Here is a 56,264-nt window from a genome sequence, read left to right as displayed (position 1 = left end):
ACTCCTGGGCGCCGGCCCGCGTCACCGCGACCGCGCCCACCCGGGCCGCGTACGCCGCCGCCTCGGCCAACGACTCGCCCGCGCCCAGCCGCCACGCCAGCGCGGCGGTGAACGCGTCGCCCGCCCCCGTCGTGTCCACGGCGTCCACCGGTACCGACGGCACCCGTACCCGCTCCCCGGCCCGTATGGCGACCAGCGCGCCCTGCGCGCCCAGCGTGATGACGACCGAGCGCGGCCCGAGCGCGAGCAGCGCCTTCGCCCAGTCCTCCGGCGAGTCGCCGAGCTCGGTGTCCGCACCGGCGATCACCCGGGCCTCGTGCTCGTTCACGATCAACGGATCGCAGGCCGCCAGGACTTCACGCGGCAATGGGCGAGGAGGCGACGGATTGAGGACGAACCGGCTCTCGGGAGACAGGTTCCGTACGACCTCCACGACCGACTCCAGCGGAATCTCCAGCTGCGCCGACACCACCCGCGCCGCCTGGAACAGGCTCCCGGCCGACCGGACGTCCTCGGGCACCAGCCGTCCGTTGGCGCCCGGCGACACCACGATGCTGTTGTCGCCCGACGGATCCACCGTGATCAGCGCGACCCCCGTGGGCGCCCCGCCGACCAGTACGCCCACCGTGTCGACACCGGCGTCCACCATCGAGTCGAGCAGCAGTCGGCCGTGGCCGTCGTCGCCGACCCGGGCCAGCAGCGCCGTACGCGCCCCCAGCCGGGCGGCGGCGACCGCCTGGTTGGCGCCCTTGCCCCCCGGGTGGACGACCAGGTCGGACCCGAGCACCGTCTCACCGGCCGCCGGCCGCCGCTCGACCACGGTGACCAGGTCGGCGTTGGCCGATCCCACGACCAGCAGGTCGTAGTCGCTCATGAACAGTCTCCCCATACAGATCAGTTGTACCGGCTGACGGCCGGCCGGACGGGCGAAATGCCCAGTTCCGTCACCCGGTCCGCCACCGGGTAGGCCGGGCGGCCTCGACAAGAGGCGTCCGGCCTGCCCGCTTCCCCACAGCTTCCCGCAGCCCCCAGCTGCGACCGGCTCAGCCCCCGAACCCCGCCACGTTCTCCTTCGTGACCACCTTCACCGGCACCATCACCGTCTTCGCGACGCCCTTCTCCTCGGCGACCCGCAGCGCGTTCCGTACCGCGATCCTCCCGAGCTCCTTGGGCTGCTGGGCGACCGACGCGTACAGCGAACCGTCCGCGACCGCCTTCAGCCCGTCCGGCGTACCGTCGAAGCCGATCACCTGCGCCGACGTGCCCGCCTTGCTGCCCAGCGCCTTGATCGCGCCGAGCGCCATCTCGTCGTTCTCGGCGAAGACACCGCTGATGCCGGGGTTGGCCTGGAGGAGGTTGGTCATGACGTCGAGGCCCTTGGTGCGGTCCCAGTCGGAGAACCAAGCACGTGCTGTCTCCTTGATCTTGATTCAAGATCCCGGGCTGGTTCCCACCCGGCTGGTGTTGATGGGGTAAGACCTGGCTGTTCTTGTGGCTGCATGGCCGTGTGGAATCGTTTACACGGCCGATTGAAAGACCGGTGGAATCGATTACACGCACGTAAATCAAGCCCCTGGCCGGTTCTCGATCACCGGATCGTGATGGGGGTGGGCGTTGCCGCGAGCGTTTCCGCAGGCAGTCCCTGTTGTCCCGGTTGCGTTCAACCTGTGAAGGCGCATGTCGATCTTTGCGGCACATCTTGTCAATGGACGAACGGATCCTTACAGTCCACCGACAAGTGGGGCGTGGAAGCGCTCTCACTTCCCTCGTTCATCCAAGCAATGGAGCTGCGATGACCCCCACACCGCCCATGCCGAGCCGCAGACGCATACTCGGCGCCGGCCTGGCCGTACCGCCCGCACTGATGCTGGGTGCGCAGACCTCCCAGGCCGCCTCCTGGGGCAGCCCGGTGACCGTCAACTCCTGGAACAAGATCAGCGGGAGGTGGACTCCCAACAACGAGCTGGAGACGTACCGCCCGGACTGCGTCTGGTACGAGGGCAACACGCTGGTCATCAAGGCGTACAACGCCGGCGGTGGGGTCTACTACTCGGGCCGCGTGGAGTCGACGAAGCTGTACGGGTACGGCACGTACAGCTTCACCGCGAACATGCCCAACGGGCGCGGCCTGCTGCCGGCGGTGTGGGCGGCGTACCTGAACCCGTGGCTCCCGGAGTTCGACGCCGCCGAGATCGTGGGGCAGAACCCGGGCACCGTCTACCAGACGTCCCACGACGTCAACAACAACCAGCAGCAGTTCTCGAAGAACTCCGCCGCCTGGACGAACGCGTACCACCGGTACTCGTTCAGCTGGTTCCCGGACCACATCGACTTCGCCGTGGACGGCGTCACCACGGGCACCACCTGGTACCGCGCCCCGTCCGGCACGGGCCTGCGCTTCATCGCCAACATCGCGGTCGGCGGCGACTGGCCAGGCAACCCGGACTCCTCCACCTGGGCCACCGGCGACGGCGCCCGCTACCTCAAGATCTCCTCGATCACCCACACGCCGTACTTCCCGTGAGGTGAACCGGGTGTGACAGCCGAGGCCCCGTCCAGGAGGCCGGGGCTGTCACACCCGCCCGGTACCGTCGGATCATGTCCAACCAGGCGGGGAAGTCCACGGGCGAGCGGCAACTGGCCGTACTCGAAGGCGTGCTGGAAAGGATCACGTACGCGAACGAAGACAACGGCTACACGGTCGCCCGGGTCGACACCGGCCGCGGCGCCGGCGACCTGCTCACCGTCGTGGGCGCGCTGCTCGGCGCCCAGGTCGGCGAGTCGCTGCGTATGGAGGGCCGCTGGGGCTCCCATCAGCAGTACGGCAAGCAGTTCACCGTTGAGAACTACACAACCCTCCTGCCCGCCACGGTCCAGGGCATGCGCCGCTATCTCGGCTCCGGCCTGGTCAAGGGCATCGGCCCGGTCTTCGCCGACCGGATCACGCAGCACTTCGGCCTGGACACCCTCCGGATCATCGAGGAGGAGCCCAAGCGGCTCATCGAGGTGCCGGGTCTCGGCCCCAAGCGCACCAGGAAGATCGCCGACGCCTGGGAGGAGCAGAAGGCGATCAAGGAGGTCATGCTCTTCCTCCAGACCGTCGAGGTCTCCACGTCGATCGCCGTGCGCATCTACAAGAAGTACGGCGACGCCTCGATCTCCGTCGTCAAGAACCAGCCCTACCGCCTCGCGTCCGACGTCTGGGGCATCGGTTTCCTCACCGCCGACAAGATCGCGCAGTCCGTCGGCATCCCGCACGACAGCCCCGAGCGCGTCAAGGCGGGCCTCCAGTACGCCCTTTCGCAGGCCACCGACCAGGGCAACTGCTACCTCCCCGAGGAACGGCTGATCGCGGACGCGGTCAAGCTCCTCCAGGTCGACACGGGCCTCGTCATCGAGTGCCTCGCCGAACTCGCGGCGCCCCCGGAGGAGGGAGAGGACCCGGGGGTCGTACGGGAGAAGGTCCCCGGCCCCGACGGCGACTCGGAGCCGGTGACGGCCGTCTACCTGGTCCCCTTCCACCGCGCCGAACTCTCCCTCTCCGCCCAGCTGTTGCGCCTCCTGCGCACCGGCGAGGACCGGATGCCCGTTTTCCACGACGTGGCCTGGGACAAGGCGCTGACCTGGCTCCAGGGCCGTACGGGGGCCGATCTCGCCCCCGAGCAGGAGGCGGCCGTCCGGCTCGCACTGACGCAGAAGGTGGCTGTCCTCACCGGCGGACCGGGCTGCGGCAAGTCCTTCACGGTCCGCTCGATCGTGGAGCTGGCGCGCGCCAAGAAGGCCAAGGTCGTCCTCGCGGCCCCGACCGGCCGCGCCGCCAAGCGCCTCGCCGAACTCACCGGCGCCGAGGCGTCCACCGTCCACCGCCTCCTGGAACTGAAGCCGGGCGGCGACGCGGCCTACGACAGGGACCGCCCGCTCGACGCCGACCTGGTGGTCGTGGACGAGGCGTCGATGCTGGACCTGCTGCTCGCCAACAAGCTGGTGAAGGCGGTCGCGCCGGGAGCGCACCTGCTGTTCGTCGGGGACGTGGACCAACTCCCCAGTGTCGGCGCGGGCGAAGTCCTGCGGGACCTGCTGGCCGACGGCAGTCCGGTGCCCGCCGTCCGGCTCACCAAGGTCTTCCGGCAGGCCCAGCAGTCGGGTGTCGTGACGAACGCGCACCGGATCAACTCCGGGCAGCATCCGCTCACCGACGGCATGAAGGACTTCTTCCTCTTCGTCGAGGACGACACGGAGGAGGCCGGCCGGCTCACCGTCGATGTGGCTGCACGACGAATTCCGGCCAAGTTCGGCCTCGATCCCCGGCGGGACGTCCAGGTGCTCGCGCCGATGCACCGGGGCCCCGCGGGCGCCGGAAACCTCAACGGGCTGCTCCAGCAGGCGATCACACCGGGACGCCCCGACCTCCCCGAGAAGCGGTTCGGCGGCCGGGTCTTCCGGATCGGCGACAAGGTCACGCAGATCCGCAACAATTATGACAAGGGCGAGAACGGCGTCTTCAACGGCACGGTCGGCGTCGTCACCTCCCTCGACGAGGTCGAGCAGCGCCTCACCGTCCTGACGGACGAGGACGAGGAGGTGCCGTACGACTTCGATGAGCTGGACGAACTCGCCCACGCGTACGCCGTGACCATCCACCGCTCCCAGGGCAGCGAGTACCCGGCGGTGGTCATCCCGGTCACCACGGGCGCGTGGATGATGCTCCAGCGCAACCTCTTGTATACGGCCGTCACGCGGGCGAAGAAGCTGGTGGTGCTGGTGGGTTCGCGCAAGGCCATCGGCCAGGCGGTGCGCACGGTGTCGGCGGGACGGCGCTGCACCGCACTGGACTTCAGGCTGAAGTCATAGCCGTTGCGGGCCGGTGTCGGGGTGATCGCCGGAAATGATCGATCAAATGAGTCACAAAGGTCACACAGCACTTCCGGAACCAGGGCGAAGGGGGGCAGGATGAGTTGGTTGGCGGCACTGAGTGCCGCCGATAGGCCCAATGGTCGACCCCGAGTGCACTCTCCTGCGCCAAATGGGGGATGGTAGAGACAGTCAGGGCACCTCGAAGAAGAGGCACAACGTCGGTGAGGGATGACGTGAGCGAGCACACCAACAACGCTGTAGTACTGCGGTTCGGCGATGGCGAGTACACCTACCCGGTGATCGACAGCACCGTCGGCGACAAGGGCTTCGACATCGGGAAGCTCCGCGCTCAGACCGGTCTGGTGACGCTGGACAGCGGCTACGGCAACACGGCCGCCTATAAATCCGCGATCACCTACCTCGACGGCGAGGAGGGCATCCTCCGGTACCGCGGGTATCCCATCGAGCAGCTCGCCGAGCGGTCCACCTTCCTCGAGGTGGCGTTCCTGCTGATCAACGGTGAGCTTCCGACCGTCGACGAGCTCTCCGTGTTCAAGAACGAGATCACGCAGCACACCCTGCTGCACGAGGACGTCAAGAACTTCTACCGAGGCTTCCCGCGCGACGCGCACCCGATGGCGATGCTGTCGTCGGTCGTCTCGGCGCTGTCGACCTTCTACCAGGACAGCCACAACCCGTTCGACGAGAAGCAGCGCAACCTCTCGACGATCCGGCTGCTCGCCAAGCTTCCGACCATCGCCGCGTACGCGTACAAGAAGTCGATCGGTCACCCGTTCGTCTACCCGCGCAACGACCTCGGTTACGTCGAGAACTTCCTGCGTATGACGTTCTCGGTGCCGGCCCAGGAGTACGACCTCGACCCGGTCGTCGTCTCCGCCCTCGACAAGCTGCTGATTCTGCACGCCGACCACGAGCAGAACTGTTCGACGTCGACGGTCCGTCTGGTCGGTTCCTCCCAGGCGAACATGTTCGCGTCGATCTCGGCCGGCATCTCCGCGCTCTGGGGCCCGCTGCACGGCGGCGCCAACCAGTCCGTGCTGGAGATGCTGGAGGGCATCAAGGCGAACGGCGGCGACGTCGACTCCTTCATCCGCAAGGTGAAGAACAAGGAGGACGGCGTCCGCCTGATGGGCTTCGGCCACCGGGTGTACAAGTCCTTCGACCCGCGCGCGAAGATCATCAAGGCTGCCGCGCACGACGTCCTCTCGGCCCTCGGCAAGTCCGACGAGCTGCTGGACATCGCGCTGAAGCTCGAGGAGCACGCGCTCTCCGACGACTACTTCGTCTCGCGCAACCTCTACCCGAACGTCGACTTCTACACGGGCCTCATCTACCGCGCGATGGGCTTCCCGACCGAGATGTTCACGGTCCTGTTCGCCCTCGGCCGCCTGCCGGGCTGGATCGCCCAGTGGCACGAGATGATCAAGGAGCCGGGATCGCGTATCGGCCGCCCGCGCCAGATCTACACGGGTGTGGTCGAGCGGGACTTCGTGCCGGTCGAACAGCGCTAGAGGCTCCGCCGGTTGTGCGGTGGTAGAACGCTGCGGGTCCGTTGTGGCTGGTCGCGCCCACGCGGCGGAGCCGCAGATGTCACAGCCCCGCGCCCCTTCGGGGGCGCGGCCCCCGTGAAAAGCAAAAAGCGGAAGGCGCCCTGCCGACGGTCCCCCCACGGGCCGGCGTACAGGGCGCCTTCCCATGTCCCGGTGCGGATTCCCCCCACGGGATCCGGCCGGGCGTATTGGAGGACAGCGCCTGAATTCGCTATCGCTGGTATGCGGGCCGCCGAGGCAGCCGTTGTTGTGCACCGCTGGGGCGGCGTTTGAGCAAAACGAGCAAAACTCGCCGTACTCCTGCTGTGTGCGGTCTGCCGGGACGCGCACGCTGGGGTGGGCCGCTCAAGCTTCCCGGTGTACGTGTCCCGGCAACGCATTTCCGAGGACGTCCCCCAAGACATCCCCAGACGTCATCGAGCGCCCCCCAAGACGCTCTCTGACATCGCCAACTTAGACCTTCGGAGCCCTTCGATGGTTACGTTCACGGCACTGTGATCTGCGTCTCTCGCACCTGTCCCCTGAAACGCAGGATCCCGGTTGTCGCGACCGGGGCCCAAGCGTAAGGATGATGCGGGAGCCTTGTGAAGAGCTTATGTGAGGCTCGCGCAGGACTCCATAGGGGCTATGTCACCTACTTGGGCGTACTGCCGGTAACTTTTGGCAGGTCCGGGGCCGATCTCAGCGGAACGTGCGCAGTCGAAGGCTGTTCGTCACCACGAACACCGAGGAGAAGGCCATCGCCGCCCCCGCGATCATCGGGTTCAGCAGTCCGGCGGCGGCCAGCGGCAGCGCGGCCACGTTGTAGCCGAAGGCCCACATCAGGTTGCCCTTGATGGTCGCGAGCGTCTTGCGTGACAGCCGGATCGCGTCGGCGGCCACCCGCAGGTCCCCGCGTACCAGCGTCAGATCGCTCGCCTCGATCGCCGCGTCCGTGCCCGTACCCATCGCCAGGCCCAGGTCGGCGGTGGCCAGCGCCGCCGCGTCGTTCACCCCGTCGCCGACCATCGCGACGGTCCGCCCCTCGCCCTGGAGCCGGCGTACGGCGTCGACCTTCTCCTCGGGCAGGACCTCCGCGATCACCTGGTCGATCCCGACGGCCTTCGCCACCGCCTCGGCCACCGCCCGGTTGTCCCCGGTCAGCAGCACCGGCGTCAGCCCCAGCGCGCGCAGCTCGCGCACCGCCTCGGCGCTGCTCTCCTTGACGGCGTCGGCGACGGTGAGGACCCCGCGCGCCCGCCCGTCCCAGGCGACCACGACGGCCGTACGTCCGCCGCTCTCGGCCTCCGCCTTCGCGTGGGCCAGCTCTTCCGGGAGCGGCCCCGACAGCCCGTCGGTGAGCCGTCCCACGGCCACCTCGTGCCCCTCCACGCGCCCGCGTACGCCCTTCCCGGGCACGTTCTCGAAGGACTCGGCCTCCGGCAGCGCCCCGACCCGTTCCTCGGCCCCCGCCGCCACCGCTCGGGCGACCGGGTGTTCGGAGGCGTGTTCGAGGGCGCCCGCGAGCCGCAGCACCTGCTTCTCGTCGGTCCCCTCGGCGACGTACACCTCCTGGAGGGTCATCCGGCCCGTGGTCACCGTGCCCGTCTTGTCCAGGACGATCGTGTCGACGCGGCGCGTGGACTCCAGGACCTCGGGGCCCTTGATGAGGATGCCGAGCTGCGCCCCGCGCCCGGTGCCGACCATGAGGGCGGTCGGCGTGGCGAGGCCCAGCGCGCAGGGGCAGGCGATGATCAGGACGGCGACGGCGGCGGTGAAAGCGGCGACGGTGTCACCCGTGATGCCGATCCAGGCGCCGAACGTACCGAGCGCGATCAGCAGCACCACTGGGACGAAGATCCCGGAGATCCGGTCGGCGAGCCGCTGTACCTCGGCCTTGCCGTTCTGCGCGTCCTCCACCAGCCGGGCCATCCGCGCGAGCTGGGTGTCCGCACCGACCCGCGTGGCCTCGACGACCAGCCGGCCCCCGGCGTTCACGGTCGCGCCGGTGACGGCGTCCCCCGCGCTCACGTCGACCGGTATCGACTCACCGGTCAGCATCGACGCGTCGACCGCCGAGACACCCTCGACGACGATGCCGTCCGTGGCGATCTTCTCCCCGGGCCGTACGACGAACCGGTCCCCGATCGCCAGCTCGCCCACCGGAACCCGCACCTCACGTCCGCCGCGCAGCACGGAGACGTCCTTCGCGCCCAGCTCCATGAGCGCCCGCAGCGCCGCGCCCGAGCGCCGCTTGGCGCGGGCCTCCAGATAGCGGCCGAGGAGGAGGAACCCGATGACCCCGGCGGCGACCTCGAGGTAGATCTCCGAGGTGCCGCCCGTACGGGAGGCGGTGAACGAGAAGCTCTCGCGTATCCCCATCCCGTCGTCCATCCCGGGCATCGCGGGCCGGCCCGCGTCGCCCCAGAACAGCGCCCACAGGGACCAGCCGTACGCGGCGAGCGTGCCGACCGACACCAGGGTGTCCATGGTGGCCGCGCCGTGCCGGGCGTTGGTGAACGCGGCTCGATGGAACGGCAGTCCGCCCCAGACGACGACCGGCGAGGCGAGCGTCAGCGCGAGCCATCGCCAGTTGTCGAACTGGAGTGCGGGAACCATGGACATCAGTACGACGGGAGCGGCCAGCAGTACGGAGACGACGAGCCGCTGCCGCAGACCGGCCAGCTCGGGGTCGGCCGCCTCCCGCTCGGCATCCACCGCCTCGGCGACGGCGACGGGCGGGGGCGGCTCCTCGGCCGTGTACCCCGTCTTCACGACCGTGGCGATCAGGTCGTCGACGCCGACCCCTTCGGCGTACGCGACCTTGGCCTTCTCCGTCGCGTAGTTGACCGTGGCGAAGACGCCGTCCATGCGGTTGAGCTTCTTCTCGACGCGGGCCGCGCAGCTGGCGCACGTCATCCCTCCGATGGTCAGCTCGACCTCGTGGGGCGCGGCTGTCGGGGTCTTCTCGGTGCTGATGCCGGTGCTGGTCATGGTCTCCGCGTCCCTACGGGTCAGGCCGGACCGGCGAGCTCGAAGCCCGCCTCGTCCACCGCGGCGCGGACGGCGGCCTCGTCGAGCGGGGCCTCGGACACCACGGTGACCTCGCCGGAGGCGGCGACGGCCGTCACGGAGGTGACGCCGGCGAGCTCGGAGATCTCGGCCGAGACCGAGCCCTCGCAGTGCCCGCAGCTCATGCCGGTCACCTGGTAGACGGCGGTTACGGAGCCGGGGGTGTCGGTCTGGGTGGTCATGTCGTTGCTCCTCTTCGAGGTGGCTTCGAAGCGTTTTCACGGTGTCTTGGCGGTGTCTTCGAGGGCGTCGTCGTGGCGCACGTGCCCTGTGATTCTCACCCTACTATACCCCTGGGGGGTACTTTGCTCATGACGGTGGCAAGATCTCCGGTACGAGGGACGGCGACGATGAGGGCGAGGACGCATGCGCGCGGTGGTGTTCGAGCGGTTCGGTGAGCCGGCCGAGGTACGGGAGGTGCCGGACCCGGTGCCCGCGCCGCACGGGGTTGTGGTGCGCGTCGAGGCCACCGGACTGTGCCGGAGCGACTGGCACGGCTGGATGGGCCACGACTCGGACATCGCGCTGCCGCACGTGCCCGGCCATGAGCTCGCCGGCGTCGTCGAGGCGGTCGGCGCCCGGGTGAGCGGCTGGCGGGCCGGGGACCGGGTCACGGTGCCCTTCGTGTGCGCGTGCGGGAGCTGCCCGTCCTGCCAGGCCGGTGACCAGCAGGTGTGCGAGCGGCAGACCCAGCCGGGGTTCACGCACTGGGGTTCGTTCGCGGAGTTCGTGGCGCTCGACCACGCCGACGTGAACCTCGTCGCCGTCCCGGAGGGGATGGCCTTCGCCACGGCGGCCTCCCTGGGCTGCCGGTTCGCGACGGCGTACCGGGCGGTGGTCCAGCAGGGGCGGGTGAGCGCGGGGGAGTGGGTCGCCGTGCACGGGTGCGGCGGTGTCGGCCTGTCCGCCGTGATGATCGCGGCGGCCTCCGGCGCCCGGGTCGTCGCGGTCGACGTGTCACCCGGAGCGCTGGAGCTGGCGCGGAAGTTCGGCGCGGCGGAGTGCGTCAACGCGGCCACGACCGACGACACGGCCGCGGCTGTACGTGAACTGACCGGCGGCGGCGCCCAGTTGTCGCTGGACGCGCTCGGCGCGCCGGTCACCTGTGCGGCTTCGGTGAACTCCCTGCGGCGCCGTGGCCGCCATATCCAGGTGGGTCTGCTGCCCTCGGACGCCGGCTCGACACCCGTCCCGATGGCCCGCGCGATCGCCCTCGAACTCGAACTCCTGGGCAGCCACGGCATGGCCGCCCAGCCCTGCCCGCTGATGATGGAGCCCATCCGCCACCGCGCGGTGACCCGACCAACTGCATCACGGGAGGGCTGGTGGGTGGAGACGCGCGGCCGCCGGCCCACCCCCCGCCCCGAGGCCCCGCGCGATCCCCCTCAAACTCAAACTCCGGGGCCCCCCGGGCAGGGCCCCCCACCCCTACCCGCCGATGATGGAGCTCGTGCGCGCCGGAGTCCTGCGCCCGGATCTGCTGGTCACGTCCACCATCCCGCTGACGGAGTCACCGGCCGCGCTGGCGGAGATGGGTACGGCGCCGGGGGCGGGCGTGACGGTCATCGAGCCGTGGCACTGATCTCGGCGAGGTCCGGATACCCGTGGTGAGCGGCCCACTCGTGGGCGAGGACGGACATGCGTACGGCGTCGATCCACTCGCCCGCGTGCAACAGGGTCTGGCGCTCGACGCCCTCGGCCACGAAACCGGCCTTCTCGTAGGCGCGGCGCGCCCGGGGGTTGAAGGCAAAGACGTGCAACGACACGCGGTGCAGGCCCAGTTGCTCGAAGGCGTGCCCGACGATGAGGCGGACGGCCTCGGTGCCGAGACCCCGGTCGCGCCCGCCCGGCCCGACCAGAATCCGGAAGTTGCAATTCCGGTTGCTCTCGTCCCACTCGTTCAGGACCACTTCGCCGACGAGTTCCCCGCTCGCCCGGTCCACGATGCCCAGGTCGAGCCGGTCGGTCTGCGCGTTCCGGGTGGTGTACCAGGCGCGCAGCCGGTCCGGGTCGAACGCCTCGGCGGGACTGCCGGTGAGCCTGATCACCTCGGGATCGCCGAGGATCCGGGCCATGACGGGGACGTCGTCCTCGGTGAACGGCCGCAGCACGGCCTTCTCGCCGGTGAGGACGGGCTTGACGGAGAAGTCGGCGACGTTGCTCATGCCGCTGACTGTGCCCCACCCGCGAGCGGGGCACAGGTGAATATTCGTCAGCCGCTGTCAGCCGTCAGTCGACTCTTCGGCCGCGGTTGCCCGGCCGGGACGCGACCCACGCCCGGACCGTGTCCGCGTGCCAGTAGGGCTTGCCGCTCTCCACGTGGTCGGGCGCGGGCAGCAGGCCGTGTTTGCGGTACGAGCGCACGGTGTCCGGCTGGACGCGGATGTGCGCGGCGATCTCTTTGTACGACCAGAGCCGTCGGTCGGTCATAGGTGCACCTCCCTGTGCGCGCGTCACGGGGTCGGCCAGGGTCGGCCGTCGGGGGAGCCGGACGTTTGCGTTTGGCGATCACAAAGCCATTGCCCGTTAAACGACCTTTGGTGACCCTGGGTCTGCATTTGTTGACACGACGTGACGTAGACCGCGTACGCGAGACATATGTGACACGAGGGAAGCATTTGTGACACGAGTGATGCAAAGGTGCCGGCCCGCAGACCGGAGTGGCGCGTTGCCCTAGGGGGCGCACACCGCTAGGCGGCGCCCCCTAGGGGCACGGGGAACTGCGCGACAAGCCCCCGCCGGGCCCGCAGGCAAAGAACCGCCAACCCGGCGGAGCGTTACGCGCCGCAGGACCGGAGAAACGCCCGGGTCCGCTGCGCGATCGGCAGCGGCTTGTCCGGCTCGCACGGGTACATGTCCTGCTCCACGATCGCGAACAGGTCCACGTCCAGCTTCTGCGCGGCGGCCAGCACCGGCCCCAACTCCGGTACGCCGGACGGGGGTTCGCACATGACACCACGGGCGACCGCCGGACCGAACGGGACCTCGTTCGCCCGTACGTCCGCGAGGATCTCGGGGTCGACCTGCTTGAGGTGCAGGTAGCCGATCCGCTCGCCGTAGGTCTCGATCAGCTTGACGCTGTCGCCGCCGCAGTAGGCGTAGTGGCCCGTGTCGAGGCACAGGGAGACGAGCGACGAGTCCGTGCCGTCGAGGAAGCGGGTGACGTTCGCCTCGCTGTCGATGTGCGTGTCGGCGTGCGGGTGAACGACGATCTGGAGGCCGTACCGCTCCCGCACCTCGTGGCCGAGCCGCTCGGTCAGCGTGGTCAGGTTGCGCCACTGCTCGGGCGTCAGGGTGTCCGGCTCCAGCACCGCGCCGGTCTTGTCGTCCCGCCAGAAGGACGGAATGACCACCAGGTGGGACGCGCCCATGGCCTGGGCGAGCACCGCGTTGTCCGCGACATGCGCCCAGGTCTTCTCCCAGACCGACTCGCCGTGGTGCAGCCCGGTGAAGACCGTGCCGGCGGACACCTTCAGCCCGCGCCGGGCGGTCTCCTCGGTGAGGACGGCCGGGTCGGTCGGCAGGTACCCGTACGGGCCCAGCTCGATCCACTCGTACCCGGACTGCGAGACCTCGTCGAGGAAGCGCTGCCAGGGAACCTGCTGGGGGTCGTCCGGGAACCACACGCCCCAGGAGTCGGGCGCTGAGCCGACCCGGATGCGCGACAGCGGGGAGCCTGACTCTGCGGAAGCGGAGGAGGGGGACGTAGTCATGGGCGTCAGCTTCGGCCGCCCCCGGGAGGCGTGTCAAGGTCTGGTCCGAATGTCTGGACAAAGTATTGACAGGGCTCGGTGAGGCGGGCTAGACCTGAGGGCGAGCCGCTGAGCGAGTTGCCGTGCGAGCCGTGTGAGCCGAAGAAAACGCGAAGGGAACTCGATGGCGTACGACCTGATCACCATGGGGCGGATCGGAGTGGATCTGTATCCACTGCAGACCGGTGTGCCGCTAGCCCAGGTGACGTCCTTCGGAAAGTTCCTCGGCGGCTCGGCGACGAACGTCGCGGTCGCCGCCTCGCGTCTCGGGCGCAGCACCGCGGTGATCACCCGGACCGGCGACGACGCCTTCGGGCGCTATCTGCACGACGCCCTGCGGGACTTCGGCGTCGACGACCGCTGGGTCACCCCGGTCCCCGGCCTCAACACCCCGGTCACGTTCTGCGAGGTGTTCCCGCCCGACGACTTCCCCCTGTACTTCTACCGGCAGCCCAAGGCGCCGGATCTCGAGATCGACGCCCACGAACTGGACCTGGACGCGGTCCGTGAGGCGGGCATTTTCTGGGTCACGGGCACCGGCCTGAGTGAGGAGCCCAGCCGCACGGCGACCCTGGCCGCCCTCGCCCACCGCGCGAAGGCCGGGACGACGGTCTTCGACCTCGACTGGCGCCCCATGTTCTGGCGCGACCCCGAGTCGGCGCGCCCCTTCTACGCCGAGGCCCTGCGCCACACGACCGTCGCCGTCGGCAACCTCGACGAGGTGGAGGTGGCGACCGGCGTACGCGAGCCGCACGCCGCCGCCCGCGCCCTCCTGGACGCCGGAGTCGAACTGGCGGTCGTCAAGCAGGGCCCGAAGGGCGTCCTCGCCGTCAACAGCAAGGGTGAGAGCGCCGAGGTGCCCCCGCTCCCGGTGACCGTCCTCAACGGCCTCGGCGCCGGTGACGCCTTCGGCGGCTCCCTCTGCCACGGTCTGCTGGAGGGCTGGGACCTGGAGACGATCATGCGGCACGCCAACGCGGCCGGCGCGATCGTCGCCTCCCGCCTGGAGTGCTCGTCGGCGATGCCCACCCCGGCGGAGGTCGAGGCGGCCCTCGCGGCGGGAGCGGTGCGATGACCTCCGCCGCCCTGACCGGCGACGGCACCGGCCGCCCTCTCGGCCCCCTCGCCCCCGTCGACATCTCCGCCCTCGCCACCACCCGCGCCCGGCACCCCGAGGCCATCGCGGAGGCCGCCGCCCGCCGGACGCGCCGACCCCTCCTCGGGGACTCCGGCCGGCTGATGATCGTCGCCGCCGACCACCCGGCCCGGGGCGCCCTCGGGGTCGGCAACCGCAGGCTGGCCATGGCCAACCGCGCCGACCTGCTCGAACGCCTGTGCCTCGCGCTGTCCCGCCCCGGTGTCGACGGCGTCCTCGCGACCGCCGACATCCTGGACGACCTGCTCCTCCTCGGCGCCCTGGACGGCAAGGTCGTCATGGGGTCGATGAACCGCGGCGGCCTCTCCGGCGCCAGCTTCGAACTCGACGACCGCTTCACCGGCCACCGCCCCCAGGACATCGCACGCCTCGGCTTCGACGCGGGCAAGCTGCTCCTGCGCATCGACTACGACGACCCGGGCTCCCTCACCACGCTGGAGTCCACGGCCCACGCGATCGACGCGATGGCGGAACGTCAACTGCCGCTCTTCGTCGAGCCGTTCATGAGCGGGCGCGGCCCCGACGGCAAGGTCCACAACGACCTGTCCGCCGAGGCCGTCACCAGGTCGATCGCCATCGCGTCGGGCCTGGGCGGCAGTTCGGCGTACACCTGGTTGAAGGTGCCCGTCACGGAGAACCCGGACGACATGGCCGAGGTCATGCAGACGTCCACCCTGCCCGCCGTGCTGCTCGGCGGCGAGGTCGGGGACGACCAGGAGGGCGCGTACGAGAAGTGGCGCGGCGCGCTCCAACTCCCCACCGTCCAGGGCCTGGTGGTCGGCCGCTCGCTGCTGTACCCGGCGGACGGCGATGTGTCGGCGGCCGTGGACACCGCAGTCGGACTGCTGTGATGCGCGCGCTGACCGAGGGGCACGACGCCTGTACCGTGCGGGCGGATTGCGGCACGGCGTACGACGAGTTCCAACTCCTGGGTGGGGAAAGGGTGTTCGCGCCGGTCGCCGACCGCGTGCACGCCCCCCGTAACGCCCGGGCACTGATCGCCTCCGGCGCGGGAGGCCGCTTCGCCCTGGCAGGAGCGAAGTGTGGGCGACGACTCCCCGCTCGCTACGGCCCCGCGCCGGAGGTTCACTTGGCACCCGTACCCACCACGGGGGAACAGTGATGACGCCGCCCACCCCGAGCTCCACGACGAGGCTCACGGTCGCCCAGGCCCTCGTCCGCTTCCTCGCCGCCCAGTACACCGAACGGGACGGCGTCCGGCGCCGGCTGATCGAGGCCACCTGGGGCATCTTCGGCCACGGGAACGTCGCCGGGCTCGGCCAGGCGCTCGTCGAGTACGCCGACGACATGCCGTTCCACCAGGGCCGCAACGAACAGTCCATGGTGCACGCGGCAGTCGGTTACGCCCGTCAGTCCAACCGCCTCTCCACCCACGCCGTGACGACGTCGATCGGTCCGGGCGCCACCAACCTCGTCACCGGCGCCGCGCTCGCCACGATCAACCACCTCCCGGTGCTGCTCCTCCCCGGCGACACCTTCGCGACCCGCTCGGCGGACCCGGTCCTCCAGCAGCTCGAAGTCCCGTACGCGGGCGACGTGTCGGTCAACGACTGTCTGCGCCCGGTGTCGAGGTACTTCGACCGCGTCACCCGCCCCGAGGCGCTGATCCCGGCGGCGCTGTCGGCGATGCGGGTCCTCGCCGACCCCGTCGAGACGGGCGCGGTAACTCTCGCTCTCCCGCAGGACGTTCAGGCCGAGGCGTACGACTGGCCGGACGAGTTCTTCGCCGACCGCGTGTGGCACGTACGCCGTCCGGCCGCCGACCCCGACGAACTGACCGAAGCGGTACGGGCGATCCGCACCGCGCGCCGCCCCCTGATCGTCGCGGGCGGCGGAGTCCACCACAGCCGCGCCGAGGAGACGTTGGCGGAGTTCGCCGCGGCGACCCGCATCCCGGTCGCCTCCACCCAGGCCGGCAAGGGCTCCCTGCGCCACGACCACCCCCAGGACGTGGGCGGCATCGGCCACACGGGAACGGCGACGGCGGACGAACTCGCGCGTCTGGCAGACCTGGTGATCGGCATCGGCACCCGCTACACGGACTTCACCACGGCCTCCCACACCCTGTTCGCGGCGCCGGACGTCCGCTTCCTCAACCTCAACATCGCCCCGTACGACGGCCACAAGCTGTCCGCCACCCCACTGATCGCGGACGCCCGCAGCGCCCTGCAGCAGCTGACGGAGGCCCTGGCGCTCCACGACCACCGCGTCACGGACGCCTACGCGTCCGAATACACCGAGGACAAGGAACGCTGGGAACAGCGCGTCGACGCCGCCTACGAGGCCGACGAACCGGACGTACGCCCGACGCAGCCGCAGGTCCTGGGCGCGCTGGACGCCATCGCCGACGAGTCGGACATCCTCATCAACGCGGCCGGCTCGCTCCCCGGCGACCTGCACAAACTCTGGCGCGCGAGATCGTACGACCAGTACCACCTCGAATACGGTTATTCCTGCATGGGATACGAGATACCGGCCGCGATCGGTGTGAAACTGGCGGCGCCCGAGCGTCCCGTATGGGCGCTGGTGGGCGACGGCACGTACCTGATGATGCCGACGGAGATCGTGACGGCCGTACAGGAGGGGATCGCCATCAAGCTCCTCCTGATCCAGAACCACGGCTACGCGTCCATCGGCGGCCTGTCGCAGTCGGTGGGCGGCGAGCGCTTCGGCACCGCCTACCGCTATCAGGCGGACGACGGTACGTACACGGGCGCCCCGCTGCCCGTGGACCTGGCCGCCAACGTGGCGAGCCTGGGCATGCGCGTCCTGCGCGCGAAGACGGTACGGGAGTTGCGGGCGGCGCTCGCCGAGGCCCGTGCCGCCGACACTCCCACTTGTGTCTACGTCGAGACGGAAACGGCAGACACAGTGTCGGGCGCGCCTCCGGCGCAGGCCTGGTGGGATGTTCCTGTGGCCGAGACCGCGACCCGCCCGTCGGCGGTCAAGGCACGTGAGCTGTACGAACGGCACGTCTCTACCCGACGCCGCCATCTGTGAAGGAGAACCTGGGCATGACGAAGATCGTCAACCACTGGATCGGCGGCAAGACCGTCGAGGGCGCGTCGGGTACGTACGGGCCGGTCACCGACCCCGCGACCGGCGCGGTCACCACGAAGGTCGCCTTCGCGACGGTCGACGAGGTCGACGCGGCGGTAGCCGCTGCCAAGGACGCGTACGCGACCTGGGGCACGTCCTCGCTCGCCAAGCGGAGCAGCATCCTCTTCAAGTTCCGCGCGCTGCTGGACGCCAACCGCGACGCGATCGCCGAGCTGATCACGGCGGAGCACGGCAAGGTCCACTCCGACGCGCTCGGCGAGGTCGCCCGCGGCCTGGAGATCGTCGAACTCGCGTGCGGTATCACCGTGCAGCTGAAGGGTGAGCTGTCGACGGAGGTGGCGAGCAGTGTCGACGTCGCGTCGATCCGCCAGCCCCTCGGCGTCGTCGCCGGCATCACGCCGTTCAACTTCCCGGCCATGGTGCCGATGTGGATGTTCCCGCTCGCCATCGCGTGCGGCAACACCTTCGTGCTGAAGCCGTCCGAGAAGGACCCGTCGGCGGCGATGAAGCTGGCCGAACTGCTGTCCGAGGCGGGGCTGCCGGACGGCGTCTTCAACGTCGTCCACGGCGACAAGGTGGCGGTCGACCGCCTCCTGGAGCACCCGGACGTCAAGGCGGTGTCGTTCGTCGGTTCGACGCCGATCGCCCGCTACATCCACACCACTGCCTCGGCGAACGGCAAGCGCGTCCAGGCCCTGGGCGGCGCCAAGAACCACATGCTCGTCCTCCCGGACGCGGACCTGGACGCGGCGGCCGACGCCGCCGTCTCCGCCGCCTACGGCTCGGCGGGCGAGCGCTGCATGGCGATCTCGGCGGTCGTCGCGGTCGGCGCGATCGGCGACGAACTGGTGGACAGGATCCGCGAGCGCGCCGAGAAGATCAAGATCGGCCCCGGCAACGACCCCACCTCCGAGATGGGCCCGCTCATCACCGCCGTGCACCGCGACAAGGTGGCGTCGTACGTCACCGGCGCGGCGGCCGAGGGCGCGGAGGTCGTCCTCGACGGCAGCGGCTACACGGTCGAGGGCTTCGAGAACGGCCACTGGATCGGCATCTCGCTCCTGGACAAGGTGCCCACGTCCGCGAAGGCCTACCAGGACGAGATCTTCGGCCCCGTCCTGACCGTCCTGCGCGTCGACACGTACGAGGAGGGCCTGGCGCTGATCAACGCCTCCCCCTTCGGCAACGGCACCGCGATCTTCACCCGCGACGGCGGCGCGGCCCGCCGCTTCCAGCTGGAGGTCGAGGCCGGCATGGTCGGCGTCAACGTCCCGATCCCGGTCCCGGTGGGCTACCACTCGTTCGGCGGCTGGAAGGACTCCCTCTTCGGAGACCACCACATCTACGGCAACGACGGCACCCACTTCTACACCCGGGGCAAGGTCGTCACGACCCGCTGGCCGGACCCGGCGGACGGCCCGTCGGGCGTGGACCTGGGATTCCCGCGCAACCACTGAAGCAGTCCGCTCTGTACGCCGGTGCCCCGTCTCCCTCCGGAGGCGGGGCACCGCCGTACGCGCGTGCGACCGCCTACTCGAACTTCCACCCCACCACCGCGCACCCCCCGTCGTCCTTCCCGCCCGCGCTCCGATACGTGGCAAGGGCGACGTCGTTGTCCGTGTCGACGAGCACCCACATCCCGTGGCAGCCGAGTTCACGGCTCAGCTCGGCCAGCCGCCCCACCAGCGCCCGCCCGATCCCCTTGCGCCGGTGCGACTCCGCCACCCCCAACTCGTACAGCAGCATCTCCGCACCCTTGTCGGGGTGGATGGTCTCGATGCCGCTCACAAAGCCGACGGGGGCGTCCTCGCCGGGCTCGTAGGCCAGGTACAGGTGATGTCCGGCGGACGTCAGGAAGCGTTCCGCCCACTCCGGGCGCACCGGGTTGTCGAAGAGGGGCTCGGCGGCAGCCACCTCCGCGATCGTCACGGCGCGGCGAATCGCCACAGACCGATTTTCCATGAGCCTTTTCGTACCACGACTGGAGTACACCGGACCCGTGCCGTACGCCCGCAGGATGGTGGAAGGTTCCGCCCGGTGGCTGGCCCGGATGTCAGTGGCGGCCCGTACCGTTGACGCATGGATCTTCGAATGCCCGGACTGCGGGGAGCGCGGCCCCGGCCACGACGGCTGATCGCCGGCGTGGCCGCCGTCGTCGTCCTGCTCGCCGGCGCCGGTACGTGGACGGCCGTCGCCTCGGACGACGCGCCCGCTGTGCGCCGCGCCGATCGGGTCATGGACATGGGCGGCGGGGTGCGCGTCGACACCTCGTACTTCACCGCCGGTTCGGAGTCCCGCCGCCGCCCCGCCGTCCTGCTCGCCCACGGCTTCGGCGGCAGCAAGGACGACACGCGCGGCCAGGCCCAGGACCTCGCCCGCGACGGGTACGCGGTGCTGACCTGGTCCGCCCGGGGCTTCGGCAGATCCACCGGGAAGATAGGGCTGAACGACCCGAAGGCCGAGGTCGCCGATGTCTCCAAGCTGATCGACTGGCTGGCCCGGCGGCCCGAGGTCCAGCTCGACAAGAAGGGTGACCCGCGCGTCGGCATGGCCGGCGGGAGCTACGGGGGCGCCATCTCCCTGCTCGCCGCCGGGTACGACCAGCGGGTCGACGCCATCGCGCCCGCGATCACCTACTGGAACCTCGCGGACGCCCTCTTCCCGAACGGCGTCTTCAAGAAACAGTGGGCCGGCATCTTCATCAACACCGGCGGCGGCTGCGAGAAGTTCGAGGCCGCGCTGTGCCGGATGTACGACCGGGTCGCCGAGGCCGGTAAGCCGGACGCCGAGGCCACCACCCTCCTCGCCGACCGGTCGCCGTCCGCCGTCGGCGACCGCATCAAGGTGCCCACCCTGCTGATCCAGGGCCAGACCGACTCCCTCTTCCCGCTCGGCCAGGCCGACGCCGCCGCGAAGGCGATCCGCGCGGGCGGCGCCCCCGTGGACGTCGACTGGATCGCGGGCGGCCATGACGGCGGCGACCTGGAGACGAGCCGCGTCGAGTCCCGGGTCACCTCCTGGTTCGACCGGTATCTGAAGGGCGACAAGGGCACCGACACCGGCCCCGCCTTCCGCGTCACCCGCACCGGCGGCGTCAACTCCACCGACGGGACGGCCACCCTGCGCGGCGCCACCTCGGACAGCTACCCGGGCCTGGAGAGCGGGCAGCGCGCCATCACCCTGACCGGCAGGGAGCAGACGTTCGACAACCCGGCCGGCGCCGCCCCACCCGCCGTCTCCTCCCTGCCCGGCCTCGGCGCGGCGGGCGGCCTGTCCCAGCTCTCCTCTTTCGGAGTCGGCGTCTCGCTCGACTTCCCGGGGCAGAACGCCCGCTTCGAATCGGCGCCGGTCGCCGACGACGTCCAGATCACCGGTTCGCCCACGGCCACCGTCCACGTCAAGGCGACCAGCGAGGACGCCGTCCTCTTCGCCAAGGTGTACGACGTCTCCGCGAACGGCAGGCAGCAGGTGCTGCCGGGCCAGCTCGTCACCCCCCTCAGGGTCGAGGGTGCCAAGGAGGGCAAGGACGTCGCGATCACCCTCCCGGCGATCGACCACAAGGTGGAAAAGGGCCACCGCCTCCGCCTGGTCCTCGCCTCCACGGACCTCGGCTACGCGTCACCGGCCGCCCCGGCCACGTACACCGTCTCCGTCAGGAGCGACCTGACGATCCCCACCGCCCCCGGGGTCACCACGGCGTCGGCCGGGCTGCCCGCCTGGGTGTGGTGGCTGCCCCTCACGGGCGCCGTGATCGCCCTCGCCCTGCTCCTGTCGGGTCGCCGGCGCACGGCTGCACCGTCCGCCCCGGATCCCGAACTCGCGGAAGTCCCCCTCCAGATCACCGACTTGAGCAAGCGGTACGCGAAGTCGTCGGACCGGTACGCCGTACAGGACGTGTCGTTCCGCGTCGAGAAGGGCCAGGTCCTCGGGCTCCTCGGCCCCAACGGCGCGGGCAAGACCACCACCCTGCGCATGCTGATGGGCCTCATCAAGCCCGACGGCGGCGAGATCCGCGTCTTCGGGCACGCGATCCGCCCCGGCGCCCCCGTCCTCTCCCGCGTCGGCGCCTTCGTCGAGGGCGCCGGCTTCCTCCCGCACCTCTCCGGCCGCGAGAACCTGGACCTGTACTGGCAGGCGACCGGCCGTCCGGCCGAGGACGCCCACATGGAGGAGGCCCTGGAGATCGCGGGCCTCGGCGACGCACTCGCGCGCGCGGTCCGCACGTACTCCCAGGGCATGCGCCAGCGCCTCGCCATCGCCCAGGCCATGCTCGGCCTGCCCGACCTCCTCATCCTCGACGAACCGACCAACGGCCTCGACCCGCCCCAGATCCGCGAGATGCGCGAGGTGATGATCCGGTACGCGGCGGCCGGCCGCACGGTGATCGTCTCCAGCCATCTGCTGGCGGAGATCGAGCAGTCCTGCACGCACCTCGTCGTCATGGACCGGGGCCGACTGGTCCAGGCGGGCCCCGTCAGCGAGATCATCGGCTCCGGCGACACCCTGCTCGTCGGCACCACCACCCCCGTGGAGGAGCCGGTCGTCGAGAAGATCGCCGCCCTGCCGGGCATCGAGTCCGCCGTACGCACCGACGACGGCCTCCTCGTCCGCCTCACCCCCGAGAGCGGCAGCGCCCAGCGCCTCGTCGTCGAACTCGTCCGCCTGGAAGTCCCCGTGGAGTCGGTGGGCCCCCACCGCCGCCTCGAGGACGCGTTCCTCACCCTGATCGGAGGTTCCGCATGAGCACGACGACCACGATCGTGGAGCGGGCGGAGACGGCCGACGGGTACCGCGCCCGGCGGACACTGCCCCTGCGCGTCGAGCTGGTCCGCCAGCTCAAGCGCCGCCGTACGCTCGTCATGGGCGGCATCCTCGCCGCGCTGCCGTTCATCCTCGTCGCCGCGTTCGCGATCGGCGGCGACCCCGGCGCTCGCAACGGCCAGGTCACCCTGATGGACACGGCCACCGCGTCCGGTGCCAACTTCGTCGCCGTCAACCTCTTCGTCTCCGCGGGCTTCCTGCTCGTCATCCCCGTCGCCCTGTTCTGCGGGGACACAGTCGCCTCGGAGGCGAGCTGGTCCTCCCTGCGCTATCTGCTCGCGGCCCCCGTCCCGCGCGCCCGCCTCCTGTGGTCCAAGCTCACCGTCGCCCTCGGCATGAGCCTCGCCGCGATGGTGCTGCTGCCGGTCGTGGCCGTCGCGGTCGGCACGGCGGCCTATGGCTGGGGCCCACTGGAGATGCCCACCGGCGGCTCGCTCGCCGCGGGCACGGCGGCCCAGCGCCTTGTGGTGGTCGTCGGATACCTCTTCGTGTCCCAACTGGTCACCGCCGGACTGGCGTTCTGGCTGTCGACGAAGACGGACGCCCCCCTGGGAGCGGTCGGCGGCGCCGTCGGCCTGACCATCGTCGGCAACGTCCTGGATGCCGTGACAGCCCTCGGCGACTGGCGCGACTTCCTGCCGGCGCACTGGCAGTTCGCGTGGGCCGACGCCATCCAGCCCCGCCCGGAGTGGAGCGGCATGATCCAGGGGACGGCCGTCTCGATAACGTACGCCCTCATCCTGTTCGCCCTGGCCTTCCGGGGTTTCGCCCGCAAGGACGTCGTCTCTTAGATCACCGGAGGATCACCAACCGGTCTCGACAGCCGTCCTTCGTGGCCACTTCGAGATCCATCCGCAACACCCCGTACCGCACATTCCGGCCCCCTCCGCCGTCACAGTCACAGGAGTTGACGTCGCTCGACGTCAATCGACGGAGGGGGCACAGCAGATGGAGCGGACCAGGACGCGGATTCACCGAATACGACGCCTGCGAGGCACCCTGATCGCACTGACGGCCACGAGCGGTCTGCTGCTCACGGGGTGCAGCGGCGACGACGGTGGCAGCGGCCAGAGCAGCAAGGCGGACAGCCGGCAGAACTCCGGCGGCGGCTCGGGATACGCACCCGCACCCGCCCCCGCCCAGGGCAACGGCTCCGGCGAACAGCGGGACGGCGACCGGAGCGAAGGCGAACAGGACGACACCGAAGGCGACTTCGCCCCGTCCCCCGACTACCTCTCCACCTTCGCCCTCGACGTCGACACCGCCTCGTACGGCTACGCGCGCCGTACCCTCGCCGACGGCCACCGCCCCGACCCGTCGACGGTCCGCCCGGAGGAGTTCGTCAACAGCTTCCGCCAGGACTACGAACGCCCCGACGGCAACGGCTTCTCGGTCACCGTCGACGGCGCCCGCACCGACCGCGCGGACTGGTCCCTCGTCCGCGTGGGCCTCGCCACCCGCACCGCCGAGCAGCGGGGCGAACGCCCGCCCGCGGCCCTCACCTTCGTCATCGACGTCTCCGGCTCCATGGAAGAGCCCGGCCGCCTCGACCTCGCCAAGGACTCCCTCGGCGTGATGACGGACCGACTGCGCGACGACGACTCGGTGGCCATCGTCACCTTCAGCGACGAGGCCGAGACCGTCCTGCCGATGACCCGCCTCGACGGCCACCGCGACCGCGTCCACCACGCGATCGACGCACTGGAACCGACCGATTCGACCAACCTCGGCGCGGGCGTGCGCACCGGCTACGCCACCGCCGTGAAGGGCCTGCGCGAGGGCGCCACCAACCGGGTCGTGCTGATCTCGGACGCGCTGGCCAACACGGGCGACACCGAAGCCGACTCGATCCTCGACCGCATCTCCGGCGCCCGCCGCGAACACGGCATCACCCTGTTCGGCGTCGGCGTGGGCAGCGACTACGGCGACGCATTGATGGAAAGCCTCGCCGACAAGGGCGACGGCAACACCACCTACGTGTCGAACGAGACCGACGCCCGCAAGGTGTTCTCCGAGCAGCTCCCGCGCAACCTCGACCTCACAGCCCGTGACGCGAAGACCCAGGTCGCCTTCGACCCGGAGACGGTCGCCGAGTTCCGCCTGATCGGCTACGACAACCGCCGCGTCGCCGACGACGACTTCCGCGACGACCATGTGGACGGGGGAGAGGTGGGCCCCGGCCACACGGTGACGGCCCTGTACGCCGTCCGCACCAAGCGGTCCGCCTCGGGCCACCTGGCCACGGCAACGGTCCGCTGGCTCGACCCGGAAACCCGCGAATCGCACGAGGAATCGGGCCAGTTGGAGACGCGGTCGGTGGACAAGGCGCTCTGGGACGCCCCGCCGCGCCTCCAGGTCACCGCGGTGGCCGCCTACTTCGCCGACGCCCTACGCAAGGGCGACGACGACCGGACCCCCCTGCCCGGCGCTCCATCGCTGGGCGAACTGGCCGACAGGGCAGACAAGTTGGCGGACACCACGGAGGACAAGGCGGTACGCCAACTGGCCGAGGCGATAGACCAGGCGAACCGCTACGAAGACTGAACGGGCGCCCCACAGAGGCGCGGGGAACCGCGCGACCAGCCCCCACCGTCCCGCAGCCGACAAACCACGACTGCCCCCTCGCTCCGCAGCCCGACGGAGTACCCACAAGCGGAGCGCCCCGCACAAAAGCCGAACGGCGGGCCACCGGAGAACCGGTGACCCGCCGTCGCAACCGAGCGGGGAGGCTCAGCTGTTGCCGGCGCCGTTGCCGGACAGGATCGGGATGTCGTCGATGATGTGCGACAGGGGCTCGTCGCCCTTGGCCTGCGTCGAGTTCTCGACACACTGCTGGTTCTGCGGGGACGACAGAACGTTGACGTCCTGGACGGCGATCGGCACAGCGCCGGCGAGGGCACCGAGGTTGAGCTTGGCCGGGAGGCCGATGCACGGCTTGTTCAGCGAACCCTGGACCAGGGAGAGCTGCGGGCTCATGTCACCGAACGTGGCCGAGTTGCCGAACTCCTGCTCGGCACCGTTGCCGCTGATGGACGTCGTGCCACCGTCATCGGCGATCGCCAGGGCCTGGGGCGCTGCCGTGGCCGAGATGGCGGCGACGGAGGCGGCGAGGGCCGCGGTTGCCCACAGCTTCTTCATGTTCATTCCCTTCGAAAAGCGGACTCCGGTGAGGAGCTGCGTGATCGTCAACGGTTCAACCCTCGCCAGGGTTGCGGTGATTGCCCCGTTTGGCCCAGCGGGAGAAGTGTATGAGCGGTCGTATGGGGTAAAACGGGTCGTTTGCCTCCCGCCCAGCCGCCCTGCTCAGGGACACGCCAGCCGGTTCCCGCGCACCGGCACGTCCTTGCCGAACACCGGCGGATCGGCGGGCTTGGGATCCGTACCCGCCGCGATCAGCGGCCGGTCCTCGCGCACCTTGGTGAACATCGTCTTGGCCTTCGCGGCGTCCCAGCGCAGAGTCGAACCGATGCCCGTCTTCGGCGGGTTGAACCCGGCGGTCGGCACGGTGGCGAACTCCGTCCGCGTGGCCGGTAGCTTGCTCAGTGCCGACGCGAGCGAGACCAGTGCCTTCACGCCGTCCTTCCCGAAGCCCTGCTGGACCTTGGCCGGACCGAGCAGCGTCCGGGCCACCCGGCCCATGGCCACCGGGTCGGTGAGCACCTTGCGGGCGGTCAGCTGCTCCAGCGCCGAGACCAGGAACCGCTGCTGCCGCTGGATCCGCCCGAGGTCGGCACTCAGGTCGACATGCCGCGAGCGGACGTACTGCAAGGACTGCCCGCCCCCCAACAGATGCTGTCCCGGCGCCAGGTTCAGCTTGGTCTTGGAGTCCTTGAGCCGCCGTTTCGTGCACACCTCGACCCCGCCGACCTGGTTGACGGCGTCGATGAACCGCCGGAAGTCGAGCTGTAGGTACTGCTCGACACTCACCCCGGTCGCCGCCTCCACCGTCCGCTCCAGGAGCGTCGCACCGCCCTCCGCGTACGCGCCGTTGAGCTTCGCGGGATGCGCGGGGCGCTGTTTCGCCGATGCTTTGGGTTTGTACGCCGGGATCGTGGCGAAGGAGTCGCGCGGCAGGCTGATCACGCTGACGCGGTCGCGCTTGGCGGACACGTGCACGAGCATCATCACGTCGGCGCAGTTGCAGGCGACGCCGCCGGCGTGGAACTCGCGGCGTTCCTGCTCGGTGATGGTGGCGCGGCTGTCCGTGCCCAGCAGCAGGATGTCGGTTCCCTTGGCGGGGGCGGCGCCACCCGCGGGTCTCAGGGGCGGCTGCTGTGGCGCGCCACAGCCGATCGCGGTCGCTGCACACAGCAACGCGACACCGCACAGGCGGGAAAGACGGGAAAACCGGAACAAAGGGTGTCTCGTCGTCACCTGACGCAACGTAGGCCAGCGGGCCGCCGAGAAGTCGACGGCCCGCTGGCGAAGGCTCGAAGTGAGCCCGGATGTACGCCCGGCTCAGTTGGCGCCGGTGGTGCTGGTGGCGGTGATCAGTTGTTGCCCACGCCGTTGCCGGACAGGACCGGGATGTCGTCGAGGATGTGCGACAGGGGCTCGTCGCCCTTGGCCTGCGTCGAGTTCTCGACACACTGCTGGTTCTGCGGGGCCGACAGAACGTTGATGTCCTGGACGGCGATCGGGACGAAACCGATGAGGGAACCGGCGTTGACCTTGGCGGGCAGGCCGATGCAGGGCTTGTTGAGGGAGCCCTGGATGAGCGCCATCTGGGGGCTCATGTTCCCGTACGTGGCCGAGTTGCCGAACTTCTGGATGGCGCCGTTGCCGCTGGTGGACGTCGTGCCACCGTCGTTCGCAATCGCCATCGCCGGGGTGGCGACCGCAGCGGTGGCACCGACGACGGAAGCGGCGAGCGCCGCAGCAGCCATAACCTTCTTGATCACTTGCAAATCCCTTCGGAAGAAACCCCGTCCACCGGAGCCGCTCTGATCAACTGCCCTTCGGGACGGGTGGTTGCTCCGGTTCACTCCGATGGCTCACATGGAAGGCTGTTCGGTCGGATGCGGGCGATGCGCGGTTCCATGAATTTTCGGGTCGGGAACGGGCCAATCGGGTGAAGCTTCGCAACCAATCGCCGCCCATCCGGTTGATGCGGAAGCAGGAACGTGTGTCTCTGCCAGGAAAGGAAAGCGAAATGCTGAAGAAGGCAATGGCCGCGGCGGCGGTAGCCGCATCTGTCGTCGGAGTCTCGGCGGCGGCCGCCCCCCAGGCGCTTGCCACAGCGGACGACGGCGGCACCACGTCCGTCAGCGGGAACGGGGCGGTCTCGAAGTTCGGCAACTCCATGACCAAGGGCGACATGAGCCCTCAGATGAGCCTCGCGCAGGGCACCCTGAACAAGCTCTGTGTCGGTCTGCCCGTCAAGGGCAACGTGGGCTCCCTCGTGGGCGTTCTCGTCCCGGTCGCCGTCCAGGACATCAACGTTCTGTCCGCTCCGCAGAACCAGCAGTGCGCCGAGAACTCGACGCAGGCCAAGGGTGACGAGCCCCTGTCGCACATCGTCGAGGACATCCCGGTCCTGTCGGGGAACGGCATCGGCAACAGCTGACCGCCGTCGGCTGACCGGTCGTCGACAGCCCTCCGGTCGCCCATAAAGCAGCTCGGGCAGCCTCCGCACACGGTGCGGGGGTTGTCCGAGTTTTTATCGTGCCCAGATTTCGTTCAGCCTTTCGTGTGGATCGTGTTTCCTGTCGATCCGGGGCGTTCGAGTGAATTACCTGGGGGACCACGTTCCGTAGTTTCTTCGGCTGTCTATCCCTCGTTTTAGAACTGCCGGTCATGGTGCGAGCCGTTCATGCTGTGCTCGCTCGGCCTCTGGCCGACACAGGGCATGACCGCAGAGAAGGGAAACTTCATGAAGAAGAGCGTTGCTGTCATCGCCGGCGCGATCATGGCGCTCGGACTGGCCGTCCCGGCCTTCGCCGACGCCGAGGCCGAGGGCTTCGCCGCCAACTCCCCGGGTGTGCTCTCCGGCAACGTGATCCAGATTCCCATCCACGTTCCGATCAACGTGTGCGGCAACTCGATCAGCGTCATCGGGCTGCTGAACCCGGCGATCGGCAACACCTGCATCAACGACTGACGTCGTCGCACCTGCCGTACGGCGGTGTCTGGGCCGGTCTTGGAGAGCCTTTCGGTGCCAAGGCCGGCTTTTTCTCACCTCTTCCCGAGTCGGACACCCCTGGCGGCTACGGCGACACCCCGCCGACGAAGCCTCCGACGAAGCCGCCCCACCTGCCGCCCACCGGCAGGAACGGATAGCGCACGCCGAACGAGCTGCGCGCCCGCAAGGGGCGCGCAGCTCGTTCCTCAGGGGCGCGGGGAACTGCGCGACCAGCCCCCACCGGACCCGCACCGACCGCACCCGCACCGACCGCACCGCCTATCCAGCGGAGCGCACCCCCTCGCGCCGCCGCCTCGGCCCCGGCACCACCGCGTCGCCCGCCGGGACCCCCGCCCGCAGTCGGCGCCGTACCCCTCGTACGAGCGTCTCCGCCGTGAATGTCGCGCCGTGCACGAAGCGCATCGCCGGGCCGAAGCCGGACGCCGTCACCAGGCCGGCCAGGAAAAGGCCGGGGTGCGAGGACTCGAAGTGGCGCCCGACCGCCGGTGAGCCGTCCCCCAACGCGTCCAGGCTGCCGCCGAGTTGGGGGTCCAGCAGGCTCAGCCGGTCGCACGTCGCCCTGAACCCCGTGGCCGCGATGACGTGTTCGGTCTCCAGGGAGCGCCGTTCGCCGGACCGGGTGACCGTGTCGAGCCGTACGCCGCTGGCGCCCGTCAACTCCCTTGCCTCCGCGACCTCCTGGCCGACGAGCACCTCAACCGCCGGTTCGACGCGGTCGCGTACCCACCAGGCGCCCGCCGGGCCCAGGGCCGTGGCGGCGATCCGGGCGCGGGTCGGTTCCGGGAGGCGGTGGAAGAGACCGGGGCGTTCCGAGTAGAACCAGTTGCGCCAACCGCAGCCCAGGCCGCTGTGCGGGGCGCGGGCCGAGCGCCACCAGGGGCGCTCCCACGGCGGCGGCACGTCGTTCCAGTTCAGTTGCTCCGCGCGGGCCAACACCCGTACCCGGCTGCCCTGTTCGGCGAGGAGGGCGGCCGTTTCCAGGGCCGCCTGGCCGCCGCCGATCACCGTGATGTCCCGGCCGCGGAAGCGGTCGAGGTCGCTGTGGTGGCTGCTGTGCGAGACCAGGTCGGGGCCGAGGCCGCGCAGCGCGCCGGGGATCTCGACGAAGGGCAGCACGCCGATCGCCAGGGCGACGGTCCGGGCGCGTACCGTCTCGCCGTCCTCCGTCACCGCCTCGAAGCCCCCGGCGACGGGCGTCACCCGGATCACCGTCCGTTCGTCGACCTCGGGCACGGCGTTGCGGGCGAACCACTGGCCGTACGAGGCGAACATCTCCAGCGGGATCGGTTGCCCGTGCCGTGCCTCGACGCCCTGGCCGGCGCAGTACGTGTCCAGGCGCCAGCGGGAGTCGGGGTCGGACAGGTTCGACGCCCAGGGCTCCGACTTGAGGTACATGCCCCGGGGCATGTGATCGCGCCAGGAGGCCATGGGCCGGCCGAGGACGCGCAGGCGCAGGCCGGCGCCGGCGGCGTGGGAGGCGATGGACAGGCCGTAGGGGCCCGCGCCCACCACCAGCAGGTCGTACATCAGTAACTGTTCGCTTTCTCGTCGTCGGTCAGGGAGCTGTCGATCTCGGTCGGGAGGGGACTCGTCGCCTGCCGTACCACGCGTGCAGGCGTTTCGTACCGCTCATCCCGTTCATGCAATTCATGTAGTTCTTGCAGATCGGTCTGTTCGGTTCGTTCGGTCCGTTCGCACAGGCGGCGCAGCCCGGTCGGTAGGCGGCGGGTGGCGTGCCGGGCCCACAGGGGCCACATCGCCCAGCCGGGCGCGCGGTCGTCGGGGGCGTGCCAGGCCAGTTCGCGGCCGGCCGGCGCCGGGCGCAGCGCGCTGAGCGGCGCGTAGTTCTCGACGACGAACGCCCGCCCGGGCCGGGGCGCCCCCTCGGGCATCGGACGGTGGGTCAGGTCGAGGTGCTGGGCGCGTACGACGTCGAGCCCGGCCGTGTCGCTGAAGAGCCGGAACTGGGCGCCGGGGCGCGGGTTGAAGTCGAGCAGGTGGTAGGCGCCAGTGGTGGCGCAGCGGCGGAAGTCGAGGTCGAAGATGCCCCGGTAGCCGAGTTCGGCGATGAGGAGTTCGGCGAGCGCCTGCACCGGCGCGTTCGGTGTCCAGTGGCCCACCGCAGTGAGTCCGGCGCCGCGCGGCCAGGCGTGGAGTTTGCGGCCGGGGCCGCCGCCGCGCACGGTCCCGGTGCGGTCGGCGTATCCGTGGCAGAACCAGTCGAGGTCGGGTCCCGGCGGCAGGAACTCCTGGAGCAGCAGTCGGCTGCCCGCCTCCCCGGTACGCAGGAACAGCTCTCTGGCCTGCCGCGCCGAACGTACGACGCTCGTGCTGCGCAGGTCGCTGCCGGCCGGGAGCAGCCAGGGCCGGCTCCATTTCGCCACCGTCGGCAGGCCCAGCCGCCAGGCCGCGGCGGCTGCCTCGGCCGAGCTGTCGGGGATCAGTGTCAGCGGGTGCGGGATGCCCGCGGTCGCGCACATGGCGGCCAGTTCGGCCTTGTCGGCGACCCGTTCGGCGAGCTCGCCGGGCTGCTGCGGCAGCAGATAGGCGGGCGCCAGTTCGGTCCGGGCGCGGGCCACGGCGACGGCGCTCGCGTCGTCGAGCGCGATCAGTACGGCCGGCCGCTCGATCTGGGCGGCCACCCGCAGCAGTGCGCGGGCGATGTCGGCGGGGGCGGCGCCGGGCGGGGGCGGCGGATGCAGTTGGCGTACGAATCGGGATCTGCGTACGGGACTTCCGCCGACGTCGGCGATCAGGTGGACGTCGACGCCCGCCCGGCCGAGGGAGCGTACGGCGCCCAGAGTTCCGTGGTGAAAGGGATTTCGGTCCGTCCGCACGAGGACGGCGGGGACGCGGGTGTCGAGCAGTGACGCGGACATTTTATTCGGGTTTCCTTCGGGTCGGTTCACTCGTGCGGGCGAGCGGAACACTCGAAAGTCCTAGGTGCGGTGGCGGCATTCATACTCATATGACTGAGTGTCAGTAGGCGGAAAAGCAGGACGAGAACGACGAGAACGAAGAGAACGACGAGAACAGTGAGTACGCGCGTGGAGGAAGGAGCAGGCATGGCCCCACACAAGCGACGGGCCCGCACCGGACGGCTGGCGTTCCTGGCGGCGACGGTCGCCGCGTCGGCGGTCCTGGCGGCGGGGCCGGGACACGCCGCGGGCGCGGGGGTGGCCGATCCTCCCGTCCCCGTACCGGACACGGTCACCCAGCCGACAGCGCCCACCGGGGTCGTGGCGCCGGTCGCGCCCGTGACCCCCGAGCCCCCGGTGGCTCCCGAGCCCCCGGTGACTCCCGAACTCCCCAAGCCGGAGCCACCGGAACCACCGCAGCCCCCGGAGCTCCCGGAGGCTCCCCGGCTCCCGGAGGCTCCCCGGCTCCCGGCCTTCGGCGCGTACGTCGACTACGACGGCGCCCGGGGGACGGCCAGGATCGCCGAGCTCAGCCGCTGGCTGGGCGACGCCGACCTGACGGTCGGGCACACCTACCTGCCGGGTGACCGGTGGAACAACATCGAGGGGTCGCCCGGGTTCCTCGACGTGTGGGCGGACTGGCGGCGTGCCCAGGAGGACCGGCTGTTCGTCCTCAACGTGCCCATGGCGGAGCGCAACGAGGAGGGCCTCTCCGACCGTCAGGTCCAGGTAGAGCTGCGGCGCGGCGCGGCCGGTCTCTACGATCACCACTTCCGCGCCCTGGCCGAGCGGCTGGTCGAGCTGAAGCTCCCCGACACGGTGATCGTGCTCGGCTGGGAGATGAACGGCATCACGTACACCCATCGCTGCGGGCCGGACCCGGAGGCCTGGAAGAGGTACTGGAACAGGATCGTCACCACCATGCGGGCGGTGCCGGGCCAGAAATTCCGGTTCGATTTCAATCCGACCCGGGGCAAGGACGCCATTCCGTGGACGCAGTGCTATCCGGGGGACGACACCGTCGACATCATCGGAATGGACGCCTATGACCAGCCCCAGGGACTGTCATTCGACGAGCAGGTGAGCGAGCCCTACGGACTCCAGGCGCATGTGGATTTCGCCAAGGCGCACGGAAAGCCCATTTCCTATCCGGAATGGGGGCTCTTTCGCAACGGCGACAATCCGGAGTACATGCGGCGCATGCTCGCGTGGATGGACGAGCACAAGCCGCTGTACAACACGCTGACCGACTACTGTCCGCACGGTGTGTGGCAGTGCGGCAGCAATCCGAAGGCGTCCGAGGTGTACCGCCAGTTGCTGACGGGCCGTAAGGACACCGAGCCGACCGTGCCGACGCCGGTCCCGACGCCGGTTCCGACACCGGTCCCGACCCCGGAGCCGCCGAAGCCCACGGACCCGGTCACCCCGCCGGTGCCGCTGCCCCCGCCCAACTGCTCGCCGCTGGACCTGGGCGACTGGGTGGAGTACTGGATGGGCGGGAAGCTGTGCCTGCGCTTCGACTGGTGGTCGCGCAACTGGTGACCGCCCGGTGGCGGCGGGTCGTTCACGATCCGCCGCCACCGCTGCCGCTTCCGTTTCTGGTGTCGTTTCCGTCGCGTTCGCGCAGCCGGCGCAGGAGTTCCTTGCCTCGGCTGCGGGCGGCGACACCGCACACGACCGCCGACATCAGCGGTGCCGTCAGCGGCCGGGCCAGCAACAGCCTCTGGTTGACGACGGGTTCGGGGCGCCAGTGGTGCTTGTACGGCTCGTCACCGCGCAGCAGGCTCAGCGTCCGTTGCCCGCCCGTCCCCGTGTGCTGGGCGCAGGCGTCGAGCAGCATCACGGCGACGTCCGCCTTCCGTTTGCGCAGGCCCGGGTGGGCGCCGTACAGATAGCCGCCCGCGAGGCGTCCCGACAGCAGTGTCAGGTCGACGGCGACCACGCTGCCGTCGAGGCGGAACTCGGTGACCACGGCGTCCCCGGAGCGCACCATCGGGCCCACCGAACGGGCGAGGTGCTCGCGGAACCGGGGTTGGAGGTGTTCCGACGTCACCTTCCGTCCCTGCCACTGGAGTTGGTGGAGTTCGAGCAGACGCGCCAGGGCCGCGTCGACCTCGTCGGGGCGGACGGCGCGTCGTTCGACGCCGAGCGCGGTCAGCTTGCGCAGCTTGGCGCGGACGCGCTGAGCCTTGGCGGCGGGGAGGCGGGAGAGCAGGCCGTCCATCGAGACGGCGGGCAGCTCCAGACACACGGAGTCCCTGACCTGGCGGCGCGGCCCACGCCAGCGTTCGTACACGCGTTCAGCCGCGCCGCCCGGCCGGACCTCGCGGAGGTCGATCAGAGCGGTGCGGGCGGCCTCGGAGAGCCCCTCGGCGAGGGCGTCGGCGGCCTCGTCGGCCGTGTCGTCGTCGAGGAGCACGTCACCGTAGTCGGAGATCGCGCCGCCGAGCGGCACCAGGGCGGGCAGCGGGCGGTGTACGCGCATCAGCGGGGCGGCGGCGAGGAGTTCGCCCTCCGGATCGCGGACCACGACGATCCGCAGCCGGCCCGCGACGCCGTACGACAGCCACCACGAGTGCAGCCACGCATGGCTCTGGAACGGGGTCGCCGCGCCGCACCGCCGATACAACCGGCCCCAGGCCGGGGCGAGTTCCACGAACGCGGCTTCGTCGCTGACGACTTCGGCGCGTAGCGCGCCCGTGGCCGTGACCGTCACAGCTGGCCGTGGACGTCGGCGGCGATGGCCGGGCTCGGTACGGAGGCCGCGGGCACCGGTTCCTCCGGGCGCCGTCGTGGCCGCACCAGCAGCACCAGCCCGCCGAGCAGCCCGCCGGCGCTCGCGCCGACCAGCCCGGTCACCGTGGCCGGGGCCGACGACGGCGCGGCCGGCTTGACCGCGCGCGAGAACTCGAGCAGCTCCACGTGGGTGGAGTCCTTGGTGTCGTTGGCGTGCCGGGTGAGGGAACGGGCCACGGCGTTGGCCATGTCGGCGGCGAGTTCGCGGCCCTTGGAGGTGGCCGACACGGCGACCATGGGCGCGTCCGGTGAGGTCGCCGTCTGCACGCTCGACCGCAGCGTCGACACCGGTACGCCCGCCCACACCTGGGCGTCCCCGAGCACCGCGAGCTGCGTGGCGACCCGCCCGTACGCCTGTGCGAAACCGAGCGCCGACGCCTGGTCGGAATTCTCGGTCGGTACGGCGACGACGTAGCTCGTGGCCGTGTAGGTGGGCGCCTTGAAGGTGCCGTACGCGCCGCCGAGGAGGCCGCCGAGTACGGCGCCGGCCGCGAGGAGGGTCCACGGGGGGAGGGCGCGGCTGCGGGCGGTGAGGCGCGGGGCTCTGGCGTTCTCGGTCATGAGGATGGGGCTCCCTGAGGTGACGGGGACGGGGACGGGTGCGGGAACGGTGTCGTGGAGGGGGTGGTGAGGGTCGCCGCGTACACGTCCATGAGCTGGGCGGCGCTGCGGGTGATGTCGTAGTGGTGGGCCGCGGCGGGGGGCGTGCGCTCCCGTGGGCCCAGTGCGCGGACCTCGGCGAGGGCGCGCGCGAAGGAGTCCGCGCCGCCGGGTACGCGCCGGGCGCCCTCGGCGGCCTCCGGGGGGAGGTCCTCGACCGCGGGGCAGGAGACGTACCGGACGGGCAGCCCGGCGGCCAGCGCCTCCACGACCGCGAGGCCGAAGGCCTCCTCCGGGGAGGGTGAGGCGAGCAGGTCCATCGCGGAGGTGAGGGAGGGCAGGTCGGGGCCGGGGGTGCCGTCCGGAACGCAGGGCCGTTCGCCGGTGAACAACACCCGGTCGGCCACGCCCGCCGCACGCGCGGTGCGCCGCAGGACGTGCTCCTCGGGGCCGCCTCCGACGAGCAACAGCCAGTAGTCGTCAGGGAGTTGGGTCAGGGCGCCGATGACGTCGCCGAAGCGTTTGCCCGGTGCGAGCCGTCCGATGCCGCCGACCACGTACGCGCTCTCGGGCAGCCCGAGCTGTTCGCGGGTGCGGCGTCGGGCGGCCGGGTCGTAGCGGAAGCGGGCCAGGTCGATGCCGTTGGGGACGACCTCGATCCGGGGCGCGGGCACACCCCAGCGATGGAGCCGCTCGGCGACCGTGGGGGACACGGCGACGGTGGTGCGGCCGAGCCGTTCGCCGGCGAGGTACAGCGCGCGGACCCCGGTGGTCAGCCGCCGCCCCTCCATCTGGGAGTCGCCCAGGGAGTGTTCGGTGGCGACGATCGCCCGTACGCCCGCGAGCCGCGCGGCGATCCTGCCGTACACGCACGCCCGGTAGAGGTGGGTGTGCACGAGGTCGTAGCGGCCGGAGCGGATGACGTTCACCAGGCGGGGCAGCGCGGCGAGATCCCGGTTGCCGGCCATGCCGAGGTGGACGACGCGGACGCCGTCGGCGACCAGGCCGTCGGCGACCGAGCCCGGGTTGGTGAGCGTCACGACATCGCACGCGACCGGCAAGTGCCGCAGCAGCAGCCGCAGTTGGTGCTCGGCGCCGCCGACCCCGAGACCGGTGATGATGTGCAGTGCCTTCACCGCGTCACACCCCCTCGACCGGTCGCCGCCGCAGCGGGTGCAGGCGGTACTTGAGATGCAGGCGTACGGCGGTGTCGTCCTCGCCGATGTGTACGCGGGGGAGGACGTGTACGCCGCCCAGCCGCCCGGGGTCGATCGCGCAGCCGTATCCGTAGCCGGCCGCCCGCACGGCGTCGGCGGCCCGCTGGTCGACCGTCCCGTACGGATAGCAGAACCCGTCGATGGGAGCACCGCTCAACTCCGAGAGCAGCGCTCTGCTCCCGGCGACCTCGGCGCGCAGCAGCTCGTCGTCCGCCTTCGTCAGGTCGACGTGGGTCAGCCCGTGCGAACCGATCTCGATGCCGGCCGCCGCGGCGGCACGGATGCCGTCCGCCGTGAGCAGCGGCCTGCGCGGACCCAGCGGATCCCAGGCGTTCTCCCCGCCGAGCCGCCCCGGCAGAACGAAGAGGGTCGCGCCGCAGCCCCAACGCTCCAGCAGCGGCAGGGCGTTGGTCAGGAAGTCGGCGTACCCGTCGTCGAAGGTGAGCCCGACCATCCCGCGCCCCTCTCCCCGGGCACGGGCGGCGAGCAGCTCGCCCACGCCCACGCCCCGCAGCCCGCGCCGGCGCAGCCATCGCAGCTGGGCGTCGAGGCGCTCGGGCGTGACCGTGATCCGGTACGGGTCGTCCGTGCGGTCGCCCACGGAGTGGTACATCGCCACCCAGGGGACGCGGCCCGCGCGGGCGGCTCTTCGGGCCCGGTCAGCGGACCCGGTAGCGGCGGCGGGGACGGGCGTGGGCAGGGGTGCGCTTGCGGACATGCGAAAGCCTTCGGGTCATGGAGTGTGCGGAACGGAGTGCGAGAACGAAGCTCTGCACGGCCTGGGCCCGCATGAGCCGGCCGAGCAGGAAGTAGACGACGGTCACGGTCGCGGTACCGGCGGCGAGTCCCGCCACGGGCCCGTCGATCCGGCTGGCCACGAACGCCCCGGCGGCCGTCGCGCACACCGTCGCGCGCACCGGCTTGGTCAGTTCGACGACCACGTGCCGGGTCCGGATCGGCACACTGCGCGGACCCATTCCGTACAGCAGCAGCGCCGCCGACAGGGTGATGCCGGCCGCGTTGGCGGCGGCGATCCCGCACACCCCCCACGGGCCGACCGTCCACGCGCCGATCCAGGACGTCGCGACGATGCCCGCGGTCATCGCGGCCAGCGGGTACCAGGTGGGCCGGTTCGAGGAGAAGTACGAGCGGACGAGCGCGCCGACCAGCGTGTGCCCGAGCAGCCCGAGCGCGTACACCCGCATCACGGTGGCCGTCGCCGCGGTGTCCCGGGGGGTGAACGCGCCCCGCTGGAAGAGGACTTCGATGATCTGCGGCGCGCAGGCGACCACCGAGGCCGCGCCGAGCAGCACCACCCAGGCGGCCAGCGCGATATCGCGCTCCACCCGGCTGCGGGCCCGCTCGGTGTCACCCTGCGCGATGGCCTGCGCGACCACCGGGAAGGTGACCGTGCACAGCATCAGCGACAGCGTCATCGGGATCTGCGCGACCTTCTGCGCGTAGTTCAGATGCGAGATGGCCCCAGCGGGAAGCGTGGAGGCGAGGAACCGCTCGATGAGCACCTGCGACTGCCGGGTCAGCGCGAAGAGGAGCACGGGTGCGACGAGCGCGAACGCCATCGGCGCCCCAGACGCCTCCTCCACCACGATCTCGTCCGCCGCGGCCGACCGACGCCGCCGCAACTGTCGTAGAACAGAAGGAAGTTGGGTGACGACCATCAGTGCGCCGCCCACCGCCACCCCGACCGCCGCCGAGCGCACCCCCCAGCGCCCGCCCAGCACGAACATCGCCGTGATGATGCCGGTGTTGTAGGCGACGTAGATCGCCGCCGGCGCCAGGAACCGCCGATGCGCGCGCAGGGCCGCACTGCAGTACCCGGCGAGCCCGAAGCTGAACACGCACGTGGCGGTGAGGCGGGTGCAGTCCACGGCGAGCGACGGGTCGGGCAGGCCGGGGGCGAGCGCCTCGACCAGGTAGGGAGCGGTGGCGATCAGCAGGCCGCCGACCGCCGCGAACGCCAGCGCCAGCCGGGGCAGCGTCGTCGCGACCAGCGCCCGCACCGGATCGCCCGGGGCACCCTGGGCGCGCCGGGCCAGCGCCATGCTGAACGCCGGGATCAGGACGAAGGCCAGCCCGTCCTCGATGAGCAGCGTCGACGCGAACTCCGGCACGGTCCACGCGACCAGAAAGGCGTCCGTGTCACTGCCGGCCCCGAACAGCCGGGCCAGCGACTGGTCCCGGACCAGCCCGAGCAGGGCGCCCGCGACCGAGAGGACGGCCGTGACGAGCGTGGCCTTGGCGAGGAACCCCCGGGAAACGGGGGCCAGTTCGGCGGTGTCGTGGCCGGCGCTGCCGTCGCCGCCGGGGCTGTCGGTGCTGCCGGCATCGTGTTCCCCTTCCTCTCCGCTTCCCTTCGTGACCGGCGATGCGGCGCGTGCCGAGGGCAGCGTCACCCTGATCTCTCCCCCCGTCCCAGGAGGCGTCACGGTCATCGCGCCGAGGCCTTCTGCAGGTCGTCGGCGCCGACGAGGGCCCACCAGGCGACGAACCCGAAGGCGACGGCGGTCAGTACGGTCGCGGGCCCGCCGATGTCGGCGTACAGGAAGTCGATCAACTGCCAGATCAGCAGTCCGCAGGCGGCGAGCGCGCAGTCGAGCCCGTCGCCGGACGACGACCGCCGGGCCCGCACCAGCCCCCGCAGGCCGCACACCAGCAGCGCCAGCCAGCTGCCGCCGAGGGCCAGCAGCCCGATGAGGCCCTGCTCGCTGAGCACCAGCAGATACATGTTGTGCGGGGACAGCAGCGGCTGCTTGCGGAACGCGGCGCCCGCGCCCTCCGTGTCACTGCCCGAGGACAGCGCCAACGAGGCGTGTCCGTCCCGATGTTCGGGAAAGCCCTTCAACCCGACGCCGATGAGCGGGTGTTCGCTCCACATGTCGGTCGCCGCCGCCCACATCGTGTACCGGTCGGTGACCGACTGGTCGGGGGCGTCCGCGACTTGGCCGATGCTGCTGATCCGCTCCTGCAACATCGCCGTACCGATACCGAGGCCGCCGACCAGGACCACCGCCGAGGCGGCCACCACCGCGCCCACCGTCAGCGCGCGCCGCATCCCGGCCAGCGCCAGTTGCAGCGTGACGGCCGCCGCCGTGGCGATCCATGCGCCCCGGCTGAAGGAGACGGCGAGCGGCGCGAGGAGGACCAGGGCGCAACCGGCGGCAACGGCCCGCTGCCGAGCGGCAGTTGCCCCAAGGGCAAGCCCCACCGCGCACATCAGCCCGAAGGCCACCACGGTCGCCATGCCCATCACGTCGGCGGGCCCGAAGGTGCCCACCGCCCGGAGGTCCTCGCCTTGGTAGGAGGCGCCGGTCCCGGTCGCGTACTGGTGCACCCCGACCGCCCCCTGGAACAGGGCGAAGGCGACGAACGCCCAGGCCAGCACCCGGAAGTCGCGGCGGTCCCGGACCAGCAGCACCACGGACGCCGGGACCAGCACGAAGATCTGGAGGTAGCGCCCCAGGCCCCCGATCCCGGCCGCGGGCGACGACGCGCCCACGGCCGCGACCGCGAGCCCGACCACCGGCAGCCCGAGCACCACGGCGGCCGTACGGGACAGCGGGCGCCGCCGCTCCCGTACGAGCCGGATCGCGCAGTACAGGACCAGCAGCCCGGAGACGGCGTCGGCCGGGGTCGCTCCGCCGTCGGCGCCCTGTGCGGCCGGCAGCGTGAGCAGGGCGATCACCAGGATCACGGGCAGGAGCGGAGCGATGGACGCGACATACGTGAAGGGCACGCGGCGCGGCAACGTCAGCACGGGGCTGTGGCTCACTGCGCTCAACTTCCTGTCGGGCGGACGAGCGTGGCGGCGGTGCGCAGCAGGATGCAGATGTCCTGCCACAGCGACCAGTTGTCGATGTACGCGTTGTCGAACCGGCAGCGGTCCTCGATCGAGGTGTCACCGCGCAGCCCGTGGATCTGGGCGAGCCCGGTGATACCGGTCTGCATCCGGTGGCGGGCCGCGTAGCCCGGGTAGGTCTGGCTGAACTTGGCGACGAAGTAAGGGCGTTCGGGCCTCGGACCGACCAGGCTCATGTCGCCCCAGAAGACGTTCCACAGCTGGAGGAGCTCGTCCGTCGAGGTGCGGCGCAGGAGACGGCAGAACCAGTTCATGCGCCGCTCGTCGGCGACGCTCCAGCGGGTCGCCGACTCCATCTCGTCGACCGGGCGGTGGGTGCGGAACTTGAGGAGGGTGAAGGGCCGCCCGTCCTTGCCGATGCGCTCCTGCTTGAAGACGACCCCCGGCCCGTCGGTCAGCCGCAGCACCACCGCGCACAGCAGCAGCAGCGGCGAGATCAGCAGGAGCAGGGTCCCGGAGACGGTCACGTCGAGCAGCCGCTTGCCGAGGCTGCCCGGCCGGTCCGGTCCCATCGCGAGCCGCCGGCAGGAGAACCCGGCGAGCCGCTCGGCGTTCTCGTACGAGGGCGACTCGGCGTCGACCTCCCACACCGTGCAGCCCGACTCGGCCAACGCCCGCAGCAGCGGCCCCTGTTCGGTCCGTACGGAGGGGTGGACGGCGAGCACGGCGCGGACGCCGTTCTGGATCAGCGCCCGCTGGACCTCCTCGCCGGTGGTCAGCACGGGCAGGCCCACCATGCCGTCGGGGTGGTCGGTGACCAGGCCCACCGGCCGGAGCCCGCACGCCGGGTGGCGCAGGAACGCGGTGGCGACGCGCCGTGCGGTGCCGGCCGGGCCGATGACGAGGGCGGTGTGCGGGCGGCGCAGCAGTGCCCGGCGCCGCCACCAGTGGACGGTCGCGCGGCCCGCCGCACTCGCCGTCGCCTGTACCGCGCAGCCCAGGACAAGGGTGTGCGCGGACAGCGCGTCGACGGGCTCGATCGCCCCGACCAGGGCGGCGAGCGACAGCCAGCCCAGCGTGATCCGGCCACAGACGGCGGGAAGTTCGTCGAGGAACGCCGGCATGGACTCGGGCCGGTACAGCGAGGCCCGCGCGTTCAGCGCGACCACACCGATCAGCAGCACGCCGACGAGAACGGGGTGCCGCTGGGGGCCGGTGAGCGCCAGGACACCGAGCAGGGCGGCGATGCCGTCCGCGGCGAGCAGCGGCAGCGGAGAGGCCGGACGCAGCGCGGGGCGCCGGCCGGCCGGGAATCTGAAGTCGCCGGCGGACCCGCGGGGCGGGATGACCGATACGGCGGATACGGTCGAGAATCCGTGCTCCCGCGGCCCTCCGCCGGGGGAGGGGACGGTACTTTCCGCAGTCACGAGTGGATGGACTCCCTGTACTCGGCGCGCACGGGCGGCACGGCGTGCGCGGTGATCAGCTCGCGGTACACGTCCGCGACGGCCTTGGCGGTGTGCCGTACGTCGTGCGCGGACAGGACGTGCCGGCGCCCCAGCTGCCCCAGCGACTCACGCAGCGGCGGGTCGAGCAGCAGTTCGGAGACGGTCCGGGCCAGCGCGGCGGGGTCCTCGGCCGGCACCAGACAGCGCGGGGCGAGAGCGGCGGGCAGCGACTCGCGCCCGCCGTCCACGTCGGTGACGACCACCGGGCGTCCGCAGGCCATCGCCTCCAGCGGAGCCAGCGCCATGCCCTCCCACCGCGAGGGCAGGACGACCAGATCGGCGGCCCGGTACCAGGGCACGGCATCGGCGACGGCCCCCGCGAACAGCACGGAGTCGGGGGCGAGGGCCCGCAGCCGCCGGGCGTCCGGCCCGTCGCCGACGAGCACGAGCCGCGCCCCCGGCACCCGCTCCGCGACCTCGCCCCACGCCCGGAGCAGCACGTCCTGCCCCTTCTGCCGGCACAGCCGCCCCACGCACACGACGAGCAAAGCGGCCGGATCGACGTCCGCGAGCAGCGGGTTCAGGGCCCGTACGGCGGTGTCCGTGGCCGCCGGGCGGAAGCGTTCGGTGTCGATGCCGTTCGGGATGACCCGCCACTGCCCGGCGATCCCGGCGCGCACCCCCGTCGCCCGTTCGGCGTCGCTCACGCACACCACCCGGGAGGACCAGCGCGTGCCCCACCGCTCCCACGTGAGCGCCAGTGCCGCGGTGGGCCCGCCGACCGCCTCGAACGACCAGGCGTGTGGCTGGAACACCGTCGCCACCCGCCCCCGTACCGCCAGCCGGGCGGCGAGCCCAGCTTTCGCGCTGTGCGCGTGCACGACATCCGGCCGCACCGCCCCGACCACCCGCCGAAGCCGCCGCACCTCCCCGCCGATCGAGGGCCCCGGCGCGCGGGTCGCGTGCCAGGCGCGTACGTCGGCGCCGAGCGCCCTCAGTCGCGCGGGGAGGTCACCGCCGTCCGGGCAGGCGACCGTGACGTGCAGACCGGCGGCGAGCTGGGCACGTGCCAGATCCGTCACGACCCGGGCCACCCCGCCGTCCACCGGCTGGGTGATGTGCAGGACCCGTGGCCTGGGGTCGGGTGCGATCAGTTGCATGCGCGGTTTCCTCGCTCACGGGTGGCGGCGTTGGACGCGCCTTGGCTACTGCGGGGCGTCGACGGCCACGAAAAGTGCGCCGGCCCACGCCGCGTCCCGCTGGGAAACGAGCCGGAAGGCCAGCTGGTCACCACCGCGCCGCAGCGCCGTACCCAGTTCGAACATGTCGGAGTCGTAGCCGAGGGTGTTCGCATACGCCGGAACACGCTCCGAGACCGCCCCGCCGATGGTGGAATTCAGCAGGTCGTCGTAGGGGTTGGCCGCGTCACCGAGCGCGGTCGTGCGCCCCGCGACGGACACCGTGAAGGAGTCGCCGGTGCTGCCGCGGTCCCCGTTGTAGGCGACCAGCCCCGCGCGCCCGTTCGCGCCCGCCGGGAATGCCAGTTCGCCCGACCGGACCAACGGACCGTCACCCTTCTGGTCCCGCAGCGCCTCGAACCCGTCCCACACGACGAGGTGCCGCAGCGGCTCCGCCGCGTTCTCGTACGCCACGACCAGCGTCCACCCGCCCCACGCCCCGGCCGCCGACCTCCCCATCGCCACATTGACCTGCGCGACCGTGTACAGCCCCGAACCGCTCTCCCGGACCAGGTTCGTGACATCGGCGGACGCCTGGAACGCGTCGGCGCCGTGCGCCACCCGGTGCCCGACGACCGAGTCCGCGAGCAGTTCCTTGTACTGGCCGCCGGGCTCGGCGATCAACACCCGCCCGCTGTCCTTCGGCGGCTTCTGCTCACCGACCTTGAGGTTGCCGCCCCAGTACAGCCGCGCGTACGAGACCCGGCCGCCCGGTGGCACCCGGACCTCCGCCCGGCTGGAGTTGTAGGTGTTCGGATCGCTGTCGACATCGACGTAGAACATGTCGACGTCACCGTTGACCGCGGCCTTCGTGCCGCCCGTCGCCGTCGTGAGGTGTTCGCCCTCGCGCACGCCCGCGCAGGTTTCGACGGTGGCGCGGCAGCTGATGGACGCGTTGGCCGCGCGGACGATCCCGCCGTGCTGGAGCGCGCGGTACCGCTGGGCGAAAGCAAGGTGCTCCGACTCCCCGCCTGCGGGCGGCCCGGCCGTCGCCGTCCCTCCCGGAGTCAGGATCACGGCGAGGGCAAAGGCGCCCACCATCGCACGGCGCAGCGGAGGACCCGGGGAAATACGCATGACCGGCGTTGCCCTTTCGGGAAATGGTCGTGGACCGACGGACGGACAATCTGGAAATCGTTGGGTGCCGCATGCGCTCTCGGTCTGTTCGGGCGACGGATTCCGGGTGGCGGTCGACCTTTTGGGAGGATATGGGGTGCTTGGCAAGCGGTGAGTCACTCTAGCCGCTATGCGTATTTCTTGGTGATTCATGCCGACTGTGTCGGAATCGTGCAGCGGGGCGATCCGAGATATCACCCCATTGGCGGCACAACTCCGGCGCGCGCCACGCGTTGACACAGCGCCGGGCATCCCCGCCTGGGTGTTTGTGACAACTTCCAAGGAGCACTTCTCCATGTCGCGTATCGCGAAGGGCCTCGCCCTTTCCTCCGTTGCCGTCGCCGCCGTGGCGGGTACCGCCGGTGTCGCCGCCGCCGACAGCGACGCGCACGCCGTCGCTGCCCACTCCCCGGGTGTCCTGTCGGGCAACGTTCTGCAGGTTCCGGTTCACATTCCGGTCAACCTCTGCGGTAACACCGTCAACGTCATCGGTCTGCTGAACCCGGCGTTCGGCAACACCTGCGTCAACGACTGACGTAAGTCGTCGCGGACCCTTCTGTCGGCCGCTCTCCCCTCGGGGAGGGCGGCCGGTTCGCGTTCCCGGCGTTTGCCCCGGATGGAGGGCCGGGCGGCCAACTCGCCGGGCGGCCTTGATGCAGGGCCTCACCAGCGACGATGTACCGGACCTGACCGACGAGTCGTCACTTTGCGCGTACGACCGGTTGCAGAACGCAATGGCGGAACCGACGGTGGATCCACGACCGGACAACACCGTCCGGCACACCCACCGCACCACCGAAAGGAACTTCCATGCGTGCTCTGCCCGCACGACGTATCGCGTCCACCGCACTCTGCGCCACCTTCCTGCTCGGGATAGGCGCACCGACCGCCCTGGCGGCCGACGGCGACGCGGCCCGTGAGCGCGGCCACGCGGCTTCCCAGGCGCCCGTCCCCAACGCCGACACGGTCCTCGCGCAGGTCAAGTCGCTGGGCGACCTGGGCGGCGTGATGACCCCCGTCACCGATCTGCTGAACGCCGTGCTCAAGGCGGACAACGGCCAGCTGTCGATGGACGAGGCGACGAAGCTGGGCGACACGGTGAAGGAGGCCATCACCGCCGCCTCGCCGGCGGCCCCGGCACCGGCCACTCCGCCGGTATCCCTGCCGGCCACCCCGACGACCCCGGCAGATCCGGCGCTCCCCACGACCCCGGTCCTGCCGACCACCCCGACGACCCCAGCAGATCCGGCGCTCCCCACGACCCCGGCTCTGCCGACCACCCCCGCCCTTCCGACGGCCCCCGCGCTCCCGGCGAAGCCCGCGGTGCCTGCCGCCTCCGCCTCCACGCTCCCGGCGCCCGCCAAGGACGCCAAGGCGGTCAAGGCGGTCAAGGGCCCGCGCGACCTCAAGGCCGACGCGCTCGCCGCGCTGCAGAAGTCGGTCGACGCCCTGCTCAAGGCGGCCACGTCCGGCGATGCCGCGAACGTCGTCCCGGCCGTCAATGACGTACTGACGAGCCTCGTCGGCGTCGTCGCCGCCACCCTGATCGGCGGCGGGCTGCCGGCGCCGGAACTGGCGGGCCTGCCGACGCTGCCCAAGCTGCCGACGGCGCAGAAGCTGCCGGTCCCGGCGTCGACGCTGCCGATGCCGACCCGATAGGGCGCTGTCGTGGTGCCGGCCGGTAATTCCACCGGCCGGTACCACGGCTTTTCTTTTGGCCCCGCAGAAATTTCTGCGTACGGGGTTTCCGCCGCGACCGGGGCTCGTTAGACACGGCGACAGAATTCCCTCTGGTGACATGAGTTGCCGAAGAAAGGAACACGATGAAGTCCCTGAAGGCTGCCGCTGTCGTTGCCGGGTCCCTGGTCCTCGCCGGAGCCGCCGCGCCCGCGTTCGCCCAAGACACCGCCGACCTCACGCCCACCAGCCTCAACGGCGCCGTCAACACGCTCACCAAGGGCCCCATCGACGTAGAGCAGCTGCAGCCGCTTCAGCACCAGTCGAACGCGCTCGACACCGAGAACAAGGGCTCGGTGCTCAGCACGGTGAAGGGCGCGACGACCGCCCTCAACTCCAACGGCGGGCTGCTCGGCGGCCTTCCCCTCCAGGGCTGACGCGAGTGGTGAAAGGACCGATTTCGCCGCGCGGAATCGGTCCTTCACGTTGTTCGAACCCCGTCCCTCTTTCGTGTGGATACCGTCTGGAAATCCCCCGGTCGAGTGATAACCCGGCCGGACGCGTCAAATACCGTCGATAAGGTTTCGCGGTGACCTCAACCTCAAGCGAAACGCGCCCTTTCCGCATCGCCGACCTGGGCACGCTCGTCGTGATGGCCTGGAGCGGTGAGGCCCCCGACGGCGACATGCCCTACCTCCTCGCCTACTCCCTCGGCGACGGCGAGGGCGGCCCGGAGGCCGCGTCCGTCGCCGTCGAGCAGCTCCTCGCCAACACCGGTCTGCCGATCGGCGGTGACATCATCGACGGCTCGACCAGGCCGAGCCTGCCGGTCAGCCTGCTCGTCGAGTCCGGTTCGGCCGTCGTCACCATGCCGCAGCTCAACGCCCAGTGCGTGCCGCCCGCCGAGTGGCTCACCGCGGTCGCCGAACGAGGCTTCGCCTACCTCGTGTTCACCGCCCGCCCCTGGCCCGAGGCCCAGCCCGGCAAGCCCATCGAGCCGGAGGCGCTGGCTGCCTTCGCGGGCGCCGAGGAGACCCTGACGGCCGCCGCCCACGTCATCCTCCCGGCCCGCAGCCTGCGCTGACGGTCGGCGGGCAGGGGGCGAAGTCCGGGGGGCACGGACCGGCGGATCGGCTGCCCGGGCCGGGTCGCCCTTCCGGGCTGATCGGACGACTAATGCACCACCCGGGGGAATCTCCTGCTGATGCGGTTCCCAGGATCGTTACGCGGTACGGATGAACACCCCGATTCCTGATAAGGACCGTACTTGCCATGAAGTCGACCACTCGAACCCTTGCCACCGCTGTCCTCACCGGCGTGGCGGCGGCGGTGGGCGCCGCGGCCCCCGCCGTGGCGGCCGGCACGGTCCCCGTACCCGTCCCTCTGGACGGCGTCGAGAAGTCCCTCAACGTGAGCCTGCCCAAGGTCGGCGGCGAACTGCCGGTGCTGACGCCGGGCGTACCTGAGGGGCCGCGGTACGCCGAGGGGCAGATGCTCCCGGCCAGCACGCTGCCGCAGGTGCCGATGGGTGCCGCGCTGCCCGGTCTGTCGGCCGAGGCGCCGCTGTCGCAGGTGGTCGGCAAGGGCTTCGACGAGGCCGGTGTCAGCGTCCCCGCGGCCGACCTGCGGACCCTGACCCCCGGCCTGTCCGTGGACACCCCGCTGACCGCGCCGAAGTCCGAGGTGTTCGGCCTGCCGACGCTCAAGGAGCCACAGGCCGCCGTCCTCACACCGCTGCTGCAGACCGCCCCCACGGGCGTCCTCGGCCTGGGGTCGATGTAGCCGCGGACCAGCGCCGGACCTGACGAACTCGACCTTCTGGGCCCGGGGTCGACACCCGGGCGCGGTCCCGGCGTGCGCCGCCGGTGAACGATCCGAATGACGAAATGGGGAAAGAGAGTTGTTCGTCAGCAGAGAGCCGCAGGGCGCAAAAGGGCCCCGTGCCTGTTCCGGAACGCGGCGGGACGCGCTGCGCGCCCTGTGCGTGTCGGCCCTCGCCCTGGCCGTCGTCCCGGTCGTCGCCGCCGCGTGGCCCCGGCATGAGTGGGGTGACGACGAGGCACCGACCTTCGACGAGACGTACCGGGGCCGCCGGTTGCGCGGTATGAAGGCCGACGCCGGTGGCGCGGATCACCTCGACCACATGGCGCAGGCCCTGCGCGCCCCCCTGCAGGGGCAGTGGCACGTCACCGTGGACGGGCGGCCACTGCATCTGATGCGGCGCGCGGACGGGACGTATCTGAGCATGGTCGACCACTACCGCTCGTACCCCACGGCTCTGGAGGCGGCCCGTGCGGCGGTCGACGAGCTGGGGCCCGGGCGGCGGTTGACGGTCGCCAGCGGGGAAGGGGGCCGTGGTGGCGTACACGCGTAAGGATGTCAGCACGCTGACGCGCGGTGAGCGGCGGCGGTTCGTCGGGGCGCTGCTGGAGCTCAAACGGCGGGGCGAGTACGACGAATTCGTGCGCACGCACATCGAGTACTTCGTCTCCGACGGCGAGAAAGGGCTGCGTACGGCCCATATGGCGCCCTCCTTCCTGCCCTGGCACCGGCGGTTCCTGCTGGATCTGGAGGAGGCGTTGCAGCGGGTCGACCCGTCGGTGACGCTGCCGTACTGGGACTGGACCCGGGACCGGACGACGGCCGGGGCGCCGTGGAGCGAGGATCTGCTCGGGGGCACCGGGCGGCCCTCCGACCAACGGGTGATGACCGGGCCGTTCGCCTACGACAACGGCGACTGGACCATCAGGGAGAGCGTCACCGACGGCGAGTTCCTCACCCGGGATATCGGCCGCCGCCGTGAGCCGCTCTCCCTGCCGACCCGGCGGGACGTGGACGCGGCCCTCGCCGATCCCGTCTACGACGTGTCGCCGTGGAACTCGAAGTCCGCGAAGGGGTTCCGCAACAAGCTCGAAGGGTGGGGCAGCGGGCGGGGCTCCACCTCCTGGCGCAACCACAACCGCGTCCACCGCTGGGTCGGCGGACACATGGTCGGCGGCGCCTCCGTCAACGACCCCGTCTTCTGGCTGCACCACGCCTTCGTCGACCTGTGCTGGTCGCGCTGGCAGCAGCGGCACGGGGCCGGCGCCCGCTATCTGCCCGACCGGCCGCCGCGGATCGGCGACGCGCAGCGCGGCCGGGTCGTCGCCCGGCACGAGACGCTGCCGCCGTGGGACCTGACGCCGGACCAGTTGGAGGACCACAGCGGGGTCTACCGGTACGCGTAAAAGAGGTATCCGCGAGAGGTACGGGTCCAGCGGGTACGGGTCCAAGCGGTACGGATGCGGAAGAGCCCCGACGGTGGGTCCGTCGGGGCTCTTCCGGTGCTTGCCGTACGGCGTGTCAGCCGCCGTAGCCGCTGGAGCCGTGGCTCGGGCCGGGGTTGCCCTTGTGCTCGTGCTTGCTGACGTTGACGCAGGTGTTGCCGAAGGCCGGGTTCAGCAGACCGATCACGCTGACCGAGTTCCCGCACACGTTGACGGGGACGTGGATCGGAACCTGCAGGACGTTGCCGGACAGGACGCCGGGCGAGCCGACGGCTGCGGCCTGGGCGTCCGCGTCAGCCGTGGCCATACCGGCGCCGGCGAGCACCACGGCACCGGTGCCGAGAGCGGCGACGGCTGCCTTCGCGATGCGAGACATCACGTTCTCCTTTGGTTCGATGGGGACGGGCGCTCGACTCGCGCCCGCACTTCCCCTACAACGCGCCCGCTCACACCTGGTAACGGCGTTCAGCCGGGCGTCACCCTTTTCGAAGAGCGTCCTGGCGCGGTGGTGACGGCAAAAGTGGTGGGCGGTCGCTCGCGCACGGGTTAGCCTCCGGTCATGGCATCCGACCGAGCCGAGCAGACCGAGCGGCAGCAGACCGAGAACGTGTTGCGGACCTTCGTACGGGAAGGCGGCTCGCTCGTGCGGCTGCCCGCCCGCTGGAGCCGGAAGGTGATCGTGCTCCGGCACATCGCCGAGGAGACCTTCGAGCCCGGCGTGGAGTACGCCGAGCGGCTCGTCGACGAGCGGCTGCGGGTGTGGTGCGAGGGCGCGAGCCATATCGACCATGTGACGCTGCGTCGGCATCTGGTGGACCTCGGGCATCTGCGGCGTAGCGCGGGCGTCTACTGGCGGCCCGCCGAGGCCGGCCTCAGCGCCGACGCCGCCTGAGAGTTCGCTCCGAGCCCGCTCCCCGGAAGGCAGCAGACAAGGGGGGCGGGCTTTCGCGCGTCCACGCCCGGACGGTCCCGGACGGTATCGGGTCCGTAACTCTCGTGGACTCTTTCGCGAATCCTGTGTGAAGGTCTCCAAGTGAGCGCAAGTGGAACCTTTTTGACGCTCGCTTGACTGATAAGATCATCCCACTTTCAGTAGGCTGAGGCGCGCCACGCGCACGGGGGCAGTCTCTAAGGGCCCCATCGCGAAGGAGTGGCTGAGTTGGTCCGCCGGTAAGGTTCGCCACCGGGCACGGCCCGAGTTACAGGCCAGGACCCAACGACCGCAACTGCTCCTGTCGCTAGGCGACTTGAAGAGAGTCTCATGACGTCATTGATCCAGGATCCGCTGCTGTGGATCTTGCTCGTGGTCTTGGTCGCTGCGGTCGTCGCAGTGATGCGGGCCCGTAGAACCAACATGGCGCTCCGCAGGAAGAGCAACGACCTGCAGAGTGCCCGCGAAGCCGCCCAGAGTGAACGCGACCGCCTCTATGCGGAATACACCCAGCTGAACGCACAGCACGCGGGCGACCTCGCGGCGGTACGCAAGGATGCGGAGGAAGACACCAAGGCCGTACTGAAGTCCGCGATGCGGACGCTCCAGGTACTCGCCGACGAACAGCAGCTCATCATCGAGAAGTCGCAGCGCCGCTACGGCGACGACGAACAGGTCCTCAGCGACCTGATGATGATCGACCACACCAACAGCCAGTTCGGCCGCCGCGCGCAGGGCATCGCCGTCCTGTGCGGCGGCTGGCTCGGGCGACGCGAGAGAACCGCCTCCGTGTTCGACGTGGCCCGCAGTGCGCAGGGCCGCATCAAGCACTTCGACCGCGTCACCATCAACACCCAGGTCAACGTCTCGGTCGCCAGCCGGGCCGTCGAGCCCATCGCGGTCGTCCTCGCCGAACTGCTGGCCAACGCCACCAACTACAGCGCGCCCGGCACCCGCGTCGACATCAACATCCAGGCCGTACCCACCGGGGTCTGCCTGATCGTCGACGACGCCGGCCTCGGTATGAACACGGAGGAGAAGGCGCGCGCCAGCGTCCTGCTCTCCCCGCAGGCACCGGTCGACATCACGAGCCTCGGCGACCCGCCGAAGTTCGGCTTCGCCGTGTCCGGGATGCTCGCCACCCGGTACGGGTTCAAGGTCTCGGTCGATTCGGTGTCCCCCTACGGCGGCGTACGGGCGGTGATTCTCTTGCCTGAGAACCTGTTGACGACGGACACTCCCGAGCCCGAGGGCGGGCGCGCGAAGCCCGAACCCCAGGCCGAGGCCGCTGCCGCGGCCCCGCAGCGGCTGACCCCGGTGGCCACGCCGGGCGCACCGCAGCGTCCCATCGGGACGACCGCCGGCGGCCTGCCCAAGCGGCGGCGGCGCGGCAGCCCGGTCGCGGTGGTGCCACCGCCGGCGGAACCGGCCCAGCCGGAGCACAACAACGAGGTGACGGCCTCACGCATCGGCGCGTTCCAGCGCGGAACGCTGCTTGGGCGGGACACGACGACCATGGAAGGACCACAGGACCAGTGAATCCCGATCTGTCGTGGGTGCTGAACGATGTGCTGCAGGTGCGCGGCGCCCGTCACGCGATCCTCGTCTCGGCCGACGGCCTGCTCCTCGAGCGGTCCAGCGACATCGAGCGCGACGAGGCCGAGACCAACGCCGCCGCGATGAGCTCCATGCAGTCCCTCAGCCGGGCCGTCGCCCCCTTCGTCGGCTACGGACTCGGGCTGTGGAAGCAGACGCTCATCGAGTACGACGGCGGCTGGATCTTCCTGATAGCCGCCGGCAGCGGTGCCTACCTCGCCGTGTCGGCCGCGTTGGACGTCGACATGGAGGCCATGTCGTTCCGGATGCAGCAGCAGGTGGGGGCGCTCGGCAAGGCGATGACCACCCCGCCTCGTCAGAACGCCGGTGCGGACGCATGAACGCGCACGGCGAGGAAACCCCGGTCACGGTCACCAGCGACTTCGTCCGGTCGTACGTCATCACGGGCGGCCGGCGGCTGCCGACCGCCGATGATCTGTCCCTGCACACCCTGGTCACACTGGCCCCCGACCGGGAGATGCCGCTCGGCGCCAGCCCCGAGGTGCGGGCCATCTGGGACCTGTGCGGCGGCGGCTACCTCTCCGTCGCCGAGGTCGCCGCGCATCTGTCGCTGCCAGTGGGAGTCGCCCGACTGCTGCTGACCGATTTATTCGAACAGGGTCATCTCCTGCGCCGTGCCGCGCCCCCCCGCGCCCAGTCCGTCGACAGAGGAATCATCGAAAAGGTGCTGCATGGACTCGAATCGCTCTACGGCTGAGACGATCTACGTCTCAGACGCGGTCACCACCACCGCGAAGATCCTTGTCGTAGGGCACTTCGCCGTGGGCAAGACCACCTATATCGGCTCGCTGTCGGAGATCGCCCCGCTGCGCACCGAGGAGAAGATGACCCAGGCGTCCGCCCACGTGGACGACCTGAAGGGCGCGCCGGACAAGGTGACGACCACGGTCGCGCTGGACTTCGGCCGGCTCACACTGAGCGACGAACTGGTGCTCTACCTCTTCGGTACGCCCGGTCAGCAGCGCTTCATGCAGTTGTGGGAGGACATGGCCCGCGGCGCGCTCGGCGCACTGCTCCTGGTCGACCCGTCCCGGCTGGCCGAAACGTTTCCGGTGATCGACCTGGTCGAGAAGTACGGCCTGGAGTACGCCATCGCCGTCAACACCTTCGACCCGGAGTCCGGCGAGTTCGACGAGGACGAGATCCGCGAGGCCCTCGACCTGCTGCCCGACACCCCGGTCGTCTACTGCGACGCCCGGGACCAGACGTCCTCGGCGAGAGCGCTGATCGCCCTCGTCCAGCACCTGCTCACCCGCGCGGCCTGAGCCCCGGTCCCTCCCTTTCGGGCCCCTCCCGCCAAGGGGCCCGGACGGGGGGCCGGGACCGGGAGCCGGGCGGCGCGCTCCGGGCTGGGGCCCGGACCATCCGGACCAGGGCCCCGTACAAGACTTTTCCTCACCCCCGTCCCCCGCCCCCGAGGCGCGGGGAACCCTAAGGAACCTCCATGGACACACAGCACGCGGGTGCCACGCCGAGCGCTCCCGCCAGATGCCCCATGCACGGCACCGACTTCGCCGCCGAACCGCACCGCATCTACGACCAGTTGCGCGCCCACGGCCCGGCGGCGCCCGTCGAGCTCGCCCCGGGTGTGGACGCCACGCTCGTCGTCCAGCACGAGATGGCTCTCAGGGTGCTCCAGAACACCACCCTGTTCGCCCGTGACTCGCGCCGCTGGACCGCGCTGAACGAGGGCCGGATCTCCCTCGACAGCCCCGTCCTGCCGATGATGGCGTACCGGCCCAACGTCCTGTTCACGGACGGCGCGGTGCACCTGCGGCTGCGCAAGGCCGTCACCGAGAGCCTCGCCAAGCTGAACATCAGCCGTATCCGGCGGGACGTCGAGCCCATCGCCGACTACCTGATCGACCAGTTCAGCGAGCGCGGCCGGGCCGACCTCCTCAACGACTACGCCAAGCTGATCCCGCTGCTGCTGTTCAACAAGATCTTCGGCTGCCCGGCCGACATCGGCGACCGTCTCACCACCGGCATGTCCGCCATGTTCGACGGTCAGGACGACGCCCTCAAGGGCATCGAGCAGGTCGCCGGCTGCCTCCAGGAGCTGATCACGCTCAAGCGCCGCGAGCCCGGCGAGGACGTGACCTCCTGGCTCATCCAGCACCCCGCAGGCCTCAACGACGAGGAGCTGAGGGACCAGCTGATCGTGCTGATGGGCGCGGGCCTCGAACCTCAGCGCAACCTCATCGCCAGCGCCCTGCTCCTGCTGCTGTCCGACGGCCAGTCCGATCGTGACAGCGGCATGCTGGTCGAGGAAGCCATCGAGCACGTGCTGTGGAACAACCCGCCCATCGCCAACTACGCGACGCACTACCCGTTGCAGGACGTCGACCTCGGCGGCGTACCGGTCGACGCGAACACCCCGATCGTCATCAGTTTCGCCGCCGCGAACAGCGACCCGGCCCTCAACGAGGCCCGCCAGATGGCGAGCAAGGGCGCGCACCTGGCCTTCGGCGCGGGACCGCACGCCTGCCCCGCCAAGGACCCGGCGCAGGTCATCACGCTCACGGCGATCGAGAAGATCCTCAACGCGCTGCCCGACCTGACCCTCGCGGTCCCGCAGGACAGCCTGCTGTGGCGCCCCGGCCCCTTCCACCGCGCGCTGGCCACGCTCCCGGTGCGGTTCAGCCCGACGCCGGCGACCCGGGTGGCGGCGGCCCTGCGCAACCAGGCGCCCATGCCGGCGGCGGAACCGCTACACCGTCCGGCCCCGCAGCCGACGCAGGGCGTCCCGGCGTCCCGTCAGGACCAGCGCAAGAAGGGGTTCTGGAGCTCTTTCCTCGACGTCTTCCGGCTCTAGTTCCTCAATTCCTCCGGCTCCGAGAGCTCTGAGGAACCACTGCCTGTGAGCGCCCTGTCCGAGTCCCGCCCCGGACAGGGCGCTCACGTCGTTTCGTCGGGCAGTCGCGCGAACTCCGACAGTGCGTGGGTGAGCCACTGGGTCCAGAAGGTCTCCAGGTCGATGCCCGCACGCAGGACCAGGTGCCGCAGACGGTCCTGGGCGGTGTCGCGGACGGGCTGGAAATCGCGCGCCTCGATCTCCTCGTACTCGGTCAACTGCTGCTGGTGCAGGGCGAGATGACGACGCAGGTCGGTCTCGATGCCTTCGGTGCCGACGACCGCCGAGGCGCGCAGGCGCAGCAGCATCGTGTCGCGGTGGGGCTTCGGGTCCTGGGACGCGGCGGTCCAGCGGGCCAGCTCGGCGCGGCCCGTCGGCAGGACCTCGTAGCTCTTCTTCTGCCCGCGGGCCGGCTGCTCGGCGGGCAGCGCGCGGATGTGTCCCTCGGCCTCCAGTTTTCCCAGCTCGCGATAGATCTGCTGATGCGTCGCCGACCAGAAGTAGCCGATCGACCTGTCGAAACGGCGGGTCAGCTCCAGCCCTGAGGACGGCTTTTCGAGCAGGGCGGTGAGGATCGCGTGCGGGAGGGACATGGGTGAATCCTAGGGAGCGGTGGTGAGGGGGGTGAGGTTTGTGGTGGCGGTGGTCGGCCTGTGGTTGTGGGCTTGTGCGGGGTTCAGAGGGTCGCTGCCAGTTCGGTGCCCTGCTTGATGGCTCGTTTGGCGTCCAGTTCGGCGGCCACGTCCGCGCCGCCGATCAGGTGCACGCTGCGGCCGGTGGCGAGCAGCTCGTCGTACAGGTCGCGGCGCGGGTCCTGGCCGGTGCACAGGACGACGGTGTCGACCGGCAGGACCGTGGCGGTGCCGTCGACGGTGACGTGCAGGCCGGCGTCGTCGATCCCGTCGTACTGGACCCCCGCGACCATGGCGACGCCCCGGTGCTTGAGCTCCGTGCGGTGGATCCAGCCGGTGGTCTTGCCGAGTCCGGCGCCGACCTTGGACTCCTTGCGCTGGAGCAGGTGGACGCTGCGCGGCGGCGCCGGGCGCTCGGGTGCGGCCAGGCCGCCGGCGGTGCGGTAGTCCATGTCGACGCCCCAGGCGCGGAAGTACGCCGCCGGGTCCTCGCTCGTCTTGTCGCGGCCGTCGGTGAGGTACTCGGCGACGTCGAAGCCGATGCCGCCCGCACCGAGGATCGCGACGCGGTCACCGACGGGCGCGTTGTCGCGCAGCACGTCGAGGTAGCCGACGACGCTCGGGTGGTCCACCCCGGGGATGTCGGGGGTACGGGGGGTGACGCCGGTGGCGACCACGACCTCGTCGTAGGCCGCGTGGTCTGCCAAGTCGGCTGCGCTGACCGGGGTGTTGAGACGTACGTCCACGCCGTGGGCGTCGAGCTGGTGGCGGAAGTAGCGCAGGGTCTCGTCGAACTCCTGCTTGCCGGGGACCTTTCGGGCGACGTTCAGCTGGCCGCCGATCTCGGGGGCGGCGTCGAAGAGGGTGACGTGGTGGCCGCGTTCGGCGGCGGAGACCGCGCAGGCGAGTCCGGCGGGGCCGGCGCCTATGACGGCAACACGCTTGCGCAGCTTGGTCGGTGAGAGGACGAGTTCCGTCTCGTGGCAGGCGCGCGGGTTGACCAGACAGGAGGTGATCTTCCCGCTGAAGGTGTGGTCCAGACAGGCCTGGTTGCAGCCGATGCAGGTGTTGATCGCCTCCGGGCGCCCGTCGCGCGCCTTGTTGACGAAGTCGGGGTCCGCGAGCATCGGGCGGGCCATCGACACCATGTCCGCGTATCCGTCGGCGAGCAACTCCTCGGCGACTTCAGGGGTGTTGATGCGGTTGGTGGTCACCAGGGGGATGCCGACCTCGCCCATGAGCTTCTTCGTCACCCAGGTGTACGCGCCGCGCGGCACCGAGGTGGCGATGGTGGGGATGCGGGCCTCGTGCCAGCCGATGCCCGTGTTGATGATGGTCGCGCCGGCCGACTCGACGGCTCGGGCGAGGGTGATCACCTCGTCGAGGGTGGAGCCGCCGGGGACGAGGTCCAGCATCGACAGGCGGTAGATGACGATGAAGTCCTCGCCGACCGCTTCGCGTACGCGGCGGACTATTTCGACGGGGAAGCGCATGCGGTTCTCGTAGGAGCCGCCCCAGCGGTCGGTGCGGTGGTTGGTTCGGGCCGCGATGAACTCGTTGATCAGATAGCCCTCGGAGCCCATGATCTCCACGCCGTCGTAGCCGGCCTGGCGGGCGAGGAGGGCGGTGCGGGTGTAGTCGGCGATGGTCTGCTCGACCTCGGCGTCGGTGAGTTCGTGTGGGGGGAAGGGGCTGATGGGGGCCTGGAG

At 70.9% G+C, this 56,264-nt stretch carries 49 protein-coding genes and 5 pseudogenes (1 of these 54 running past the window's edge); 29 read left to right on the top strand and 25 right to left on the bottom strand.

The window, feature by feature from the left end; genetic code table 11:
- Positions 1-874, bottom strand: partial view of a ribokinase gene (locus ADL01_RS22565; RefSeq protein WP_053743841.1) — the 5' portion only. The gene continues 35 nt to the left of window position 1, outside the view; only the first 874 of its 909 coding nucleotides appear in the window; it begins with the start codon at positions 872-874; the stop codon falls past the left edge of the window.
- Between the two features lie 169 nt (positions 875-1,043).
- Positions 1,044-1,397: pseudogene (locus tag ADL01_RS22560) on the bottom strand (substrate-binding domain-containing protein); the annotation flags it as partial.
- A gap of 395 nt (positions 1,398-1,792) precedes the next feature.
- Here ADL01_RS22560 and ADL01_RS22555 point away from each other — a divergent pair.
- The 3 genes from ADL01_RS22555 (at position 1,793) to ADL01_RS22545 (ending at position 6,386) form a co-directional block, all read left to right on the top strand.
- Entirely contained in the window at positions 1,793-2,524 is a 732-nt protein-coding gene (locus ADL01_RS22555) for a glycoside hydrolase family 16 protein (RefSeq protein ID WP_053743840.1), read from the top strand.
- A 74-nt stretch (positions 2,525-2,598) separates the two neighbouring features.
- The gene (locus ADL01_RS22550; RefSeq protein ID WP_053743839.1) at positions 2,599-4,851 is read left to right on the top strand and encodes an ATP-dependent RecD-like DNA helicase; all 2,253 of its coding nucleotides are present in this window, start codon (positions 2,599-2,601) and stop codon (positions 4,849-4,851) included.
- Between the two features lie 236 nt (positions 4,852-5,087).
- On the top strand, positions 5,088-6,386 hold the full coding sequence (locus ADL01_RS22545; RefSeq protein WP_053743838.1) for a citrate synthase: 1,299 nt from the start codon (positions 5,088-5,090) through the stop codon (positions 6,384-6,386).
- A gap of 720 nt (positions 6,387-7,106) precedes the next feature.
- On the opposite strand, the gene ADL01_RS22540 is transcribed toward ADL01_RS22545, so the two are convergent.
- Positions 7,107-9,398 (bottom strand): heavy metal translocating P-type ATPase, encoded by a 2,292-nt coding sequence (locus ADL01_RS22540; protein WP_053743837.1) that lies wholly within the window; start codon positions 9,396-9,398, stop codon positions 7,107-7,109.
- 20 nt (positions 9,399-9,418) lie between these two features.
- Complete coding sequence (locus ADL01_RS22535) at positions 9,419-9,658, bottom strand: heavy-metal-associated domain-containing protein (protein ID WP_053743836.1); 240 nt, start codon at positions 9,656-9,658, stop codon at positions 9,419-9,421.
- Positions 9,659-9,842: 184 nt separating this feature from the next.
- Between ADL01_RS22535 and ADL01_RS22530 the strand changes: the two are divergent.
- Both ADL01_RS22530 and ADL01_RS46455 read left to right on the top strand, forming a co-directional pair.
- Positions 9,843-10,772 (top strand): annotated as a pseudogene (locus ADL01_RS22530) (zinc-dependent alcohol dehydrogenase family protein); the annotation flags it as partial.
- Positions 10,773-10,899: 127 nt separating this feature from the next.
- A pseudogene (locus ADL01_RS46455) lies at positions 10,900-11,058 on the top strand (alcohol dehydrogenase); the annotation flags it as partial.
- Here the strand turns inward: ADL01_RS46455 and ADL01_RS22525 are convergent.
- The 3 genes from ADL01_RS22525 to ADL01_RS22515 all read right to left on the bottom strand — a co-directional run bounded on the left by ADL01_RS22525 (position 11,039) and on the right by ADL01_RS22515 (position 13,189).
- Positions 11,039-11,641 (bottom strand): GNAT family N-acetyltransferase, encoded by a 603-nt coding sequence (locus ADL01_RS22525; RefSeq protein ID WP_053743835.1) that lies wholly within the window; start codon positions 11,639-11,641, stop codon positions 11,039-11,041. The pseudogene ADL01_RS46455 and the gene ADL01_RS22525 overlap by 20 nt on opposite strands.
- Before the next feature lie 64 nt (positions 11,642-11,705).
- Positions 11,706-11,906 (bottom strand): helix-turn-helix transcriptional regulator, encoded by a 201-nt coding sequence (locus tag ADL01_RS22520; protein ID WP_053743834.1) that lies wholly within the window; start codon positions 11,904-11,906, stop codon positions 11,706-11,708.
- Between the two features lie 347 nt (positions 11,907-12,253).
- Positions 12,254-13,189, bottom strand: a complete 936-nt coding sequence (locus ADL01_RS22515) for a sugar phosphate isomerase/epimerase family protein (RefSeq protein WP_053743833.1) — start codon at positions 13,187-13,189, stop codon at positions 12,254-12,256.
- Between the two features lie 163 nt (positions 13,190-13,352).
- Between ADL01_RS22515 and iolC the strand changes: the two genes are divergently transcribed.
- From iolC to mmsA, 5 genes and pseudogenes are all read left to right on the top strand, one after another.
- Positions 13,353-14,303, top strand: a complete 951-nt coding sequence (gene iolC / locus ADL01_RS22510; RefSeq protein WP_053743832.1) for a 5-dehydro-2-deoxygluconokinase — start codon at positions 13,353-13,355, stop codon at positions 14,301-14,303.
- Entirely contained in the window at positions 14,300-15,235 is a 936-nt protein-coding gene (locus ADL01_RS22505) for a Cgl0159 family (beta/alpha)8-fold protein (protein WP_053743831.1), read from the top strand. Before iolC ends, ADL01_RS22505 begins: the two co-directional genes overlap by 4 nt.
- Positions 15,118-15,471, top strand: a pseudogene (locus ADL01_RS46450) (hypothetical protein); the annotation flags it as partial. The gene ADL01_RS22505 and the pseudogene ADL01_RS46450, both read left to right, overlap by 118 nt.
- 35 nt (positions 15,472-15,506) lie before the next feature.
- Complete coding sequence (gene iolD / locus ADL01_RS22495; protein ID WP_053743829.1) at positions 15,507-17,405, top strand: 3D-(3,5/4)-trihydroxycyclohexane-1,2-dione acylhydrolase (decyclizing); 1,899 nt, start codon at positions 15,507-15,509, stop codon at positions 17,403-17,405.
- A gap of 14 nt (positions 17,406-17,419) precedes the next feature.
- A complete protein-coding gene (mmsA, locus tag ADL01_RS22490; RefSeq protein ID WP_053743828.1) occupies positions 17,420-18,922 on the top strand; it encodes a CoA-acylating methylmalonate-semialdehyde dehydrogenase in 1,503 nt (500 codons plus the stop codon).
- Positions 18,923-18,995: 73 nt separating this feature from the next.
- Here the strand turns inward: mmsA and ADL01_RS22485 are convergent, their stop codons facing one another.
- The gene (locus ADL01_RS22485) at positions 18,996-19,427 is read right to left on the bottom strand and encodes a GNAT family N-acetyltransferase (RefSeq protein WP_199834897.1); all 432 of its coding nucleotides are present in this window, start codon (positions 19,425-19,427) and stop codon (positions 18,996-18,998) included.
- Positions 19,428-19,544: 117 nt separating this feature from the next.
- On the opposite strand from ADL01_RS22485, the gene ADL01_RS22480 reads away from it, so the two are divergent.
- The 3 genes from ADL01_RS22480 to ADL01_RS22470 all read left to right on the top strand — a co-directional run bounded on the left by ADL01_RS22480 (position 19,545) and on the right by ADL01_RS22470 (position 24,830).
- Positions 19,545-22,208: an alpha/beta fold hydrolase gene (locus tag ADL01_RS22480; RefSeq protein ID WP_053743826.1), complete on the top strand. Its 2,664-nt coding sequence runs from the start codon at positions 19,545-19,547 to the stop codon at positions 22,206-22,208.
- Entirely contained in the window at positions 22,205-23,077 is an 873-nt protein-coding gene (locus ADL01_RS22475; protein ID WP_053743825.1) for an ABC transporter permease, read from the top strand. Before ADL01_RS22480 ends, ADL01_RS22475 begins: the two co-directional genes overlap by 4 nt.
- A 157-nt stretch (positions 23,078-23,234) precedes the next feature.
- Entirely contained in the window at positions 23,235-24,830 is a 1,596-nt protein-coding gene (locus ADL01_RS22470) for a vWA domain-containing protein (protein ID WP_053743824.1), read from the top strand.
- 186 nt (positions 24,831-25,016) lie between these two features.
- On the opposite strand, the gene ADL01_RS22465 is transcribed toward ADL01_RS22470, so the two are convergent.
- The 3 genes from ADL01_RS22465 to ADL01_RS22455 form a co-directional block, all read right to left on the bottom strand.
- Complete coding sequence (locus ADL01_RS22465) at positions 25,017-25,424, bottom strand: rodlin (RefSeq protein ID WP_053743857.1); 408 nt, start codon at positions 25,422-25,424, stop codon at positions 25,017-25,019.
- 165 nt (positions 25,425-25,589) lie between these two features.
- On the bottom strand, positions 25,590-26,600 hold the full coding sequence (locus ADL01_RS22460) for an LCP family protein (protein ID WP_234354752.1): 1,011 nt from the start codon (positions 26,598-26,600) through the stop codon (positions 25,590-25,592).
- Positions 26,601-26,776: 176 nt separating this feature from the next.
- Positions 26,777-27,187, bottom strand: a complete 411-nt coding sequence (locus tag ADL01_RS22455) for a rodlin (protein WP_053743822.1) — start codon at positions 27,185-27,187, stop codon at positions 26,777-26,779.
- A 254-nt stretch (positions 27,188-27,441) separates the two neighbouring features.
- Here ADL01_RS22455 and ADL01_RS22450 point away from each other — a divergent pair, with 254 nt between their 5' ends.
- Complete coding sequence (locus tag ADL01_RS22450; protein WP_053743856.1) at positions 27,442-27,852, top strand: rodlin; 411 nt, start codon at positions 27,442-27,444, stop codon at positions 27,850-27,852.
- A 306-nt stretch (positions 27,853-28,158) separates the two neighbouring features.
- Complete coding sequence (locus ADL01_RS22445; protein ID WP_053743855.1) at positions 28,159-28,386, top strand: chaplin; 228 nt, start codon at positions 28,159-28,161, stop codon at positions 28,384-28,386.
- Positions 28,387-28,686: 300 nt separating this feature from the next.
- Here the strand turns inward: ADL01_RS22445 and ADL01_RS22440 are convergent, their stop codons facing one another.
- Positions 28,687-29,955, bottom strand: a complete 1,269-nt coding sequence (locus ADL01_RS22440) for an NAD(P)-binding domain-containing protein (protein WP_053743821.1) — start codon at positions 29,953-29,955, stop codon at positions 28,687-28,689.
- Positions 29,955-31,307: a hypothetical protein gene (locus ADL01_RS22435; RefSeq protein WP_053743820.1), complete on the bottom strand. Its 1,353-nt coding sequence runs from the start codon at positions 31,305-31,307 to the stop codon at positions 29,955-29,957. Before ADL01_RS22435 ends, ADL01_RS22440 begins: the two co-directional genes overlap by 1 nt.
- Positions 31,308-31,493: 186 nt before the next feature.
- Between ADL01_RS22435 and ADL01_RS22430 the strand changes: the two genes are divergently transcribed.
- The gene (locus tag ADL01_RS22430) at positions 31,494-32,888 is read left to right on the top strand and encodes a glycoside hydrolase family 26 protein (protein ID WP_199834895.1); all 1,395 of its coding nucleotides are present in this window, start codon (positions 31,494-31,496) and stop codon (positions 32,886-32,888) included.
- Between the two features lie 22 nt (positions 32,889-32,910).
- Here the strand turns inward: ADL01_RS22430 and ADL01_RS22425 are convergent, their stop codons facing one another.
- From ADL01_RS22425 to ADL01_RS22385, 9 genes are read right to left on the bottom strand one after another with little or no spacing between them, the layout of a single operon-like run.
- A complete protein-coding gene (locus ADL01_RS22425) occupies positions 32,911-34,062 on the bottom strand; it encodes a GNAT family N-acetyltransferase (protein ID WP_053743819.1) in 1,152 nt (383 codons plus the stop codon).
- On the bottom strand, positions 34,059-34,703 hold the full coding sequence (locus ADL01_RS22420; protein WP_053743818.1) for a hypothetical protein: 645 nt from the start codon (positions 34,701-34,703) through the stop codon (positions 34,059-34,061). The genes ADL01_RS22425 and ADL01_RS22420 overlap by 4 nt, the downstream gene beginning before the upstream one ends.
- Positions 34,700-35,878 (bottom strand): glycosyltransferase, encoded by a 1,179-nt coding sequence (locus ADL01_RS22415; protein WP_053743817.1) that lies wholly within the window; start codon positions 35,876-35,878, stop codon positions 34,700-34,702. The genes ADL01_RS22420 and ADL01_RS22415 overlap by 4 nt, the downstream gene beginning before the upstream one ends.
- A gap of 4 nt (positions 35,879-35,882) precedes the next feature.
- Positions 35,883-36,572, bottom strand: a complete 690-nt coding sequence (locus tag ADL01_RS22410) for a polysaccharide deacetylase family protein (protein WP_053743816.1) — start codon at positions 36,570-36,572, stop codon at positions 35,883-35,885.
- 46 nt (positions 36,573-36,618) lie between these two features.
- On the bottom strand, positions 36,619-38,412 hold the full coding sequence (gene murJ, locus ADL01_RS22405; RefSeq protein ID WP_053743815.1) for a murein biosynthesis integral membrane protein MurJ: 1,794 nt from the start codon (positions 38,410-38,412) through the stop codon (positions 36,619-36,621).
- Positions 38,409-39,749: an O-antigen ligase family protein gene (locus ADL01_RS22400; RefSeq protein WP_053743814.1), complete on the bottom strand. Its 1,341-nt coding sequence runs from the start codon at positions 39,747-39,749 to the stop codon at positions 38,409-38,411. The genes murJ and ADL01_RS22400 overlap by 4 nt, the downstream gene beginning before the upstream one ends.
- A 5-nt stretch (positions 39,750-39,754) precedes the next feature.
- The gene (locus tag ADL01_RS22395; RefSeq protein WP_053743813.1) at positions 39,755-41,203 is read right to left on the bottom strand and encodes an exopolysaccharide biosynthesis polyprenyl glycosylphosphotransferase; all 1,449 of its coding nucleotides are present in this window, start codon (positions 41,201-41,203) and stop codon (positions 39,755-39,757) included.
- A complete protein-coding gene (locus tag ADL01_RS22390) occupies positions 41,200-42,384 on the bottom strand; it encodes a glycosyltransferase (protein WP_053743812.1) in 1,185 nt (394 codons plus the stop codon). Before ADL01_RS22390 ends, ADL01_RS22395 begins: the two co-directional genes overlap by 4 nt.
- Positions 42,385-42,429: 45 nt before the next feature.
- A complete protein-coding gene (locus ADL01_RS22385; RefSeq protein WP_053743811.1) occupies positions 42,430-43,539 on the bottom strand; it encodes a hypothetical protein in 1,110 nt (369 codons plus the stop codon).
- 334 nt (positions 43,540-43,873) lie between these two features.
- Here ADL01_RS22385 and chpG point away from each other — a divergent pair, with 334 nt between their 5' ends.
- The 7 genes from chpG to ADL01_RS22350 all read left to right on the top strand — a co-directional run bounded on the left by chpG (position 43,874) and on the right by ADL01_RS22350 (position 48,482).
- Complete coding sequence (gene chpG, locus ADL01_RS22380) at positions 43,874-44,113, top strand: chaplin ChpG (RefSeq protein ID WP_053743810.1); 240 nt, start codon at positions 43,874-43,876, stop codon at positions 44,111-44,113.
- 275 nt (positions 44,114-44,388) lie between these two features.
- Positions 44,389-45,237, top strand: coding sequence for a hypothetical protein (locus ADL01_RS22375; RefSeq protein ID WP_053743809.1), 849 nt, complete (start codon positions 44,389-44,391; stop codon positions 45,235-45,237).
- Positions 45,238-45,401: 164 nt separating this feature from the next.
- Positions 45,402-45,692 (top strand): hypothetical protein, encoded by a 291-nt coding sequence (locus ADL01_RS22370; RefSeq protein ID WP_053743808.1) that lies wholly within the window; start codon positions 45,402-45,404, stop codon positions 45,690-45,692.
- Between the two features lie 152 nt (positions 45,693-45,844).
- Positions 45,845-46,339: a DUF5949 family protein gene (locus tag ADL01_RS22365; protein WP_053743807.1), complete on the top strand. Its 495-nt coding sequence runs from the start codon at positions 45,845-45,847 to the stop codon at positions 46,337-46,339.
- A 188-nt stretch (positions 46,340-46,527) separates the two neighbouring features.
- Positions 46,528-47,037 carry a hypothetical protein gene (locus ADL01_RS22360; RefSeq protein WP_053743806.1) on the top strand — a complete coding sequence of 170 codons (510 nt, stop codon included), beginning with the start codon at positions 46,528-46,530 and terminating at the stop codon, positions 47,035-47,037.
- A gap of 118 nt (positions 47,038-47,155) precedes the next feature.
- On the top strand, positions 47,156-47,629 hold the full coding sequence (locus ADL01_RS22355) for a tyrosinase family oxidase copper chaperone (protein ID WP_053743805.1): 474 nt from the start codon (positions 47,156-47,158) through the stop codon (positions 47,627-47,629).
- Positions 47,613-48,482, top strand: a complete 870-nt coding sequence (locus ADL01_RS22350) for a tyrosinase family protein (protein WP_053743853.1) — start codon at positions 47,613-47,615, stop codon at positions 48,480-48,482. Before ADL01_RS22355 ends, ADL01_RS22350 begins: the two co-directional genes overlap by 17 nt.
- Before the next feature lie 115 nt (positions 48,483-48,597).
- Here ADL01_RS22350 and ADL01_RS22345 read toward each other — a convergent pair whose 3' ends face one another.
- Positions 48,598-48,897: a chaplin gene (locus ADL01_RS22345; RefSeq protein WP_053743804.1), complete on the bottom strand. Its 300-nt coding sequence runs from the start codon at positions 48,895-48,897 to the stop codon at positions 48,598-48,600.
- Between the two features lie 231 nt (positions 48,898-49,128).
- Between ADL01_RS22345 and ADL01_RS22340 the strand changes: the two are divergent.
- The 6 genes and pseudogenes from ADL01_RS22340 to ADL01_RS22315 all read left to right on the top strand — a co-directional run.
- A pseudogene (locus ADL01_RS22340) lies at positions 49,129-49,413 on the top strand (DUF2087 domain-containing protein); the annotation flags it as partial.
- A gap of 369 nt (positions 49,414-49,782) precedes the next feature.
- Complete coding sequence (locus ADL01_RS22335; protein WP_053743803.1) at positions 49,783-50,991, top strand: ATP-binding protein; 1,209 nt, start codon at positions 49,783-49,785, stop codon at positions 50,989-50,991.
- Entirely contained in the window at positions 50,988-51,389 is a 402-nt protein-coding gene (locus tag ADL01_RS22330) for a roadblock/LC7 domain-containing protein (RefSeq protein WP_053743802.1), read from the top strand. Before ADL01_RS22335 ends, ADL01_RS22330 begins: the two co-directional genes overlap by 4 nt.
- Positions 51,386-51,766 (top strand): DUF742 domain-containing protein, encoded by a 381-nt coding sequence (locus ADL01_RS22325; protein ID WP_053743801.1) that lies wholly within the window; start codon positions 51,386-51,388, stop codon positions 51,764-51,766. Before ADL01_RS22330 ends, ADL01_RS22325 begins: the two co-directional genes overlap by 4 nt.
- On the top strand, positions 51,741-52,334 hold the full coding sequence (locus ADL01_RS22320; protein WP_053743800.1) for a GTP-binding protein: 594 nt from the start codon (positions 51,741-51,743) through the stop codon (positions 52,332-52,334). Before ADL01_RS22325 ends, ADL01_RS22320 begins: the two co-directional genes overlap by 26 nt.
- 230 nt (positions 52,335-52,564) lie before the next feature.
- Positions 52,565-53,884 (top strand): cytochrome P450, encoded by a 1,320-nt coding sequence (locus ADL01_RS22315; RefSeq protein WP_053743852.1) that lies wholly within the window; start codon positions 52,565-52,567, stop codon positions 53,882-53,884.
- 83 nt (positions 53,885-53,967) lie between these two features.
- Here the strand turns inward: ADL01_RS22315 and ADL01_RS22310 are convergent, their stop codons facing one another.
- Positions 53,968-54,516 (bottom strand): PadR family transcriptional regulator, encoded by a 549-nt coding sequence (locus tag ADL01_RS22310; RefSeq protein WP_053743799.1) that lies wholly within the window; start codon positions 54,514-54,516, stop codon positions 53,968-53,970.
- A gap of 83 nt (positions 54,517-54,599) precedes the next feature.
- On the bottom strand, positions 54,600-56,264 hold a 1,665-nt coding region (locus ADL01_RS22305), incomplete at its 5' end, for an FAD-dependent oxidoreductase (RefSeq protein WP_053743798.1).

The sequence above is a fragment of the Streptomyces sp. NRRL WC-3618 genome, from assembly GCF_001280005.1.
Classification (GTDB): Bacteria; Actinomycetota; Actinomycetes; order Streptomycetales; family Streptomycetaceae; genus Streptomyces.
Note: the sequence above shows the minus strand (reverse complement) of the source record. Positions and strands in the feature narration are given on the sequence as shown.

Excerpts from the sequence above, each read along its gene's own strand:
- ADL01_RS22375 (WP_053743809.1), top strand. The coding sequence starts at position 44,389 with ATGCGTGCTCTGCCCGCACGACGTATCGCGTCCACCGCACTCTGCGCC.
- ADL01_RS22435 (WP_053743820.1), bottom strand. The coding sequence starts at position 31,307 with ATGTCCGCGTCACTGCTCGACACCCGCGTCCCCGCCGTCCTCGTGCGG.
- ADL01_RS22470 (WP_053743824.1), top strand. The coding sequence starts at position 23,235 with ATGGAGCGGACCAGGACGCGGATTCACCGAATACGACGCCTGCGAGGC.
- ADL01_RS22315 (WP_053743852.1), top strand. The coding sequence starts at position 52,565 with ATGCACGGCACCGACTTCGCCGCCGAACCGCACCGCATCTACGACCAG.
- ADL01_RS22360 (WP_053743806.1), top strand. The coding sequence starts at position 46,528 with ATGAAGTCGACCACTCGAACCCTTGCCACCGCTGTCCTCACCGGCGTG.
- ADL01_RS22370 (WP_053743808.1), top strand. The coding sequence starts at position 45,402 with ATGAAGTCCCTGAAGGCTGCCGCTGTCGTTGCCGGGTCCCTGGTCCTC.
- ADL01_RS22515 (WP_053743833.1), bottom strand. The coding sequence starts at position 13,189 with ATGACTACGTCCCCCTCCTCCGCTTCCGCAGAGTCAGGCTCCCCGCTG.
- iolC (WP_053743832.1), top strand. The coding sequence starts at position 13,353 with ATGGCGTACGACCTGATCACCATGGGGCGGATCGGAGTGGATCTGTAT.
- ADL01_RS22445 (WP_053743855.1), top strand. The coding sequence starts at position 28,159 with ATGAAGAAGAGCGTTGCTGTCATCGCCGGCGCGATCATGGCGCTCGGA.
- ADL01_RS22485 (WP_199834897.1), bottom strand. The coding sequence starts at position 19,427 with ATGGAAAATCGGTCTGTGGCGATTCGCCGCGCCGTGACGATCGCGGAG.
- chpG (WP_053743810.1), top strand. The coding sequence starts at position 43,874 with ATGTCGCGTATCGCGAAGGGCCTCGCCCTTTCCTCCGTTGCCGTCGCC.
- ADL01_RS22410 (WP_053743816.1), bottom strand. The coding sequence starts at position 36,572 with ATGTACCACTCCGTGGGCGACCGCACGGACGACCCGTACCGGATCACG.
- ADL01_RS22480 (WP_053743826.1), top strand. The coding sequence starts at position 19,545 with ATGGATCTTCGAATGCCCGGACTGCGGGGAGCGCGGCCCCGGCCACGA.
- ADL01_RS22390 (WP_053743812.1), bottom strand. The coding sequence starts at position 42,384 with ATGCAACTGATCGCACCCGACCCCAGGCCACGGGTCCTGCACATCACC.
- ADL01_RS22420 (WP_053743818.1), bottom strand. The coding sequence starts at position 34,703 with ATGACCGAGAACGCCAGAGCCCCGCGCCTCACCGCCCGCAGCCGCGCC.
- ADL01_RS22335 (WP_053743803.1), top strand. The coding sequence starts at position 49,783 with ATGACGTCATTGATCCAGGATCCGCTGCTGTGGATCTTGCTCGTGGTC.
- ADL01_RS22475 (WP_053743825.1), top strand. The coding sequence starts at position 22,205 with ATGAGCACGACGACCACGATCGTGGAGCGGGCGGAGACGGCCGACGGG.
- ADL01_RS22430 (WP_199834895.1), top strand. The coding sequence starts at position 31,494 with ATGGCCCCACACAAGCGACGGGCCCGCACCGGACGGCTGGCGTTCCTG.
- ADL01_RS22320 (WP_053743800.1), top strand. The coding sequence starts at position 51,741 with ATGGACTCGAATCGCTCTACGGCTGAGACGATCTACGTCTCAGACGCG.
- ADL01_RS22465 (WP_053743857.1), bottom strand. The coding sequence starts at position 25,424 with ATGAAGAAGCTGTGGGCAACCGCGGCCCTCGCCGCCTCCGTCGCCGCC.
- ADL01_RS22345 (WP_053743804.1), bottom strand. The coding sequence starts at position 48,897 with ATGTCTCGCATCGCGAAGGCAGCCGTCGCCGCTCTCGGCACCGGTGCC.
- ADL01_RS22325 (WP_053743801.1), top strand. The coding sequence starts at position 51,386 with ATGAACGCGCACGGCGAGGAAACCCCGGTCACGGTCACCAGCGACTTC.
- ADL01_RS22540 (WP_053743837.1), bottom strand. The coding sequence starts at position 9,398 with ATGACCAGCACCGGCATCAGCACCGAGAAGACCCCGACAGCCGCGCCC.
- murJ (WP_053743815.1), bottom strand. The coding sequence starts at position 38,412 with ATGACCGTGACGCCTCCTGGGACGGGGGGAGAGATCAGGGTGACGCTG.
- iolD (WP_053743829.1), top strand. The coding sequence starts at position 15,507 with ATGACGCCGCCCACCCCGAGCTCCACGACGAGGCTCACGGTCGCCCAG.
- ADL01_RS22505 (WP_053743831.1), top strand. The coding sequence starts at position 14,300 with ATGACCTCCGCCGCCCTGACCGGCGACGGCACCGGCCGCCCTCTCGGC.
- ADL01_RS22520 (WP_053743834.1), bottom strand. The coding sequence starts at position 11,906 with ATGACCGACCGACGGCTCTGGTCGTACAAAGAGATCGCCGCGCACATC.
- ADL01_RS22535 (WP_053743836.1), bottom strand. The coding sequence starts at position 9,658 with ATGACCACCCAGACCGACACCCCCGGCTCCGTAACCGCCGTCTACCAG.
- ADL01_RS22440 (WP_053743821.1), bottom strand. The coding sequence starts at position 29,955 with ATGTACGACCTGCTGGTGGTGGGCGCGGGCCCCTACGGCCTGTCCATC.
- ADL01_RS22310 (WP_053743799.1), bottom strand. The coding sequence starts at position 54,516 with ATGTCCCTCCCGCACGCGATCCTCACCGCCCTGCTCGAAAAGCCGTCC.
- ADL01_RS22555 (WP_053743840.1), top strand. The coding sequence starts at position 1,793 with ATGACCCCCACACCGCCCATGCCGAGCCGCAGACGCATACTCGGCGCC.
- ADL01_RS22385 (WP_053743811.1), bottom strand. The coding sequence starts at position 43,539 with ATGCGTATTTCCCCGGGTCCTCCGCTGCGCCGTGCGATGGTGGGCGCC.
- ADL01_RS22525 (WP_053743835.1), bottom strand. The coding sequence starts at position 11,641 with ATGAGCAACGTCGCCGACTTCTCCGTCAAGCCCGTCCTCACCGGCGAG.
- mmsA (WP_053743828.1), top strand. The coding sequence starts at position 17,420 with ATGACGAAGATCGTCAACCACTGGATCGGCGGCAAGACCGTCGAGGGC.
- ADL01_RS22550 (WP_053743839.1), top strand. The coding sequence starts at position 2,599 with ATGTCCAACCAGGCGGGGAAGTCCACGGGCGAGCGGCAACTGGCCGTA.